Origin of the sequence: Epilithonimonas lactis, from assembly GCF_900110605.1 — a bacterium.
Lineage (GTDB): Bacteria > Bacteroidota > Bacteroidia > Flavobacteriales > Weeksellaceae > Epilithonimonas > Epilithonimonas lactis.
In genome coordinates this window covers 864,177-921,847 of the sequence record NZ_FOFI01000002.1, presented here as the reverse complement: position 1 = coordinate 921,847, position 57,671 = coordinate 864,177, and the positions used below count along the sequence as shown (strand labels likewise).

Here is a 57,671-nt window from a genome sequence, read left to right as displayed (position 1 = left end):
AACAATCCTGCCGCTTTGCTCAAAATGAAATAACCGTGTGCGACTCGACCTTCGAAAATTGTTCCTTCAAAAGAGGTTGCGTCCATATGAGCATAAAAATTGTCACCGGAAACATTGGCAAAATTGGTGATATCCGCTTCTGTGACCGTATGTTTTGCCGTGATGTAAGTTTCGCTGACTTTCAGTTCTTCAAAATGTTTTCTGAATGGATGAATATTGTCCTCGAACTGTTTTCCGCCATATTGATATTGTTGCGTGATATTGGTCAAAGTCGTTGGCGAACCTTGGATTGCCGTGCGTTGCATATAATGAAGAACGCCACGTTTTCCACCCATTTCCTCACCTCCGCCAGCTCTTCCCGGACCGCCGTGAACCAGCATTGGCAAAGGCGAACCGTGACCTGTACTTTCTTTTGCACAATCGGAATTGAGAATCAAAATCCGGCCGTGCATCGATGCGGCTCCGATGACAAATTCTCTTGCAAAATCGTCATCAGCCGTCACAACAGAACAGCAAAGTGAACCTTTTCCCATTCTCGACAACTCAATCGCTTCATCGATATCATGATAAGGAATAATCGTGCTGACGGGTCCGAAAGCTTCAATGTTATGACAATCTGTATATTTGAAAGGGTCGGAATTAAGGAATAAAATCGGGGAAATGAAGGCGCCTTTATTTTTGTCCGCACCTTTCACATCGAAATCATCCAAATTTCCGAAAACGATTTCCTGAGTCTTGGATAATTCTTGAACCTTTTCAGAAACTTCCTTCACTTGGTCTCTGTTTGCCAAAGCACCCATTCTCACACCTTCGACATTCGGGTCGCCGATGACAACGGTTGAAAGTCTTTGTCCAAGCGCAATTTGAACATCCTCAACCAAATTAACAGGAACTAAAATTCTTCTCACCGCCGTACATTTTTGTCCGGCTTTGGTTGTCATTTCACGAACGGCTTCTTTGATGAACAAATCAAATTCCGCTGTTCCTTGTTTTGCATCTTCACCCAAAACCATTGCATTCAGAGAATCAGCTTCCAAATTGAAAGGCACAGATTCTTCAAGAATTCTCGGATGAGATTTCAGCATTTTCCCTGTGGAAGCCGAACCTGTAAATGTTACAACATCTTCGCTGGTCACACTTTCCAGAATTCCGTTCGCCGAACCACAAATCAGTTGCAGACTTCCTTCGGGTAGAATTTTTGAGGCAATAATTTCTTTAACGACAACTTCCGTCAAAAAACTTGTTGCTGTCGCAGGTTTCACGATTGCCGGAACGCCAGCCAAAAGATTGACCGCGATTTTTTCCAACATTCCCCAAACCGGAAAATTAAATGCATTGATATGAATCGCAACCCCACGTTTCGGCGTGCAAATATGATGGCCGATGAAAGTCCCTTCCTTGGAAAGTTTCACCGATTCGCCATCTATATAATAAGGTACGTCTGGAAATTGTCTTCGAAGTGATGCATTCGCAAAAAGATTTCCGATGCCACCTTCGATGTCAACCCAACTGTCAGCTTTTGTTGCGCCGGTTGCCCAACTCACTTTGTAGAACGTTTCTTTCTTTTCCAAAAGATGAAAAGCGAGTTTCTTCAACATCAATCCTCTTTCCTGAAAAGTGAGTTTTCGAAGAGCCGGACCGCCAACTTTTCTGGCGTAATCCATCATTTCTGCAAAATCCAAACCTTTGGAAGTTGCCGTTGCCACCAAATCGCCGTTGATGGAATTATATAAAGCCTGCCCTTCTCCCTCTCCTTTTGTCCATCTGCCGAGCGCGTAATTTTCTAGTTGCATAATTTTTAGATTTTAGACTTTTAGATAATAGACGGATAGATGATAGATTTTAAAATGTCTATATTCTATTCGTCTATCATCTATTCGTCTGATTTAAACTTTCTCAATAATCACCGCAAAACCTTGTCCCAAGCCGACACACATTGTTGCCAGGGCATATTTTTTATTTTGGTTTTGAAGTTCGTACATCGCGGAATTCAGGATTCTTGCACCGCTCATTCCTAGTGGATGTCCAAGTGCAATGGCGCCGCCGTTCGGATTGATTCTGGAATCGTTATCATCCAATCCCCAAGCTCTGATGCAGGCCAAACTTTGTGCAGCGAATGCTTCATTCAATTCAATAATATCAATATCGTTGAATGTCAATCCTGCTTTTTGTAATGCTAATTCAGTTGCTTTTACCGGACCGATTCCCATCAATCTAGGTTCAACACCGACAACTGCGCTTGAAACTATTCTTGCTTTTGGTGTTAATCCAAATTCTTTAATCGCATTTTCCGAAGCCAATAAATTAACTGCTGCACCGTCATTCAATCCGGAAGCGTTTCCTGCCGTGACTGTTCCGTCTTTTTTGAAAGCTGTTCTTAATTTTGATAAGCCTTCCAAAGTTGTATCGTTCTTCGGGAATTCATCTTTATCGAAAATCAAATCATCACCTTTTCTTTGAGGAATATTGACAGAAACAATTTCTTGAGACAATCTTCCGTTTTCTTGAGCAACTTTCGCTTTCTGTTGAGAATTAAAGGCAAACAAATCCTGGTCTTCACGGGAAATTTGGTCACGTTCAGCCAGATTTTCTGCTGTTTCACCCATTGCATCTACGCCATACATTTCTTTCATTTTCGGATTGATGAAACGCCAGCCGAAAGTGGTGTCGTAGATTTTCGCATCGCCACCGAAAGGATTTTCAGATTTTGAAATCACCAATGGTCCACGCGTCATATTTTCAACACCGCCGGAAATCATCAAATCGGCATCGCCAACTTGAATGGCTCTCGCTGCATTAATCGCTGCTGACAATCCGGAAGCGCAAAGCCTATTAACCGTTTCTCCGGGAACGTGATAATCCAAACCGGAAAGCAACGCCGACATTCTTGCGATATTTCGGTTGTCCTCGCCGGCTTGATTGGCGCAACCTAAAATTACATCATAGATTTTACTTTGGTCGATGTTAGGATTTCTTTCCAATAATTTTTTGATGACAAAAGCCGCCATATCATCGGGACGAACGAAAGATAAGCTTCCTTTCAGTTTTCCAATCGGCGTTCGGATGCCATCTATTATATATACTTCGTTCATAGTTGTTAGTTGTTAGTTGTCAGTTTTTGGTTTTTCAGCGAATAACAAATCTATCAACCGAAAACCATCAACCATCAACTAGTTATAAAAAGTTTTATTTTGTTTTACTAAGTTTCTGATAATCGGACTGCATCTGTAGCGGTCTTCGTGGTAGAAATTATAAAGTTCGTCGAGTTCATTCTGAAGATTTTCCAATCCAAATTCATCTGCCCATTTCAATAAACCTTTTGGATAATTCACGCCTTTTGTCATTGCCAAATCGATGTCTTCTGCTGAAGCTATGTTTAAGAAATAAGCGTCTGAAGCTTCGTTCATTAGCATTACCAAGATTCTTTTGAATATTAATTCTATTAATTCTGGATTTTCGTTTGGTTTTGGTTGTTCGGTATCTTGTGAGTAATCATAAAAACCTTTTCCAGATTTCCTCCCAAAATACCCTGCTTCAAATAATCTTTTTTGTGTGAATGACGGTTTGAATTTCGGGTCGTAGAAAAATTCTTTGAACACACTTTCCGTCACTCGGTAATTCACGTCGTGACCAATAAAATCCATCAATTGAAATGGTCCCATTTTGAAACCTCCCAAACTGGTCATTGCAAAATCAATGGTTGCGCAGTCGGCAATGCCTTCTTCCAAAATCCGAATCGCTTCTCCATAAAATGGTCTTGCCACACGGTTAACAATAAATCCGGGTGTATCTTTTGCAATCACTGGAAGTTTTTTCCAGCTTTCGACTAAGCTCTTCGTTTTTGAAATTAAATCTTTATCCGTCTGAACGGCAGGAATAATTTCTACCAAAGCCATCAAAGGCGCCGGATTGAAAAAGTGAATCCCAATCACTCGTTCCGGTTTCTGACAAGCCGAAGCGATGGATGCAATGGATAACGATGACGTATTCGTCGCCAAAATGCAATCTTCGGAAACTAGACTTTCTAATTTTTGGAACAAATCTTTCTTGATTTCCAAATCTTCAACAATTGCTTCGATGATTAATTCTGAATCTTTTAATTCGGATAACTTATCGCTCAATCGGATATTATCAAAATAATTCTCAGCTTCTTCGAAGGTCATTATGCCTTTCTCAGCCAATTTTTGAAACTGCGCTTCAAGGTTTTGACCGGCTTTTTCTAAGGCAATTGGATTACTGTCGTACAACAAAACCTCGTTTCCGGCTGTTGCCAAAACCTGTGCTATTCCGCTTCCCATTGCGCCACTACCGACTATTCCTATTTTCATTTTTTTCTGCCTTTAACCTATTCTAATTTTTATTTTAAATATTTTCCAAAATACTTTTCAACAGCTTCTTTATGATAACCATCTTCTCCGCGCCAAAACTCAACATAAGTCCAATCGTTTTTGTGCGTTGTAGGCCTGTCGTAATTTGCAGGTTTCAATACTTCGATACAAGCCAGAATTTCGAGAATAATACTCCTTTCGTCTTTGCTTGATTTTAGGTTGGGTACATCTTTTAATTTATCCCTTAAAACACTTGGATAATCATCTTCTTTACAACAGTTGATGGCTTCTAAAATTCCTTTAAAAATTTCTGCATCGTCTTTTGTGGGTTCTGTTATATGTTCTTTGGCAAATTGTTCCAAATCAAAAAAAGTGTAAACCAAATCACCAAGTCGAATTCCGCCCCATTTTATCCTTTCAAAATTTAATACATTTAAGTCTGTATTTTCATAAAGCTTATGACCTACAAATCCATATTTCAAATCTCTACATATTCCACAAGTATAGGAAGTATGAGTAATTTTTCCATTTGTGTAAGAATGTCCTGAAACAACTGGCACATATTGATGTGGCGCAAATCTTTGTGCTACAAAATATGATGCAATTCCCGAACGTAAATCCAATCTTCTACTCGACAAACTGCTTAAAAATGCTTTGGCAACATTTTCAATTTTAATATTATTAGCAATTTCAAATATTCTTTTTATACAATCATCGTGTGAAATTGTTAGCTTGTCAAACATTAGTCCTTTTGTTTTTGCATATTCAAAATTAGAAGTTTCTGTAAAAAATTCATCCTTCCAACCTTTGCTAGACCAATATGTTTTGAATAAAATGTCCTTTGCTTTTTTGTCCATTTACGTCTTTATTTTTTTAACCCTTGATAAAGTTAATGGCATTTAAAATAATCAAACGGTTCTTTGCAATCATCGCATTGGTATAATGCTTTGCAAGCTGTGGAACCAAACTGGCTGACTAAATGTGTATGTTTCGAACTGCAAAGCGGACACTCAACCTCATCTGTCTTTGAAAATAGTTCGTCACCATTTTTTGAATAGATAGGTGGTGCAATGCCATAAGCTTTCAATTTTTGTTTTCCTTCTTCTGTCATCCAATCGGTTGTCCAGGCTGGACTCAATTGGTTTGTTATTTTGATGTTGTTGAAACCTTTTTCAATTAGTTTCAGTTTAATCGACATATTAATCATCGATGTGGCGGGACAACCGGAGTAAGTGGGTGTCACTACAACTTCTATTTCGTCACCGCTGAATTTCACATCACGGATAATTCCCAAATCCAAAAGATTGAGAACGGGAACTTCCGGGTCGGGAACTTCCTTCAGGATTTGCCAGATGTCGTTTTGTGTTATTGTCATTTTATTTTTAATGCAAAGGCGCAATTATTTTTATCAATTTAATGTTCTAAGTCGCCAAGATTAGCGCAATGTTTTGCGACTTAAACCAGTTTTATATTCACAGCTATTGCGCCTTTGCGTTACAATTTACCATTCCATATTAGGATAAGTGCGTTGCATTATTTGCATTTCAGCTAAGATGTAACCCATTTTTTCCGTGTGTTTGCCATCTTTTCCGCCTGTCAGTTTTCTTGATTTTTCGAAATCGATGGACAAAGTGGCTTCGTTGAGGATTTCCAGAACTTTGGTTTCCCATTTGGTTCGGAAAGTTCTGATGTCTGGAATTATTTGTTGTTCAATTAATTCTAATTCCCAGTTAGTAGGAATGAACATTTCGTCTGTGAAATCTACCAAATCATTGACTGACTTTTGGATTTTGCTGTGGCTTTCTTCTGTGCCGTCACCCAATCGAATCATCCATTCACTACTCCACTTTAAATGATACGTCACTTCCTTCAAAGACTTTTCTGCGATGGAAGCGAGTTTCAAATCGGAGTGGTGTTTCAGTTCTGTCAACAATAGATGATGATAGGCATCGAAGAAAAACTGTCTTGCAATCGTGTCTCCGAAATGACCGTTTTCTTTTTCTACCAACAATAGATTCTTGAAATCACGCTCGTTTCTGAGGAATGCCAAATCGTCTTCGGTATTCCCTTCATTTTGAACCTCGGCTGCATATTGATAATAGTTGGAAGATTCTCCCAACAAATCCAAAGCGATGTTTGACAAGGCAATATCCTGTTCCAAGACTGGACCTTTTCCGCACCATTCACAAAGACGCTGACCTAGAATGAGGCTTGTGTCTGCGAGATGCAGGAGATAATTGAGCCAGTTGTTTTTATTATTTTCCATTTGTTTGAGTACAAAGGTTTTTAACTTTTATTAATTTCTTTTTGTCGTTCCGTAGGAATCTAGACCGTTGAGATTCCTACGGAATGACAATATTGTGTTTTTAGGATAACTGTTGTTCTATACTGATTCTGCAGCCCGACTTGAGTGGAGCTCTTTTTCTGTTCGGTGCCTTCGACTACGCTTAGGCACCGAACAGAAAAAAGCAGGAACGGAAGGCGGATTAAGCTGCCATAAAAATCATTTTCAATTATATTTTCATCTTCAAATTTGTGCTCTGGAAAGTCCTTCTAGGAGGGAATTTGCAAAGGCACACTTGAAGTTTGTTAATGGCACACGTGCCGTGAGTCGTTCGCACGCCCGCCGTTGCCTTGTGACACGCTAGGTATTTTCCGAAAGTACGCCTTTACATATTCTTCACCTCCTCCGGAACGTGGTAAAACGTCGGGTGGCGGTAAACTTTGTCTTCCGAAGGTTCGTAAAACGCTTCGGAATCGTCGGGGTTTGTGGCGTGGATATGCTTGGATTCTACGACCCAAATGCTGACGCCTTCCATCCTTCTGGTGTAAACATCGCGCGCGTTTTGGATTGCCATATCAGCATCCGCAGCGTGGAGACTGCCGACGTGCTTGTGGTCGAGGCCTTGTCTGCTTCTGATGAAAACCTCCCAAAGTGGCCATTCTGTATTTTGCATAATATTTCAGATTAGAGACGGATAGATTAGAGATAATAGACTTTAATCTTCCGGCTTATATTAAACTGTTTTTCTGTTGTCTTCTTCTCTTAATTTTCTTTTCTCGTGGTAAGCGGTTGCGGCTTCTCTTACCCAAGCGCCGTCGTCGAAGGCTTTTTTGCGGGTCTCGACACGTTCTTTGTTGCAAGCGCCATTGCCTTTTACCACTTTCCAGAACTCATCCCAATCGATTTCCCCGAATTCGTAATGTCCGGTTTCTTCATTGAATTTCAAGTCTGGGTCGGGAATCGTCAAGCCCAGATATTCGGCCTGAGGAATGGAAACATCTACGAAACGCTGTCTCAGCTCGTCATTGGTGAAGCGTTTGATTCGCCATTTCATTGAGAGTTCTGTGTTTCCGGATTCGGCATCTTTGGGTCCGAACATCATCAAGGTTGGCCACCACCAACGGTTAAACGCATCCTGAGCCATTGCTTTCTGCTCTGGCGAACCTTGTGCGAGTTTCATCATCAGCTCGTAACCTTGCCTTTGGTGGAAACTTTCTTCCTTGCAAATCCGAACCATCGCTCTGGCGTAAGGTCCGTAAGAAGCGCGACAAAGTGGTACTTGGTTCAAAATCGCAGCGCCATCTACTAGCCAACCGATTGCGCCCATATCTGCCCACGTCAACGTTGGATAATTGAAAATACTGGAATATTTGGCTTTCCCGGAATGCAAATCATTGATGGTTTCGTCCCTCGTAACGCCCAAAGTTTCGGCAGCGCAATAGAGATACAAACCGTGACCAGCCTCGTCCTGAACTTTTGCCAAAAGGATTTTCTTTCGGTTCAAAGTTGGGGCGCGCGTAATCCAGTTGGCTTCCGGCAACATTCCAACAATCTCGGAATGGGCGTGCTGAGAAATCTGACGAATCAGGGTTTTCCTGTACGCGTCTGGCATCCAGTCTTTTGGTTCGATGCGGATTTCGCTGTCTATTTTATTCTGAAAATGTTCTTCTAAATTGATTTGTGTTGTTTCCATAATGTTTTGTTTTAACAGATTAATCTTACAACTTTAATTGCTAGATTTTTTCATTGTTCCATCATCATTTATAAATCTGAACTGATAATCTTGACTAATAATTTCCCCTCCCGAACTTAAAAAACTTCCAAATAGCCCACGCCAATCTTCAGTATCGTTTTCTTTATCTGTGTCCCAACGGATTTGTCCATAGTTATCATCATCTGATTTTTTTTCTATAACTACACTAACTTCGGCATTTAGTGAAACTTTTGTACCGTTTATAAAATCTTGGTTTCTCTTCCATTTATCAGTAATGCGAAAAATATTAGTCCTTAATTCACTTCCTTCTTCTCCACAAAACCATTCCCATTCTTCTGCCGATTTAAACCATTCCCAAATCCTCGTAAAATCTGCAACATTATCTCCTTCAATTTCATACAATTCTTCAATAAAATCATTTTTGAAATTTAAAAAAGCTTCATCGTTGTTTTTAATATTATTAATGATTGCTTCAGATTTATGTAAGTCATCAAATAATTCATACAATTCCCACTTTTTCCAATAATCTACTTTGGAAATTTTGTTTGAATTTTGTTTTTGAAAAAATCTTTTGAACATTTGGTTTAGTCTATAATTAAATCAATCGATTTAGTAATATTTTGAATGTAATTTTACTTTATATCAAAATTAACAACCACTTCCTCCGACCTCGGATGCGCTTGGCAAGACAGGATAAATCCTGCGGCAATCTCGTCTGGTTCGAGGGAATAATTGATGTCCATTACGACTTCACCTTTTTCCAGTTTGCATTTGCAGGTGGCGCAAACACCGCCTTTGCAGGCGTAAGGCAAGTCGGCTCCGTTTTGCAAAGCAGCGTCCAAAATGGTTGGGCCGTGGTAAGCCAAATCTAATTTCAGAGCGGTTGCATCCAACTTGACGGTGACTTTGCTAAACACATCATCTGATTTGTTGATTGCCGACTCGTGTTCTTTTTTCTTTTCGGCAGAAGCTGCGCTGAAGAACAATTCGAAGTGAATCTTCTTGGCATCCACGCCGGCACTGACCAAAGTGTCTCTCACGCCGAGAATCATCTCCTCTGGTCCACAAAGGAAAACCTCATCGATTTTCTCTGCCGGAATGATATTGTTGAGAAATGATTTTGCTTTCTCGGAATTGATTCTGCCACTCAACAAATCGGCGTCGGCAACCTCGCGGCTGAGAATGTGATAAATGCTAAGGCGTTCCATAAAACGGTTTTTCAACGCTTCGATTTCTTCTTTGAAAATGATGGTCGCTTTGTTTTTGTTTCCGTAAATCAGAATGAACTGGCTTTGAGGCTCGTTTTTCAAAACTGATTTGATGATGGAAATAATGGGCGTAATGCCACTTCCTGCTGCAAAAGCTACGTAGGTTTTTTTGTTCTCGGGATTGAGTTCTGTGTAGAATTTTCCCATTGGAGGCATTACTTCCAGAATGTCACCTTCTTTCAGATTTTCATTCATAAAAGAAGAGAACAGGCCCTCGGGAACTTTTTTCACAGCGACTTTCAATTCGTTTTCGTGCGGACTTGCACAGATTGAATAGGAACGACGGAGTTCCTCGTTGCCATTGATTTGTCGGAAAGTCAGGTATTGGCCTTGGGTGAATTTGAACTGTTCTGCCAATTCTGAAGGCACATCAAAGCTTATGGAAACACAATCCTGCGTTTCTTTCTTGACTTTTCTGACGGTTAAAGGGTGAAATGTTGTTGACATTTTTATTTGTAAAATGTATGATGTAAAAAGTACAATGACTTTAAATTCTAATTATTTAAACCTTTCATTAATAATGTTTTCAAATCATCTTCCAGTTCCTGTGGTGTGATTTCGCGACTTGGTTTGTACCAAAGTTCTATCCACCTTAAGGAAGATAACATCGTGAAAAGTGCGACGGAAACATTCATTTTTTTGAATTCGCCGTTTTGCATTCCTTGTTCTATGATGTTGGCAAAGCTTTTTTCGTAGGATTTTCTGGTTTGTTTGTATTGTTCTTTCTTGTCATTAGACAAATATTTCCAATCGTTATTCGCTACAGAAACTGAGGCAGAATCTTCGATAATCAACTGAACGTGAAGTCCAATGATAGCGTTCAGTTTTTCTTGAAAAGTCTGGTTTGTACTTTCAATTTCCTGAAGTTGGGAAATATATTGGTTGGCAATTTTAAAGCAAATCAATTCCAGAATTTCGTCTTTGGATTTGATGTGGTTGTACATACTTGCCGCTTCCATTCCCACTTTTTCGGCGAGGTCGCGCATACTGGTTCCGCCGAAACCTTTTTCTTTGAAAAGCATTGCGGCCTCGCACAAAATCAATTCTTTTTTATTGATTTTTATTTTCGGAGTCAGAACATTTTCTTCCATCATATTCATTTACAATCTTAATTAAACCACATAGACACATAGTTTTCATCAGTCTTATTTTCAAGTTCAAATATTTAAAAATAAAATTATCTCTATGTTTTCTTATTATCAATATAAAATTTCATTTAAATTCTATTGTGCCTATGTGGTTAATTTAATACTTCAACAATTGCTCTATTTCTTTAATTAATTTCTGGGTGTTCGGCAACATTTCCTTTTCCAATTCGGAATTGATGGGAATTGCAGGCAAATCTTTGGCACCAACCACTTTAACCGGTGCGTCCAGATGTCTGAAACAATTGTCACTGATTCTTGCTGCGAGACTTTGAGCAAAACTATTATTCACAGGTTCTTCCGTCAAAACGATGCAACGGTTATGTTTTTTCACACTTTCGAAGACACGGTTTTCATCTAAAGGTGCGAGCGTTCTTAAATCAATGATTTCGATTTGATTTTCAAATTCTTTTGCTGCGTTCGAAGCCCAATAAACGCCCATTCCGTAAGTGATGATGGTCAACGTTGGCTTGTCGCGACGATTTTCGCAAAGCAAAACTTCTCTCGCTTTACCAAATGGAATGATGTAATCTTCGTCCGGCTCTATGGTTTTTGCATTTTCTGTGCCTTCGGTTTTGGACCAGTACAATCCTTTGTGTTCCAGCATTACAACAGGATTCGGGTCATAGAAAGCAGCTTTCATCAAACCCTTCAAATCTGCACCTGTTGAAGGATAAGCGATTTTGATACCTATGATATTCGTCAAAACACTTTCCACAGAACTTGAATGATAGGGTCCGCCACTTCCGTAAGCGCCAATAGGAACTCTAAGAATCATTGACACTGGCCATTTTCCATTAGACAAATAATAACTTCTGGAAACTTCGGTGAATAATTGATTCAAGCCTGGCCAAATGTAATCGGCGAATTGAACTTCGACAATTGGTTTCAGTCCAACCGCGCTCATTCCGACCGTTGAACCAACGATAAACGCCTCCTGAATTGGGGTGTTGAAAACGCGTTTCTCTCCAAATTGTGCTGCCAAAGTAATCGCTTCACGGAAAACACCGCCTAACCTTAAGCCAACATCTTGTCCATATAATAAGGCTTCCGGATGTTTTGTCATCAATTCTCTTATGGCGAAAAGCGCGCAATCTACCATTACGGTTGGGATTTTTCCGCTTGGGGAACGTTCTCCTTTTTCTTCGGTGATTGGCGTTGGTGCGAAATCGTGTTTGTAGGCGTCTTCCGGTTTTGGGTTTTCTGCTAAAACAGCGTTTTCGAAGTCGGTTCTTACGAGTTCGGCAACTTCTTTTTCTATGTTTTCAACTTCGGAATCTTCTACGCTGAATTCTGAAAGTTGATTTCTTAATTTGATTAATGGGTCATTTTTCGCGCATTCTTCCAAATCATCTCGGTACCACTCTTTTCGAACGCCGGAAGTGTGATGATTAAGTAAAGGAACTTTGGCGTGAATCAGCATTGGACGGCGTTCTTCACGAATGATTTTGATGCATTCTTTGACGGTTTCGTAGGATTTGATAAAATCTGTTCCGTCGATGGTTCTGGTTTCGATGCCGTTGAAACCTTGCATATATCGTGTGATATCCTGCGCTCGGATTTCGTCTGCGCTGGCGGAAATATCCCATTCGTTGTCCTGAACCAGATAAAGAATTGGCAATTGTTTTAACGCTGACATTTGAAATGCTTCGGAAACTTCGCCTTCTGTGCAACTTGCGTCGCCGAGCGAGCAGACTGCAATTGGTTTTTCGTCAAGATTTTCGGCGATTCCGGTTTCTTCTTTGTACTGCATTCCCATTGCAATTCCGGTGGTTGGGATGGCTTGCATTCCTGTTCCGGAACTTTGGTGGATGATTTTCGGGAAATCGTCGCGTCTAAGACTTGGATGCGCGTAATAGGTTCTTCCGCCTGAAAACGGGTCGTCTCGTTTTGCTAAAAGTTGAAGCATCAATTCGTAGGGCGTGATTCCGATTCCGAGCAAAATAGAATCGTCTCTATAATAAGGACTCACGAAATCCTGTGGCAACAACTGCATTCCCAAAGCCAGCTGAATCGCCTCGTGTCCGCGGGAAGTGGCGTGAACGTACTTCGAAGTTATTTTTTTTTCCTGTTCAAACAAATCGGTCATTGTTTTTGCCGTAAACATCAGACGATAAGCTGACTTGAGTAAATCAGTCAGAGAAATTTCTTTGTTTAAAAAATGTCTTTTGGTCATTTCCATATTTAAACATTTGACATTCAGTTAATTAATTTTAATATTGAATTATGAATGTGATTTAAACAAACTTACGAATTTTTATTTAACTAACAAATGTTAGTTAGTTTTTAAGTGATACGAAAGAATGTTTTTTTAGACTTAAAAGAAGACAATAAATTTTATTCCAACACGATATGTTCATTTTATATAATTCACTATATTTGAATCAATTAAAACTAAAACCTATGAAAAAAACTCTCCTTTTTATCTTTGCAATCCTTATTTATAATTTAGGATTTGCGCAAAACAATCCTATCCAAAATTTATCGTGGTATCATACGCATATTTTTCCCTACAACAATATATTCTCTTTATCCTGGGCTCCGCCTGAAACTCCTCATAATGAGTTGATTGGTTATAATATCTATCGTGAAAATGAATTATACAGATTTCAAACTACTACTTCTATAGGATGTGATTCTCGTTTTGGAATCAATGATGGATGTGATTTTCTAACTCAGGCATTTATGTAAAAGCTGTTTATGAGGGCAATATAGAATCAGAAGCTGTTTCATATACAATAAATGGCCCTGCTTTAAGTACTAATGAATTTACATCAAAATCATTCACAGTTTCCCCAAATCCTGTAAAAGACATTCTCCACATTTCAGAAGAAGTTTCAGATATTAGTATTTCTGACTTTTCCGGCAAAATAGTTAAACAAATATCAACCTCGAAAAAAGCAATCAATCTTGTAGAACTTGCTAAAGGAACTTACATTATTTCTGCAACTACAAAAACTGGAGAAACAGTCAATAAGAAATTTATAAAAGAGTAATATTCGTTTTTAAAAACGTCAATCCTTTCATTGTTTATGACAATGAAAGGATTTTTTGTTTAATATCATTAAAATATCTTCCTCATCACAAAATAAAAATTTAAATTTTGTAGTTTTGAAGATTAAACAAGATAAATGAAAATTAAAATATTCCTTGGCATTGCATTTTGGTCACTTTTGTTATTAGCAGGATGCAATCGCGATGATATTTCGTTTGAATCGCCAACGCAGCTGTTGAGATTCTCCACCGACACTGTTTTTTGCGACACGGTTTACAACCAGATGCGTTCGGAAACTTACGCCGTGAAAGTCTTTAACAATGAAGATAAGGATGTTTTGATTCCTAGAATTGCGCTGGAAGGCGGAAGTGGTTCGCTTTACAGAATCAATGTGGATGGTAAAGTGGGGACAAGTTTCGAAAATGTGGCGCTGAGAAGAAAAGACAGCCTTTATGTTTTTGTAGAAATTGCGCCGATTGCCAACGCGCCGGAAGCCATTGCTGAAGACAAGGTTGTTTTCAATACGCCAGCTGGTGAGCAAAAGGTGACATTATTCTCAGTTGTTCAGGATGCGGAATATTTTATCAAATCTGATTCAAATCCAAATATTATTTCTGAAAACACAACTTGGACCAAAGACAAAGTAAAAGTGATTTTCGGAGATTTGACCGTTGCTGAAGGAAAAACCTTGACGATGGAAAAAGGCACGAAAGTCTATTTCCGAAAAAACAGCGGAATGAACTTTGCGAAAAATTCGATTCTTGATGTAAAAGGAGCTCTTGGCGATGAAGTGATTTTCCGAGGTGACAGAAGTGACACGAAATACGACACACTTCCTGCCAACTGGAACGGAATCAAAATGGATGAAGCAACAGTTCTTAATATGAATTACGCCAGACTTTTCGGCGGGAATGTTGGTCTTCAACTTAAAAATAATACAGCTACAATTAATAATACCATCATCCATACCTTTCAGAATGCTGGAATCTACGGGATTGCATCAAATATTACCGCCAACAATTTGGTGATGAACAATTGTGGTGAAGCCGATTTTGCCATAGCTGGTGGTGGAACTTATACGCTTAACTACTCTACGCTTGCCAACTATTGGAATCTGAATCCATCGATGAATGCTACGGGAATCTACGCAAGTAATGTCTATCAAAATGGAGATGAACTGTTTTCTGGAAATACAATCCTGAGAGTCAACAATTCCATCGTTTACGGAGACTCACCCGAAATGATTTCATTGACCGAGATTGCAAATGGCGGAACAATCAACGCAAGATTTGATAATTCATTATTGAAATTGAGTGCTTCTTCCAGCTTCAATCCGATTGGAGACAACATCATTAAAAACGAAGACCCAAAATTCCAAAACTACTATACTCAGAAAATGAATCTGAGAGTGAAGGCTGATTCTCCTGCGAAAGGAAAAGGAATTAATACCACCGGAATCACCGCTTCCGATATTGTTGGAAATCCAAGAGGCGCTCAACCAACAATCGGCGCATATCAATAATGGAAATCACGACACTCCAAAATCAGGTTGACGAATGGATAAAAACCATTGGCGTTCGCTACTTCAATGAATTGACGAATATGGCAATGCTGACGGAAGAAGTGGGCGAAGTGGCCAGAATCATCGCCAGAAGATACGGCGAACAATCTGAAAAGGAATCCGACAAATCCAAAGACCTTGGCGAAGAATTGGCGGACGTTCTGTTCGTTACGCTTTGTCTCGCCAATCAAACCGGAACAGATTTACAATCGGCCTTCGACAAAAAAATGAAGGTAAAAACCGAAAGAGACAAGGATAGACATCAAAATAACGAGAAATTAAAATAGATGAAGTTGGATGATGGAAGATGGATGTTTTAAAACGCATCGATTAAACTTCCATCATCCCGCTTCCAACTTCCAAACAAACTATGATATTACAAAAATCTGAATTAATCGATAATCAAAAAATCCAAATTACCGGTTCGAAAAGCATTTCGAACCGTCTTTTGATTTTAGGGAAACTCTTCGGGAACATTGATATGCTCAATCTTTCCAATTCTCAGGACACAACTTTGCTGAAAAAAGCTTTGGAATCGGATTCCGAAATTGTGGACATCCACCACGCTGGAACTGCGATGCGTTTTCTCACGTCTTATTATTCGATTTTTGAAGGTAGAAAAACAATCCTGACCGGTTCCGACCGAATGAAAAACCGACCAATCAAACCTTTAGTGGATGCACTTCAGTCACTCGGCGCAGACATTACCTATCTTGAAAAAGAAGGTTTTCCGCCGTTGCAAATCATCGGGAAGAAATTAGAAAAGAATCTGGTTAAGATTTCCGCGAATGTTTCCAGCCAATTTTTGACTTCGTTAATATTAATCGGAGGAAAATTGGAAAACGGTTTGACCTTGGAATTGGAAGGTGAAATCACGTCTCGACCTTATCTTGAAATGACTTTGAAAATCCTGAACGAAATCGGAATCAAATCTCATTTTGCTGAAAATAAAATCGAAATCGTTGCGCATAAAGAGCATACGCGAATCGAACATTACGAAGTGGAAAGTGACTGGTCATCGGCCTCCTACTTCTACTCTTTGTCGGCGATTGGCAGAAAAACCATCACCTTGAAAAGCTATCACACACTTTCTCTGCAAGGCGACAGCGTCATCAAGGAACTTTACTGGAGATATTTCGGAATCAACACGGTTTCGGATTATGCGGAAAATTCGATTTCACTTTTACCAGAGCCAGCTTTTGAATATCCGGAATTGATTACATTGGATATGAATGACTGTCCGGACATTGCGCAAACGCTGTGTGTGACGGCAACCGCTTTGAAAATTCCATTTGAAATCACAGGACTTCACACGTTAAAAGTAAAAGAAACTGACAGATTAGTCGCACTTCAAAATGAATTGTTGAAAATCGGAGCGAAAACGCACATTACGGTTGAAAAAATAGAATCTTCGGAATTCATAGAATCTGAGGAAAACATTTCAATCGCGACTTACAACGACCACAGAATGGCGATGGCCTTTGCGCCGTTTGCATTAATCAAAGAATTGAATATCGAGAATGAAGACGTTGTCGAGAAATCTTATCCTGAGTTTTGGGAGGATTTTGAGAAGGTAACTACGAGTTAATTTTACATTAATGAAAAAACATATTCTTTTTTTTTTGTTTCTGATTCCTGCCACAATTTGGTCACAATATCTTTTGCCCAATGAGGAAATCATCTACTCATTTGAAACTAAGAATGGAAAGAAAATGTCTTTGGTTAAAGATAAATCCAACAAGTATATTCAATATCGTTTTGGAACCAAAAGTAGAATTGAGATGGAATTCCCAGCCAAGAGAACAAAGGAAAGTTGGAAGCAATTTCATTATAATTCTTACTATCGTGGTGGCGGAATTCAAAATGCGGGAATGGAGATTGACAACCTTCAGTTCACAAATGATGGCTACGAATATTTGCTATTTCGAACCTATCACGCAGAAGGCGAAGTTTACTCTGCCGGAATTATCATTACTGACAAAAAAGGAAAAGAGACGCGCATTGTAGGAAATTATAAAACCGTCAAAGGTTGCATCTGTAATTTGGAAGATACTGGAATGATTCTGAAAGAGGATATTGGATTAAGTTTTTAAAATGTAAATTGATGAAAAAACTTCTTTCTTTTTTAGTCATATTTATTTTTACATTTTCATATTCCCAGGAACTGAAAGATTTCACAATCCCAAAAGGTTACGAGAAAATCTTGGAAACAAAAGGCGACCTGGACAAAGATGGAAAAGATGAAACCGTCATCGTTTTCAACACAGATAAAACAACTGACTCAGAATCTCCTGGACTCGTAAGAAAATTTTATATTCTAAAAAACGTCAATGGCAAATTAAAAATTTGGAAAGAGAATTCGACCTTAATTTTTGATAGCAAAACGGGATTTTACCCAAATGATAATAAGTTGGAATTGATTGTTAAGAACAATTGTTTAATAATTAATCAAATGTATTTTACAAATTCTCGCCACACAGACACTTCTAAACACACTTTTAGGTTTCAAAACGGAGATTTTTATTTGATTGGTGTATCAATTAATTACGATGACACCTGCGAATATAATTTCAAAAATGAAATCAATTTTTCAACTGGGAAAGTCATTGTAAGCGAAGAATATTCGGATTGTGATGATGGCTCGAACAGAAAAATTCCAGAAAATTATTATAAAGAATTCACTTATAAACTTCCCAAATTAATAAAAATGAACGAGTACAAAATGGGAAAGAATGAAATCAAAATTCCTAATTCAAATAAATCTTTTAATTTCTAAATGTCAAAAACCATCATCATCACAGGCACTTCATCCGGAATTGGATTTGCGCTGGCAGAATATTTCGGGAAGAAAGGGAACAAAGTTTACGGACTGAGCAGAAAATCTGTGAGTTCGGATTTTTTCGTTTCGATTCCGACAGACATTACCGACAAAGACCAAATCGACAACGCCATTTCTGAAATCCTAAAAACAGAAACCAGAATCGATGTGCTCATCAACAACGCCGGAATGGGAATGGTTGGCTCGGTTGAAGATTCTACGAAAGAAGATATCACGAAGTTATTCAATCTTAATTTGATTGGTTCTGTCCAGATGATGACCGCCGTTTTGCCGAAAATGCGTGAACAGAAATCAGGAAAAATCATCAATGTCTCCAGCATCGGTTCCGAAATGGGATTGCCTTTCCGAGGATTTTATTCCGCTTCCAAATCCGCTTTGGACAAAGTGACAGAAGCAATGCGCTACGAAGTTTATCCTTGGAATATCCACGTTTGTTCACTTCATTTGGGCGACATCAAAACGAATATTGCAGAAAATCGTGTCAAAACAAAAGTTTCCGAACCTTATAAAAATGTGTTCGACAAAGTTTACGCTTTGATGAATTCCCACGTCGGCGATGGCACAGAACCTTTGGATGTGGCGGTTTACCTTGATGGACTTTTAGGAAAATCGAAATGGAAAGCGCATTATTATTTTGGGAAATTCGGTCAGAAAATTGGCGTTCCGCTCAAATGGATTCTTCCGCAAGGCACATACGAGAATCTGATGAAGAAATACAATAAAATGGATTGATTTTCTGTTTAACCACAAAGGCACTAAGTTTTTTCACAAAGTTCACAATGAACTAAAAATAGTGTCCTTTGTGAAAATCCTTGTGAACCTTGTGGTTAAAACTAAATATTTCTTTTTCTTCATATTTACTCTCTTCTGTGTTTTATTGAACGCGCAGAAAAAAGAATATTGGCTCATCGACAAAGAAACCAACGCCAAAAAAATAGTTTCCGATTCAGCAAAAGCAGTGAAGTTTCTGGATTCTTTGACAGAGAACTCCTACTTTTTCACAGAACTGAAAGACGTCAAAAAAATAGATAACCGCACCGAAATCTATTACGACAAAGGCCCGAATTTCAACAAAGCCAATGTCAAATTCTCGGATTCATTGGTTTCAGATTTGAAACTTCAAAAGAACGAGCTCTACACGAAAAACCTCGACTCTCTCAAGAAGAACATCAATCAAAAATATCGGAACAAAGGTTTCGCCTTCAACCGTGTTAAAACCAAATTCCAGAAAATGGAAAACGGAATTCCAACGGTCAAAATCTCGGTCGTAACATCATCTCAAAGGAAAATCGACGCCATCGTGTACAAAGGCTACACACGTTTACCGAAACAATTCGTTAAAGCTTTGAACAAAGAATATGTCGGCAAAAATTACGAAGACAAAAACTTGGTTTCGATGAATCAGGCTTTACAAAATCACCAATTCGTGACTTTGGAAAAACCGCCCCAAACTTTATTCACAAAGGATTCCACGCAGGTTTTTCTCTTTACACAAAAGAAAAAAACCAACACGTTCGACGGAATGATTGGCTTCGGAAATGACAAAACCGAAAAATTCACCGTCAACGGAACCTTGAACGTCCAGCTCAAAAATATGTTCAACAGCTTCGAAAGCATCGGCGTTTACTGGCAAAGAAATCCCGACAAAGGCCAGACTTTCGATATGCAAACCGACATTCCGTACACGTTTGGAAGCAACGTCGGCCTGAACGTCAACGTCAATATTTTCCGACAAGACTCCACTTTTGCGAATGTGAAATTCCTGCCCGCGGTTTACTATCACCTTTCGCCACGTCAAAAACTCGGTCTCAAAGGGACTTTCGAGTCGTCTGCCATTTTGGATTCGCTTTATACTGGCGGTCGCGATTACAGCAAAAAAGGGATTGGACTTTGGTACCAATATCAGGAAGGAAGCGACATTCCACTGTTCATCAACAAAAGCAATATCCGTGTGGAAGCCGATTTCCTCAAGACAACCTACGACGACACGCAGGAAAAATTTGACCAAATCCGATATTTCCTTTTCGCCGAACACAACTTCAATCTCTCAGGAAACCACTACCTGAACATCAAGGCCGAGTCCGCATTGCTCAGCGCCAAGAACGAACTTTCCACAAACGAACTTTTTAGGTTTGGCGGTTGGAACTCGATGCGCGGTTTCAACGAGCAGAGTCTCATCAGCGATTTCTACGCATTTGCCGGCGCCGAATATCGCTATCTCGTCAATGACCAAGCCTTTTTCGACCTCTTTGCGCAGTACGGCCAGATGTCCAACAAAGCCTTGGGAATCTCACCGAAATTGTATAGTTTAGGCCTCGGTTTCAACTTTTTTCTTCCCGTCGGCTTGATGAGTTTTCAGATTTCAAACGGAAACCAATTTGGCAACCCATTCAAATTCAATGAGATAAAAATCCATTGGGGAATCCTGAGCAGGTTTTGATAAATGATATTTGATAACCGATAATTGATAAAAAATCATTCATCACTTATCATTAATCATCCATAAATATTTGGAGCCGGGAACCTGCTTTCCGTTGCAATTCCTCGCGCCCTGCTTTGTCCATCGCTTGCTGTGGGATTTCCACTACAATCAGGGCTATGGGTTTTGTCATCCAATCATCATTTTTCTGAATATTAACTATTTATCAAATAAATTAGGATACTTTCAAATTCGAAATAAATAGCTTAATTTTGCACAGAAAGTAAAGATGTCTATTCATAACAAAATTGTAGAGGCAGCCATCACTTTCGATGACGTTCTATTAGTCCCTTCTTATTCAGAAGTTTTACCTAACCAGGTTTCCCTAAAATCCAGACTCACAGACAAAATTTCGCTCAATGTTCCCATAGTTTCCGCAGCAATGGATACGGTTACAGAAGCAGATTTGGCCATTGCACTCGCAAGAGTTGGCGGTCTTGGATTCATCCATAAAAATATGACGATTGCGGAACAGGCCGCACAAGTCAACAGCGTGAAACGTTCCGAAAACGGAATGATTTCTGACCCAGTCACGCTTTCCAAAGACCATACACTTGCCGAAGCGAAAGCATTGATGGCCGAATACAAAATCTCTGGACTTCCTGTGGTTGATAAAAATAATTATCTCATCGGAATTATCACCAACAGAGATGTGAAATATCAAGAAAACCTTGAAGTGAAAGTGGAGGAAATAATGACAAAAAACAACCTCATCACTTCCGACAAAACCACGAATCTGGAAACTGCGAAAGAAATTTTGCTAAAAAACAGAATCGAGAAACTTCCTATCGTAGACAAGAAAAACAAACTGGTTGGACTGATTACGATTAAGGATATCGACAATCAATTAGAATATCCAAATGCGAACAAAGACGAAAACGGGCGTCTTATCGTTGGAGCCGGCGTTGGGGTTGGCGAAGATACTATTGAAAGAATTACAGCATTAGTAAAAGCTGGCGTTGACATCGTCGCAATTGATTCGGCTCACGGACATTCAAAAGGTGTTTTGGATAAGATTTCAGAAATCAGAAAAACATTTCCAGACCTAGATATCGTTGGTGGAAACATCGTCACGGCTGAAGCTGCAAAAGATTTAATAAAAGCGGGTGCAAACGTCCTTAAAGTTGGTGTTGGTCCAGGTTCTATCTGTACAACCAGAGTTGTTGCAGGTGTTGGCGTTCCACAACTTTCTGCAATCTATAACGTTTACGAATTTGCAAAAAAGAAAAACGTAGCAGTAATCGCTGATGGTGGAATCAAACTTTCCGGAGACATTGTAAAAGCTATCGCAAGTGGCGCTGGAGCAGTTATGCTAGGTTCTCTTCTTGCAGGAACGGATGAAGCTCCAGGAGAAGAAATCATTTTCCAGGGCAGAAAGTTCAAATCTTACCAAGGAATGGGAAGTTTGTCTGCTATGAAACGTGGTGGGAAGGAAAGATATTTCCAAAGCGAGGCAAAGAAATTTGTTCCAGAAGGCATCGAAGGTCGAGTGCCTCACAAAGGAAAACTGGAAGATGTAATTTTCCAATTGACTGGCGGTTTACGTGCCGGAATGGGCTATTGTGGTGCGAAAGATATCGAAGCGTTGCAGAAAGATTCGAAATTGGTAATGATTACCGGAAGTGGTTTGAAAGAATCGCATCCGCACGATGTCATCATCACGCAGGAAGCTCCGAATTATTCTTTTTAAATAGTTCTAAAATCAAATAAAAAAGACTCCAAATTGAATTCTCATTTTGGAGTCTTTTTTTGTTTGACCTCTAATTCATAAGGGTAATTTTCAGAAAAATAAAAAAAATTAGATAAATGCATTAAAAATCAAAACTTTGGTGCTGTGTTTGCTAAGAATTTAATAGTTTTGCAAAAGCAAATATCGCAATGAAAAAGTCCACAATCTTCTCTTTATTATTTCTATCATTTATAGTACTTGGTACGCTTTCTTTTACTTCAAGCAAGAAAGTGATAGCCGTTGTTTTCAATAAGGAAATGACGAAAAAAGATTTGCTGAGCTTGCAGAAAAACCTAAAAGAAAAGAATATCATTTTGGTTTTCAATCAGATGAAATTTACAAAAAACAGATTGAGTTATATTGATTTCAGCATTGATTTTGGGGATGGATTTTCCGGAACTTCGAAATCCGAAATCACGAAGTCCAAAGAAATAGGATTTGTACGAGATTACAACGAAGATGCTGAACAGCCTTTTGTAGTCGGCGATTTAAAATAAATAAAGCTTCCAAATTTGGAAGCTTTTCTTTTATAAGTCATTGTTGTCATTTTTCTTTCTTTTCCGGATGTCCAAGTCATCTTTGAAATCATCAATGCGGTAATCTGTATGATAATTACCTTTCGTAATTTTTTCCTTCGAATATAATCGGAAATCATTCTCAGTTTTTTCCAAGAGATAATCATACGGGCCAACGTGGGAAATCAATTTGATTAAAACCGGTGAGATTTCCAAACAGATGAACAATCCCATAATGAAACTCGCTGCCAGCGCAATGATTGCTGAATTTTTCCCCAACTCATCTAACGCTTGCAAACGCGCCGCAAATCCATTGAACTTGTCCTCCACAGTTTCTGTAGATTTTCTTTCGGTTTCCAGATTGGTGTAGACTTTCGAAACTTCTTTATCCAAATATTCCAATCGCGATTGCTGTTGTTTTCGGTAATTTTCGAGGTCTAATCGTTTCTGTTCTTTCAATTCCGCTTTTCGTTTGGCATTGGTTCCAAAGCCGACTTTCCCACTCGTCAGGCCAGATTCTTTTCCGAGAATTTCTTTTTCTAATTCTACAGACGCAGAATCATAAGCCATTTGGTAATTCTTAATTTGATTTTGGATTTGTTTCTTCTCTGTATCAAAAGGGCCGGATTGTTGCAAAATCCTTCCAGTCATTTCAGCTTGAAGTTGTTTTTTATTTCTCTGAATAATCGTGTTCAGTTGTTTGTTGACTTCCTTTTCAAAAATCTTCAATTCCAGCGGTTTTGAAATAATGATTCCGAGAAACGTCGCCAAAATCAACCTTGGAATTGTCATCAAAACCTGATTCCACCACGTTCCGGTTTTCTTGATGGAAGAAACGATGTATCTATCCAAATTGAAAATCATCAATCCCCAAAGAAGTCCAAATCCAACGGCTGTCCAAACATTATCAAAAACCGTAAACATCGCATAACCCGCGGAAAGTGTTGCAAAAAGTGCCGTGAACAAAACGATTCCGCCAATTCCGGCAAACTTGTTCCATTCGCTTGGCGATTTCTTCAAAAGGTGAATGTTGGCGCCAGAACACAGCATCAAGAAGTGCTGGAACCAATTCATTTTATTAGTGTTAGATGTATTTTTCATATTAATGATTATCACAATATGTAACTCAAAACGTTAAATTGTTACAAATAGTATTAGGTAAAACCAAATAGCTAATTATGTACCAAATTTTATTTCTAATATTTATGATTTAAAAATCTTAAAACAACAAAATTCACAAAAGAAAAATCGAGAAAGAAGATTGTCAAAAGACAAAAAAAGCCATTTTTTAAAGGACATTTTCCTTTTTTGAACTTTTGACAAGTTTAAAACTTTTGTGCCTTTTGTGGTTCGAACCAAATATAAATGTAGGATTTAAACAAAAAAGTCTGCTTTTCTAAAAGGCAGACTTTATTAATTATAATATTTGAAGCGAAATTAATCTCCCGTGTTCACAGTCACTTTCACGCCTGCGCCACCAGATTTTTCATCCGCATCGAGATTGACTTTGTCCGGTTTTGATTTGAAATCGTGAACGTTATTTTTCATATTTCGGTCAATCAGTTTTGCGTACGGGTCGATTCCAGCTTGCAACGGTTCTTCATTCACCAAGAACGTAAAAGTTTTCTCAGGTTTATCCATCTTCACTTTTTTGAAAATCAATTCTTTACCTTCAGGAAACTTCTTTGATTTTTGTCCGAAAACGCCGACATCAACATAATCGTTAACCGGAATTTTCTTCGATTTCCCTTTGCCATCAACGCGGTATTTTGCGCTTCCAACAGTGAGTTTTACTTGATATTGCTTTCCGACTTTTTTGTAAGATAAATCTTTCACATAATTTTCGTTCAGCGTAATCGTTTCAAACAAATCTTTGATGAGGTACTGCAAACTGTCGGGCGTTTCCTTCTTCAGAAGATTTACAAACTCCACCGAATTGGTGTAAGGCGGTTCCTGAAACTTGGTCTGTTCCAGATATTTCTTCAAAACCGAATTCAGTTTTGCCTCTCCCAGATAATCTTTCAGCGCGTACATCACGACGCTTCCTTTGTTGTAGTGGATGTAACTTTGATTTTCGATTAACATCAAAGGCATTTCGTTTTTCGCTTCTCTGGTTCGGCCTTTCAAATATTTATCAAGCTCGTAACTCAAGAATTTTTTCATCGCAGGCGCGCCGTATTCGTGCTCCATCACCATCAAAGCGGAATATTGCGAGAATGTTTCCGACATCATCGCACTGCCCTGAACATTGCCACCAACAACCTGATGTCCCCACCATTGATGCGCAACTTCGTGAGCCGTCACATAGAACGGAAGGTCGATTTTTTCTGGTTTGTCGGGTTCAATCTTCGTCAGGAAACCGATTTCTTCGGAGTATGGAATCGTGTTCGGGAACGATTGCGCAAAGGAAGCGTAACGCGGAAACTCGATGATTCGGACTTGCTTGTGCTGATAAGGTCCAAAGTTTTTGGTGTAATAATTCAAACTGTTTTGAATGGAAGAAATCATTCGATTCAAATTATATTCGTGTCCTTTTTGGTAATAAACCTCGATGTTCACGTTGTTCCATTTTGCTTTTTTCACTTGATAATCGGCAGAAAGAAATGCGTAGAAATTGAGAATCGGCGAATCCATTTTGTAGGTGAAATATCTTCTACCATTCGCTTTCCATTCTTTTTGCAAATAACCTGGCGCAATGGCGATTTGGTCATTATCAGTCGAAATCTGAGTCTGGAAACGAATCCAGTCGGAATCATTTGAAATGAAATTGTTCATTCTCGCCTTCGTGTCGTTCACTTTTGCCAATCTTGGTTTTGGTTTCAGACCGTATTTTATTCGGGCAGAATTTTCCGAAAGTTCAACATCTGCGCTGTAACCTAAGCCAGGCAGATTATTGGAATTGAAAAATGAACCATTCCCAACCACATCCGTTTCCGTCTCAGAGTTGGCAAAACCTTTCGGCTCAAAATCATATTGAAAATTGAGTGCAACAGAATCTCCAGGCTGAAGTGGCTGATTGAGTTTTACAAGTTTCAAACCTGCTTTTTCATCATTGAAAATCTCTTTTCCGGAACGAGCCAATTGCATTTTTTTGAAGGCATAATGTCCGTCCAGATTATTCGGATATTTGAGAATGATGCTGTCAATCGGCTTTTGATGTTTGTTTTTGATGTAATAAACGCCATCTACACTCCAACCCGATTTTGCAGGGAAAATATCAATTTTCAAATTTGAAGAAACGATTCTCGGCTGGTCTATCTTTTCCAGATATTTATATTTTTTCTCGTAATCGACACGCATTTTTTCCATTTCAACTTCCGTGTAGGATTTGTTGAGAAGATGCGTATTGTAATAGATGTAACCACCAAGTCCGACAGTCGAGAACAAGAATAGAAACAGTAAAGCTTTATGTTTTAATTTGAATGACGTTTTCGACAACAGATATTTTTTGGACAATCCTTTTTCCTTACCTCTCGGGAAAACCAAAAGTGCGATGAACAATAAGAATAACATCATCAAAATCCAATATGATTTCACAATGAAATAACTGTAAAGCACTTGTCCGAAACCGTTCAAAGCTGAATAAGGAAGCGTTGGTCCGTTGGAATTGAAACTATACAAAATCCCATTCATCTCCAAATAATTATATAAAATCGGAAGGAAAACGACAGGGAAAATCGCCAAGAAAAATCCAAAATATTTGTTATTGACAATCAATTGAACAAACAAACTGAAACCTATCAAAACCAGATAATAAGGCAGATTGTAAAGGTTGAATTTCAAATACGTCAATGGTTCGATGTCATAAAATCCTTTGTAAAACTGAATCCCGATGCAAATCAAATTAGAGAAAATCTGCATTAGGATGACCATCCAGACCATTCCCAAAAATTTGGAAAACATCAGGTTGAAATTGGAAACTGTGCTTACGCCAATCAGTTCATCGATTTTATTTTCACGCTCTCTCCAAACGATGTTTCCTGAGAAAAAGACAATTAATAAAAGTAGGAAAAATGACAAACCTTCTTCCGCCAATTCCGCCATCAGAAAGGTGACAGGAATGGATTCTGCGTCGTACATCGATTTCATATAATTGGAAAGCACAATCAGCAAAACGCCAAAAATGAAAGCAATTATTCCAAAAAATGGCGTGTAAACAATTCTTTTGACCTCAAAAAAAGAAAGGTAAAAAAGCTCTTTCAGTTTCGCCATCCAACCAAAATCCTTTTGAACATTCAGAATTTCTTGCAATGATTTTTCGGAATTGGTGTAAGTTTCTACCAAAGCAGTTTTCTTCTTTTTAAATAAAGAAAAAGGTTGTAAAAATTGATTGAAATCAAATTTAAAATAAGTAACTCCAACACACAAAAGCGAAATTCCCAGCCAAACCAAACGGTTCCAAAGCAAAACGCCCGAAAGCGGAACTATGTTTTCATTTTGCTCGTAAGGCGTCCAATATTCGGTGATTTGTTTCAAAGCAAAATTTCCGAATGGGTCGAGAAGCGAGGCCAAATCTTTGTTTTCGATGTCGGAAAGAATGCTGTCGCTCAAAATCGATAACAAAAGTAAAATCACACAGAAAAGGTAGGAAGCCAAAGTGCTTCTGGTCAACGTCGTCAACGCGAAAAATATCGAACCGATAATCAAAGTATTTGCAACTGTGAAAATCAAAAATGGCCAAAGAAAATTGATGATATTGATTGGACCAAGTTGTGGAGTTCCAAGTCCGTAAAGCGTCCCGAAAAAATAGCCAATTAAAATTCCTGAAAAAACGTAGATTGCTATGAGGAAATTAGCTAAAAATCTTCCGAAAAAATAGCCTGATTTGGTAATTGGCGTCGTGTACAACAAACCGTGAAAATTATAGGCATAATCTTTCTGAATCGCGGTTGCCATAATGCTAATCATCATAATCCCGTTGATAAGCACCATAATATTGCCACTCATCCCAACAATCAATCTGGCGATTGCCAAAGAGGAATTTTTGGTCAAAATCGAATCTGAGGTTGAAGTGTCAAATGCGCCCGTCGTTCCCAATCCAACGAGTACGCCAAGCGTGAGGAAAACCAAAAAGTAAATCTGCGTACTCCATTTTTTGAAACCGTTCCTGAGTTCAAAAGAGAATAATTCTTTAAACATTGGTTGTCATTTTTTTGGTGATACTTGAGAAATACACGTCTTCCAAATTGGATTCGACAGGAATAAAATTAGCGTCTGGCTGAGTTTCCGCAAAAACGCGAATCTCCACTTTTCCTTCCGAAATATGTGTAGAAATCACTTGGTATTGTTCTTTCGCCACCTCAACTTCGGATTTCTCGATGAGTTTTTTCCAGATTTTACCTTGGAAGTCTTCTATCACACCTTTCGGAGTGCCGTCTAGAATAATGTGTCCGGAAGTCAAAACCACCACGCGGTTGCACAGATTTTTGACATCATCCACAATGTGTGTGGAAAGAATGACAATCGTGTTTTCCCCGATTTCACTCAAGAGATTGTGGAAACGATTTCTTTCCATCGGGTCTAGGCCAGCGGTTGGTTCATCCACAATAATTAATTTTGGATTTCCCAAAAGCGCCTGAGCAATCCCGAAACGCTGTCTCATTCCGCCAGAATATTCGCTGACGTTTCTTTTTCTAGCCTCGAAAAGATTGGTCTGATGAAGCAAGCCTTCGACGATTTCCTTGCGTTCAGATTTATTTGAAATGCCTTTCAGAATGGCGATATGATTGAGAAGTTCTACGGCATTCACTTTCGGATAAAAACCAAAATCCTGAGGAAGATAACCCAAAACTTTTCGAAGTTCTTCTTTTTGGGTCAAGGCATTGAGGTCGCCTAGAAAAATCTCGCCACTGTCCGGCGCCTGCAAACCAGCGATGGTTCTCATTAGTGAAGATTTCCCTGCGCCATTGGGTCCGAGCAATCCGAACATTCCTTTTCCAATCGTAAGATTGACATTATCCAAAGCCTTCAAACCATTGGCGTAGGTTTTACTAATGTTATTTATCTTCAATTCCATAGTTAATTTTTTAAAGTATTATAATTTTATTAGACGATTGCCGACATTATTTGTTACAAAACATCAAGAAAATTAAAGAATATCAATAAATCATTATGGAATTATCATACATATTTGATTAATTATAACAACAATCAAGGATTCAAAATTAAATTGGAGGAAAATGGTTACAGGTATTATATTTGATGGCTCAATTCAAAATTCAGTTATGAAAAATTTAGTTTTGCTAAGTCTGGTTTCAACATTTGCATTGTCTTGTAAACCAGCTTACACAGCGGACAATCTTCCAAAACCATTGCCAGAAAGGCCAAAAGACAATACTGCAATTGGCGCGATGTCAAAAGAGGAATCCAATGAAATGGATTATTTGAGAGAGGAAATCATCACCTTATCCAACAGCGAAAAGTGTACAAACCCTGCTGAGTGGAAAACTGTTGGACTTGGCGTGAAAGCTTGTGGCGGACCAGTCAGTTACATCGCTTACTCTAACAAAATCGACGAAAAGGCTTTTCTAGATAAAGTGGAATCTTACAATCAGAAATCTGCTGGCTACAACAAAAAATACAACCTGGTATCAGATTGTATGTTAATTGTGCAACCGGAGAATATCGTTTGTGAAAATGATAGACCCGTTTTCAAATAAAGTTTATATTTCCTGAGGAGCAACTTGCTTTTTTTGTTCCTCAGCATCCCGATACAATTTTGCTTTGCTCCAAGTCGCGTGCTTCGATGGAACAATGCTGTGTCCTTTTCTCAAAGCATAGACTTTGGTAAATTCTGCCCCGAAGAATATCAATTGACAAGAATAATTAATCCACATCATTAACAAAATAACAGTTCCAGCAGCACCGAAAACGGAAGTTGGTTTTGAGACATCAAAGTAAAAACTCATTCCCATTTTCCCAATATTGAACAATATTGCCGTTACAATCGCTCCTATCCAAACAGATTTCCATTTGATCTCGACATCTGGCAATACTTTGAACATGATGGCAAACAAAACCGTTACCACTGCCAATCCTAAAATAAAATTGCTGATTTGAATGATGAAGTAAGTATCGACACCAAAATATTTTGTAATAAATCCATTGGCCAGACCAATGACAGATGACAAGACCATACTTATCAAAAGCAGAAACGCGATCATCAAAATCATTCCTAAGGAGTTTGCTCTATCAAGAATGAATTTCTGCCAAGCCTTTTTCGGTGCCGCTTCCACATCCCATAGATTGTTTAGCGTGCTTTGCATTTGGAAAAACAAGCTCGTCGCACCAAAAACCAAAGTCGCCACACCCAAAGCCTTCATCCAGAAATTCTCCTTGTCCACCATCGCGCTGGCAATAATATCTTGAATGCTTTTTGCGCCGTCATAGCCCATTATCCCTTGCAATTGTCGGCGGACCTCGCCATTCACCGCTTCTTCACCAAAGAAATGACTCGTTGTCCAGATGATGATGATTAGCAAACCTGGCAACGCAAATATCGCATTGTAGGCCATACTCGCGCTGTCTTTGGATGCAGAGGATGATGTCCATTCGCTAAAAGTGGCCTTTAGAACTTCCCAAAAAGATTTAAGCTTTGTCATAGTTTACATTTCTTTGGAAAATCCAATAGTTGTACCAATCTACTCCTGTTTGTACCAGCTGGAGTATTTAACATAATTATTTGCAATCCTGTCAATCTCGCCTTCAATCAGACTTTGCGAAATATCTTTTACTTTTTTCGCCGGAACGCCAGCCCATATTTCGCCTTCTTTAATAATCGTATTCGCCGTTACCACGGCACCCGCCGCAACGATCGAATTGCTTTCCACGATACAATCGTCCATCACAATCGCCCCCATTCCGATTAGCACATTGTCTTTGATCGTACAACCGTGAACAATCGCATTGTGACCAATTGAAACATTATTGCCTATCGTCGTCGGACTTTTTTTATATGTGCAATGGATCATCGCGTTGTCCTGGACATTCACTTTATTTCCCATTTTGATGTAATGCACATCGCCTCTCAAAACAGCATTGTACCAAATGCTACAGTCATCTCCCATCGTCACATCGCCAATGATCACAGCCGTTTCTGCCACAAATGCATTCTCTCCAAACTGAGGTTTTTTCCCTAAAAGTTCTCTTATAATTGCCATATTTTTAGATAATTGATAATTTATAAATGATAATTGATTTTGAAAATAATTCCTTCCTGAATATTACTTTGGGCGCCTTTATCCGTCCTCCACTCCCAAACCTAACGAAGTGGTTCGACGAAGTCAATCTTTTTTGCAGTCAGGTTTCCATTAAGTAGAAATTAAGTCAAAGCAAAAAAGGATTTCCGTTCAGGCCGGGGCGCAGATTCGTCTTCTATTCACGTTTTGTCATCCGAAACAGCCAAAATCAAACCAATAGAAAAAATCGAATATCCGCAAACCTACTCATAATCAAAACTTAACACAACATTGGGATTCATCGGCTTTTTTGTTCCACCAAATTACGATATTTTTGTAGTTCAATATACTTAAAATGAGACAAATCATTATAGAACCAACAGAGAATCCAAAAGTGATGAAGTTCGTGACGGACTACAATCTGATTCCGGGTTCAGTTGAATTAGACAGAGAATCTGATATTTCAGAAATTCCGTTGGCACAAGAACTTTTCAATTATCCTTTCGTCAATAGAATTTTCATTACAGCCAATTTTATTGCGGTAGCAAAAGAAGATACAGTTGAATGGGACCACGTTTCCGAAAGTCTGAAAAATATCATCGAGGACGAATTGTTGGCGAACCCACGAATTTATCTTCAAAAGAAAAAAGAAATGTATCAGATCTATTCTGAGATGACGCCAAATCCTGCAGTAATGAAATTCATCTCCAGCAAAATGTTGATGGATGGTTTCATCGAGGTAAAATCCAGAGAAGAAGCGGAAGAAGTGCCATTAGCCAAAGAATTGTACGAAGCTTTTGATTTTGTGAAAGAAATCTATGTGAGTGATAATTTCGTTGCTGTGACCAGAGACGGTCAGTTTGAATGGCACGAGATAATGAATCAAGTTCGTTCTTTCATCGCTGAATTTTTGCAAGCTGGAAAAGCCATTTCCAACGCAGAACCTCACAAGCACGAAAATCCAATGTTGAAGATCATCAACAGAGAATATACCAATGACGAGCAAAAGATCAGCGACATTTTGAATGAATATGTGGCACCAGCCGTAGAAAACGACGGTGGAAAAATCTCGTTGATCGAATATGATCAGGAAAACAAAACGGCAAGAATGTTGCTTCAAGGCGCGTGCAGTGGCTGTCCATCGTCAACAGCAACTTTGAAAAACGGAATCCAGAACATTCTGAAACAATTCGTTCCGGAATTGGTGGAGAATGTGGAAGCTGTGAATGGATAATATTTAGTTGATGGGCTTCGAGAGCCTCAGCCTGACAGTACAAAAGAAGAATCAATATAACATACAGTTTGTCATTCCGTAGGAAACCTAACGAAGTGGTTCGACGAAGTCAATCTAAACAGTTTTTGTAGAGATTCCTACGGAATGACAATATTGCGATTATTTTCAAACATTAGATATTTTGAATCAAACAATTAACCAAAAAGGTATTTTATTAGTAAACCTTGGCTCGCCAAAGTCAACATCTGTGGAAGATGTAAAGGAATATCTGGACGAGTTCCTGATGGACGAAAAGGTCATCGATTACCGTTGGATCTTCCGCGCCCTTTTGGTTCAGGGCATCATCCTGAAAACCAGACCGAAGAAATCTGCGGAAGCGTATAAAACCGTTTGGACCGACGAAGGTTCGCCTTTGATCGTGATCTCCAAACATCTTCAGAAAAGACTTCAGGAGATTGTGGATGTTCCGGTTGGTTTGGGAATGCGCTATGCAGAACCTTCCATCAAAACTGGAATCCAGGAGTTGGTAGACCAAGGCGTGACCGAAATTACTCTATTCCCACTCTATCCGCAATATGCGATGAGTACTACGGAAACGGTGATTGACAAAGCTGAGGAAGTAAGATTAAAATTCTTCCCAGATATCAAGATCAATTACGTGGAGCCATTCTACGACCGCGAGATCTACATCAATGCTTTAGCTGAAAGTATCAGAGAAAAACTTCCTGCGGATTTTGATCTGTTGCAGTTTTCGTATCACGGTGTGCCGGAACGTCATATTTACAAAACCGACCCTACGAATACTTGCAATATGAATACTTGTTGCCAAAAGGAAGACAATCCTTCGCACAAATTCTGCTACAGACACCAATGTTACAAAGTGACCGAACTGGTGTGCAAAAAACTTGGTTTGCCAAAAGAAAAAGTAATGGTCACCTTCCAGTCCAGACTGGGCAAAGACAAATGGATGGAACCTTACACAGACGCTACTTTGGAAGGTCTTGGCAAAAAAGGCATTAAGAAACTAGCCATCGTTTGTCCTGCTTTTGTCTCCGATTGTCTGGAAACTTTGGAAGAGATCTCTGTGGAAGGTAAGGAGATTTTCCTGCACGGTGGTGGTGAAAGATTCGATTACATTCCCTGTCTGAACGAGGAACAAAGCTGGGTGAATGTTGTGAAAACGCTTTCTGAAGAGAAGCTGAATGATTTTTACTTTCATTAATCTTAATATTCAAATCTAATGGTTTTTCGATACGCACGACATACGCAGAATCTTGAGAAACTGATCTACTTCTACACTTCCGTTTTGGAGTTTGAAGTGATTGGGAAGTTTGAAGATCACAATGGTTATGATGGTGTTTTCCTAGGCAAAGCTGGTGAGAATTGGCATCTGGAGTTCACACAGGACGGAAATTTGCCGGAGTCAAAGTTTGATGATGATGACATCTTGGTTTTCTATCCGGAAACCCTAGAAGAGTTCCAGAAGATCTTGGCTAATCTCGAACATTTTAAAGTCCCGACTTTGACACCGAAGAATCCGTATTGGAAAGAGAATGGCATCTGCTTCGAGGATTGTGACCATTATAAGATTATTATTTCTGACCTTAGAATTACTAAATAAATTACAAGACTTCAATTTTCATTGGAGTTTTTTTTGTCATTTTATGATTGGTTTTTGATGGGCTGTTTTCGTGAGATCGCCGTGAGGTTTTCGTGAGCTAAGTGTATTTTTCTCGTTGGAATACATTGAAGCGTATTGACATTTTGACATATATTTTGAGGTGCTATCGGTATACGGTCGGTATATGCATCCTATACGTAAAATGTGTTTTTGTTATTCGGGGAGATTGAGGCGGTTCTGTCATACTGACATAACCACTTTGATGGAGTACTGCTTGAATGATCTTTGTAATTGGACTTACACTTTTAGCAGTTTTTGCATGATTAAAATCTTAATTTAAATTACTTTTACGAAATTAAATGAGAAATGCTAAAAATCTCATTCACACAATGAAAACGAAAGATAGCAATTTTGGAATATTCTTGATGACGGCAGTTTTACTTTTTTGCGTTCCATATTTTGTACTTCCAAATCTATTTACAGATATTAAAAATCTTGAATACGAAACGAAAATAGTAGAGTCAACTAGAATTCTTAAAGAAAAAAACAACAGCCGCTCCTTGCCTGGAAAGTACATTACATCACTCATTATTAAAATGACAGATGGCTCAGAAATACAAAGCAGTGAAGAATATGACAAGTATTGGCCTCAAATTCAAAAGAAAGATAATATTGGTAAGCAAATCAAATATTATCACAGCGTAAATGGAAGCAAGGAACATAACCCGCTCCAAATTGAAATCAATAATAAAATCATTTATAAAAAGAATGAAAACCTTAAATATGCAATTTTACTAATTGCTCTTATGTTGATTTTCACATCTATTCTGTGATTAAATTAGTTAAAATGATTAAGTCCAAAACTAACATTCAAAATTCTTAATCTGCCTTTTCCTAAAACTCTTCGATTCTGCCGAGATTGACTCTTCTAATGTTAAATCTAGATTCTTTCAGAATGACAAAATCTAGAACATTCTATAAATGTTATTTTACCCTGAAAACCCATAGCCCTGATTGCAGTGGAAATCCCACAGCAGGCGATGGCAATTTGACTCCGCTCGGGATGTAAGCGAGGGCGCGAGGAATTGCAACGGAAAGCAGGTTCTCGGCTCCTAAAACTATTAAATCTTTTTGCGTCGATTCTAATTCGTTATTTTCCAGAGGTAAAATAATTATCTTTACGAAAAATAAGTGCGAACAGGAATGCGTAACAGGGTTTTAAATGGATAAATTGGATCTTTTAGGGGTGGTGACGGTGATCTCGCTGTTCGTTTCGTTTTTTCTGGCGTTTTTTCTGCTGACGGTGAAGACGACGCACAAAAGCAGTAATCGGATCTTTGCTTTTTTTCTGATCATCAGCGCAATCGACATCAGCGAGCCTTTGGTGAGTCTATTTTCCGATGGTCCTTCGAATCTTGGGATGTTACGGAGCACGGTATCTTTTCTTCAGATCCCCGTTTTTTATCTTTATGTGTTGTCGGTTTGTTATTCGGATTTTAAATGGAAGCCTAAGTATTTTTTACATCTGATCCCGTTTTTGGTTGTGAATGCTTTGTTGACGCCGCGTTTCTATAGTGTCGATCTGGCTTCAAAGTTTGATTTTATCGTCAATCGCCAAAATATGGTAGAGTTACAGTTTACGCATTGGCTGTTCCATCTTCAGATCATGGTTTATTTTGCGGCGATTTTTCTGCTGTTGAGGAGGGCGAAGAAGCTGTATTTGGAAAATAATTCGGGTGGAGATCTCAGTTCTTACCAGTGGCTGTTTCAGTTCACGGGCGTTTTGACGGTTTTTTATCTGGTTGTCATTCTTAAAAACATTTTCAAATTTTCCGATTATACGTATGTTTCCGACCGGATCAAAATCGGGATCCTGGTGTCGCAGCTTTTCATCATCTGCTGGTATTTGTACAAAGCGCTGAATCATCCCGGCCTTTTCAGGAATATCGACTCGAGATTGAAACTCGTTGCTGACATGGTTTTGGAGGATCAAAAGACAGAGCCGGAAACTCTGAACGATGACCTTCTGAAACTTAAAAAATATATGAGCGATGAAAAGCCATTTCTGGATCCAGCTTTGACGATCCAGGATATTTCCGAAGCGATGAATGTTCCGTTTCGAGAATTATCGGTTTTGATCAATCATCAGTTGGGACAGCATTTTTATGATTTTGTGAATACTTACCGAATCGAAACTGCAATGGAAATCCTTAGAGATCCTTCAAAATCCAAGGTGACGATTCTTGAAATACTCTATGAAGTGGGATTTAATTCGAAATCTTCCTTCAACACCGCTTTCAAAAAGCATACGGGAAATACGCCCACCGAATATCGCAAGTCATTACAAATGAACACTTTGTAATTACTCGTACTACATCATTCGATTATTCCTACCAATTCTTTTCAAAAAATAAGGCCGAATACTTTTACTCGGTCGCATAGGATTTTGTGCTTCCACATCTTTGTATCGAAATATTAATCAACCTTTAAATTATGATACAATGAAAACTATTTTTTATGCCAGCTTTTTTTTATTATTAATGACAAGCGCCACAATCTTTGGACAGAAAAAAGATTACCGCTTTCTTACCGACAGTCTGAAAATCGAAGAACAATTAGAAAAGTATAAACTTCCGGGATTCAGCGTGGTTGTTTTTGAAAATTATAAGATTGTCTATTCGAAACAATTTGGAGTCAAGTCTATGAATTCGCCAGAAAAGATTGATGAAAACACGGCTTTTTCGACAGCCTCAATTGCAAAACCCATCACCGCACTTCTTTGCTATATCTTGGAAGAAAAAGGTTTGCTGAATCTTGATGACCCGATTGACCAGTCTCTAAAAAGATGGCATTTGCCAAAAAGCAAATTCACCGAGAACAAAAGCCCGACTTGGAAACAATTCTTGAATCACACTGCAGGAACTACTCAGGAAGGTTTTGAAGACCATTATGAAGGTGAAAAAATCCCAACATTAGTGGAAAGCCTGCAAGGTAAAATTCCGAGATATGATAAAGAGATCGAATTTTTCTTTGAACCGGGAACAAGGTGGCAATACAGCGGTGGCGGCTACACCATCATTCAAATGGCTTTGGAAGACCGATTCAAAACCTCGATTGCTGAATTGGCAAAACAGTATATTTTTGCTCCGCTTGGATTAAAAAACACGACGATGATACAGCCGAATGAAAAGGGATTTCTTACAAACGTTGCTTTGGTACACGACAATGAAGGAAAAATCATTAAAACCGGTTTGCCAATCACGCCACAAGTTGGTCCTTCTGGACTGTGGTCTACTCCGACTGAACTGGCAATCATCGCTATAGAAATTCAGAATGCGTTGCGCAACAAAAATAATAAAGTGATCTCTCAAGATGTTGCGAAAAAAATGACAGAAGTTACCATTTTGAAACAAGCTGTAGGCGGATGGAGCAATGGTTGGCAAAAATCTTTTGCTTACAACAATTATGATTGGTTTGCCTGCAACGGTTCAAACACCGGAGTTGGCGGTAATGTAATGGGAACGATGAAAGATGGGAATGGGTACGCTTATCTTGCCAATGGTGAAAAACCGAATCGTTTTCCGGTAATGGGAAACACGCAGAGAACAATTCTAAGACTGATGAATTGGAAAGGAAATTTCCAAAGTGAGGAATCACAAGAAATTCCTTTAAATCTAAAAGAAAAACTGATTGGAACTTACAACGATTTCCTTTACGGACAAGAAGTAGAAACAAAAATTGTGGAAAGAGACAACCGCCTTTACGTGGAATCTATGCTTTTGGACCATTTTAGAAGCAAAAAGGACAATGAGTTGGTCTATTTGAAAAACGGATCCTTTAAAGTGATCGATTATCCAAATCTTTTGAAATTTGAATTTAGTGATGGAAAACTAAGTTCTGTCACATCAGTCAGAGATGATTTAACTGACATTATAAAAGTCATTAATCAAGGAAAATAATCCTTAGCCATCTTTGAATAAAAAAACCGCCTCAGATCATTGAGACGGTTTTCTTTTTATAGAAGTATTCTTATTTCTTATTGAAATCTCCTGCGTAAATCGAAGTTACTTTATCAAGAGAAATATATTTCTTCAGAACAGCGTTCACATCTTCTAATTTCAGGTTTTGGATCTTGGCATTTAGCTCGTCATACCTTTCCAATGGAACACCGAAAAGGAGTTTGCTATTTTCCAGGTTGATCAATGTATTCTCCATTCCAAGGCTTGTGGTGCGGATGTTGGCGTAACTTTTCTTATTGGAGTCCAATTCTTCTTGTGTGAAACCAGTTTTCAGAGCTTTGCTCACCTCATCTTTCACGGCAGATTCTACGGCATCACGTTTTGTTGGATTCAGGTAAGCATAGTAGTTCCAAGAAGAAACATCGTTGGTGACCGGAACGCTGAGGTACGAACCAACGCCGTAAGAAATACCGTCTTTTTCGCGAAGTCTCATTGGCAATCTCGCAGAAAGGAAACCGCCGCTTCCCAAGATCTCATTAGCCAAGACCAAAGCTGGATATTCTGGGCTGTCCTGCTTCATGGTAAAGCTTGAAGTTCCAAGTGCGACTGCGTTTTCTTTGTCTGGTGTGATGATATTTTTATCTACTTTCTTAGTTTCGAACAACGTAGGTTTTACTTCTTCAAACTTAGATTTTGCGGTGAACTTCCCGAAGGTTTTCTCTAATTCTGAACCTACAGCTTTTGCATCCAGACTTCCGATAATTGTTCCTGCTCCGTTGGATGCACCAAGAACATTGTTATAGAAATCTACAACTTGGGCGCGTGTCACTTTTTTGTTGTCCGCAATCTCTTCTTCCAATGTTGAAGTGTAGAAAATACTGGTTTTTGGATAAGGCGAAGAAAGTCTTGAAAGCTCGTTGTAGGCGATTGCTTCTGGATCTTTTAACTGTCCGTCCAGGTAAGTATTGTTTTCAGCAATGGTTTTTGTCAATTCATTTTCCGGGAAAGTAGAATTAGCTAAAATGTCCTGCATAATAGCCATTACTTTCGGGAAATCATTTTTGTAGGTAGAGAACTGAACCATAAGGTTTTGCCCAGAAGTATAGAAATTGAGCGAAGACTTCATCTGATCCAATTGATCTTGGATCTGCTCCTTTGTTCTGGTCTTAGTTCCGGATTTTAATAGCGAGGCGGTCATACTTGCCACAGCCGATTTGCCTTGAAGGTCTTTCTCATTCCCAATTCTGAAACGGAAGGAACCTTGGATCTTGTCGCCTTTCAGTTCTTTGTTGATCAAGCCGTATTTCATCCCGTTGGAAAGTGTGCCTTCGGTCAGATTTTTCTTGATGTTGGCGATGCTGGTCTCAAAAGGTGCTGGTTCTTTCTCCAAAGCTTTACCTTTGTAATCTTTGGTCAAAGTAGCGATTTGCTCAGACCTGAATTCTGTTGGCAAAACACGTTCTTCATTGGAAGAAGGGCGGAAAACGCCAAGTGTTCTGTTGTTATTTTTGAAATATTTTGCAGCAACTCTTTTGATATCCTCTAGTTTCAGATTCTCCACATTGTCTCGGTAAACGAAAGCCAGTTTGTAGCTTCCGGTTCCCACGATCTCTGTGAATCCAATGGCGTAATTGATCGTATTATTTTTTTCTGTCGCAATGTCTTTCAAGAGTTTTGATTTAGCTCTATTCAAGTCTTCTTCTGTGTAATTGATGGTTGAAATCTTATCCAACTGCGCTTTGACCAATTTTGCAGCTTCATCCAGATTTTTCTCTTTCGAAATATCAAAGTTATAATAAATAATACCCGGATCTCTCGCTGGAATATAATAGGCCCAAACAGACGAAGCATTGCCAGAATCTACAAGACCTTTGTACAAATAGCCTGATGGATCTGCGGTAAGAATCTCATTCAAAGCACTAAGTGCCGCATAATCCTTGTCTGCAAAAGCTGCCGCGTGATAACCTGCTGCGATGATTTGCTGGTCATTATTTCTTTTGATCTCAAAATATTTCTCACCATTTTGAGCTGGTTCAACTGTATAAGTTCCGCCTAATTCCCTCGCTGGTTTTGGAATTGCAGAGAAATAATCACCTACATATTTCAAGGCATTGTTCTCATCAAATTTACCTGCAATGACCAACGTGGCATTATCTGGTTGGTAATATTTTTCATAGAATTTGCGAAGCGTTGGTGCCTTTACCCTTTCGATATCTTCTTTACTTCCGATGGTGGAATTTCCGTAGTTGTGCCAAGTGTATGCATTAGAAAAAACATTCTGGATCATCACTCTCGTCGGATTGTTTTCCCCGATCTCAAACTCGTTTCTTACCACAGAAAATTCTTTGTCCAGATCGGTTTGAAGAATTGTGGCATTGATCATTCTGTCGGCTTCCATCTGGAGCGACCATTTCAGGTTTTCGTCGTTGGAAGGGAAAATCTCGTAGTAATTGGTTCTGTCGTAATACGTTGTTCCGTTGGCTACACCACCTTTGTCGGACAATTGTTTCTTGATGTCGCCCAGGTTTTTGGTGCTTTTGAAAAGCATATGCTCCAGCAAGTGCGCCATTCCTTTTTCGCCGTAGCCTTCGTCTTTGGAACCTACGTTGTAGATGATGTTGACCACCATATTACTTTGTGATTGGTCTGGGATCAAAAGGACATTCATCCCATTGGAAAGTTTGTATTCCTTGACGCCTTCGATGTTTCCAACATATTTAGGAGTTTCGGCTTTTTGAGCGAACACAGGCATACTAAGGCCTGCGTAGAACACGACTGCCGCAGTCAGTAAAAAATTCTTCATGTTTTGATAGTTATATTTTTTTAGTTTTTAAATTTAATAACTTTTCATTAAAAATATATTTAGCTGTCAATCTTTATGAAAATCTTAACGTAATTTTGCAATTATGCAAGTTGAGAAGATAATTATGGGAATCGATCCGGGAACATCCATTATGGGTTTCGGGATCATCTCCGTGAAAGGCGGGAAGATGGAGTTGATCGTGATGCACGAATTGGTTTTGAAAAAATATGAAAACCACGAGACCAAACTAAAAGTTATTTTCGATAAGACCTTAGCGTTGATCGATGAATATCATCCCGACGAAACAGCTCTGGAAGCGCCATTCTTTGGGAAAAATGTTCAAAGTATGTTGAAACTCGGGAGAGCGCAAGGTGTTGCCATCGCAGCAAGTCTCCACAGAAATATTCCCATCACCGAATATTCTCCGAAAAAAGTAAAAATGGCCATCACCGGAAATGGGAATGCTAGCAAAGAACAAGTTGCTGGAATGCTCCAAAATCTTTTGAAACTGAAAGAATTTCCAACGAAATATCTTGATGCGTCTGATGGTTTGGCCGTTGCTGTTTGTCATCATTTCAATTCTGGAACTATATCAACCGACAAATCTTATTCTGGTTGGGACAGCTTTTTGAAACAAAATCCTGATCGGGTCAAATAGTTATAGATTTTTCTGTCAGGCTGAGGTTCTCGAAGCCTTTCTATTTGATCATTTGCCTTTTTCTTGCTGCTTATCCCTTGATTCTTGTCACCTGAATCTTTATCTTTGAATCGATGAATAATTCTCTTTTTGAAATCGTAGAACACACCAACCGTAGCATTTTTCTCACAGGAAAAGCAGGAACTGGGAAGACTACATTTCTAAACGACTTTGTAAAAAAAACCAAGAAAAAACACATTGTAGTTGCGCCGACAGGGATCGCGGCCATCAATGCTGGTGGCGTTACGATCCATTCGATGTTTGGATTGCCGCTCAGAACTTTTCTCCCGACGACAGAAAGAATCGACCAAAATCTAGGAAACAATATTCCGGATCTGATGGTCCATTTCAAATACCGAAAAGACAAACTAAAACTTCTCCGCGAAATCGAAATTATCATTATCGATGAAGCCTCGATGTTGCGTGCGGATGTTTTGGATATGATGGATTTTTCATTGAGACACGTTCGCAGAAATCAACAGAAGTTTGGTGGTGTTCAGATGTTGTTTATTGGCGACCTTTACCAGTTGCCTCCAGTTGTGAGAGACGAACATATTCTTGGAATGTATTATCCATCGCCATTTTTCTTTCACGCCAAAGCATTGGAAGGCAGTAATTTCATCACGCTGGAACTGACCAAAGTTTACCGACAAACCGATGAACATTTTCTGGAAATTCTCAATGCCATCCGAGACGGAATTACCGGAGACATCGACTTCGAAACGTTGAACGAGAGATATCAACCAGACTTTGACCCAAAAGATGAAGCGTATGTCTATCTCTGTTCGCACAACAAAATGGCGGACGACATCAATCAGAAAAAAATAAAAGAACTCGGCGGAAGAGCACATTCCTACACAGCCGATGTGAAAGGTGATTTCAAGGAAACGCAATATCCGAACGATGAGGTTTTGGAATTGAAGATCGGAGCACAGATCATGTTCATCCGAAATGACACTTCGCCAGACAAAAAATATTTCAACGGAAAACTCGCTCAAATCTCTTATCTTGATGAAGACGAGATCTCTGTGATCCTAGACGGAAGCGAAGAAGAGATCACTTTGAAAGCAGAAACCTGGGAACAGAAAAAATATTCTCTTGATGATGAGAAGAACATCAAAGAAGAAGTTTTGGGAAGTTTCAAACAGTTTCCGATTCGCCTCGCTTGGGCGGTAACGATTCATAAAAGTCAAGGTTTGACCTTTGACCGATTGATCATTGATGCTGGAAAAAGTTTTGCTTCCGGACAGGTTTATGTAGCACTTTCGCGTTGCCGAACTTTGGAAGGCATTGTCCTTAAATCTAAGATCACGCCCGAAGTGATCTTCAGTGACAAACGGGTTTCGAAGTTTCAGGACGAGACGCACGCCAATTCGAAAATCGAGGAAATCCTTAATTCTGAAAAGTACGATTACAGCATTCAAAAAGTCATTAGAAGAATCGATTGTGTTTGGTTTGTTTCCGCCCTGGAAAGCTGGATGGTGATGACCCGAAGTAGCAAATCCGTTGATAAGGACCAATCGCAAAAACTTTACATCACTTTAAAATCCGAAATAGAAAATCTGAAACTTATCTTTCAGAAATTTGAAAGGATCTTGCTTCAGAAAACCCAGAAATTCCTGAAAGGTGAAGAGGAATGGCAAGAGGTTGAGGTCAAAGCAAAAGGTGCGGTCAATTTCTTTTTCTCGCATGTGAACGAGAAGGTTTTTTCGCCTCTAAAAGATTTTTATTCAGAGACAAAAGGTATTAAAGGTTTGAAAGCCTTCAACGAGGATTTCCGCGTTTGGCTGGATGATTTGGAGGAATATTTGAAAGATCTGAAAGACGTTCATCTTTTGGAAACACCTTTGTTCGACAAAGAAAAAGATGCTGTGATCTCGATGTCCATCAATAAAGTTCCGACGCACGTTTTGACCTATCAATTGTTCCAGGATGGAAAAACCATTTCTGAAATCGCCAGAGAACGAGGTTTGGTAAATTCCACGATTTTTGGGCATTTATCTAAATATGCTGAGCAGAATTTGCTAGATAAAAGCGACTTGCTGAGAATCTATCCAAAGGAAAAAGTAAATGCTTTCGAAAAGGTTTTCAAGCAAAGTCCAAAAGAGAACATCAATGATTGGAAAGCGGCTTTGCCAGCGGATTTTGATTATGGTGAAATCCGGTTGATTTGGAATTATTATTTGAATTTGAATAAATAACTTATGCTTACAGAATCTGAATTTTCTAAAGAATTCGCAAATCGTTTGATTCAAAAAGTTGACGGCCTGAGAATAATTTTAATTAATGGTCTAGAAATCCAAACAGAATTTGAAGGTTCAACCGAATATAGACACTTTTTAAACAATTGTTATTCAGAATATTGCAGAAACCCTGATGAAATTGAAGAAATTTTCTTAAAATATTTGAATGCCACTGATAGTATCTATAATATTAATAATGATATAAATATTAATGACATCTTACCAGTGATTAAAGATCGAAGATTTCTTCAAAATTTACGTGAGTTAGACAATAACTTCAAAGAAAATAATGTCTTTGAAAAATACAATGATGAACTTTACATTTTCTATGTTGAAGACACAGAAACCAATATCAATTATCTAAGTAGAGAAAATGTTGAAAGTCTAAATATAGATCCAAGTAAGCTTAGAGAAATTGCGATAGAAAATTTATTAAATTCTATAGAAATTGAGAAGCACGGAGAAGACGGTTATTACATGTTGGTAGTTGATGGCAATTACGAATCAAGTTTGATTTTACTTGATATTTGGCATGAAGAAAACTTTGAAGTAAGTGGCGAAATAATTATTGGAATTCCGGCTCGTGATTTATTGCTGATAACAGGAAAAAATGATATTGAAAATCTTGAAAGACTTAAGAACACCATAAAAGAAATCAGTGAGGAAGGAGACCATTTAGTTTCTGAAAAATTATTCGAATATCGGAATGGAAAATTCGAAGCAATTTAAAATAAAAATCGATATAAATAAAAAGCCACAAATAAACTTTGTGGCTTTCATATTTTTAAAGAATAAGATTTAATTGATCAATTCAAATCTTGCATAGTCTGCGATCTTCTTTGGCAATTTGATGCCGTCTTCGGTTTGATTATTTTCTAACAATGCGGCCATAATTCTTGGCAAAGCCATTGCAGAACCGTTTAGCGTGTGAACCAATTGCGATTTCCCGTCTGCTTTGTAACGGCATTTCAAACGGTTGGCCTGGAAAGTTTCGAAGTTCGAAACAGAGCTTACTTCCAACCACTTTTCCTGCGCTGCACTCCAAACTTCGAAGTCGTAGGTCATTGCTGCGGCAAAACCTGTGTCGCCACCGCAAAGTCTAAGGATTCTGTAAGGCAATTCCAAATCTTCCAAAATGGATTTGATATGCTCTACCATTTCTTCCAAAACAGCGTACGAATTTTCAGGTTTCTCTATTCTCACAATCTCCACTTTCTCGAATTGGTGAAGTCTGTTCAAGCCTCTCACGTGCGCGCCATAACTTCCCGCTTCTCTTCTGTAGCATTGAGAAAACGCTGTATTCTTGATTGGCAGATCTTTCTCATCCAACAAAACATCGCGGTAAAGATTCGTCACCGGAACTTCCGCCGTTGGAATTAAATATAGATCATCTGCATTGATGTAGTACATTTGTCCTTCTTTATCGGGCAATTGTCCTGTTCCGTAGCCAGAAGCTTCGTTCACCACGTGTGGCGGATTCACTTCGAGATAACCTGCATCAACGTTCTTATCCAAGAAATATTGAACCAACGCTCTCTGCAATCTTGCACCTTTCCCAAAATAAACAGGGAAACCAGCACCAGCGATTTTAACACCCAATTCGAAGTCGATCAAATTGTATTTTTTCGCCAATTCCCAGTGTGGGATTGCACCTTCACCAAGACCTTCAACCGTTGTAGATTCGTAAATGATTTCATTATCATCAGCCGAAACACCCGCTACGACTTTCTCGTAAGGTACATTTGGGATTTGATACAGAATGGTGATCAAGGCTTTCTCGGCTTCAGCAAGTTGAGATTGTAATTCTTTGCTCGATTCTTTGTATTGCGAAGTTTTGGATTTTGCCGCTTCAGCTTCCTCTTTATTTCCTTCTTTCATCAAAATTCCGATTTCTTTCGAAATTTTGTTCATCTCGGAAAGTTGTGAGTCTAGCTCAAACTGTAGTTTTTTTCTTTCGTCGTCCGCATTGATAGCTGCATCGATCAAATCTAATTCCTTGAAGCTTCTTTTCTTCAAGCCTTCCAAAACGCGCTCTTTGTTCTCGCGCAAAAAATTAACCTGTAACATAGTTTGGTTGTTGGTTGATAGTTATTGATTGTCAGAAATTAATGTTCTGACTGTCATTGCAAATTTAAGGATTTTATTTCACGATCGTCACAATGTTTGGCTGGCCTGGAATTTTTGTGAATTTCAGTTCACCATTATACCAAAGTTTTGAGATCTGAAAAGCTGATGGTGTGGACTTGTATTCAATCTTGATCAAGTCTTTATCGCTACTGGTTGCCGACTTTGTTAATTTAAGGGCAAATAGGGAATAGTAGATCTGCTCATTATCATTGCTAAGAGAATCAATCTTCAATCTGATTGCTCCAGCCGGATAATCGAGATAAGTAATTGTATCCGAATCCTTTAACAAACTGTATCCAGTAATGACTAGCGAATCTTTTGGTCCCAAAAGGTCGAGCAAACTAGCAGACGTGTAAGATCCTTTAATTTTAGGATTCAACAAATCAGGATTCGTAGAATTTTTAATATAAAGTTTCAGAACCTGATCAATAGATTGCGTTTCTTCCTGATCTCTTTGGCAAGAGAACAATAGAATAATAGCCGATAAAAGTATGGATATCTTGAGTTTCATCTTTGCAAAGATAAAAATTCTTTCAAGACAATTTTCGGTAGTAGGATAAGAATCCGCCCATTAGCAACAATCCGGTTATTAATAAGGTTACTGACTGCGAAATCGCCATTCCTTCAACACCAAATTTCGGAACGAAGAAAAAGGACAAGCCCAATAAAATGGCCAATGCAAATGCAGAAATAATGGTATTGTACTCCATTTTTCCGACAGCCGACAGGAGATTTCCGTAGAGATTTCTCATCAACATATTAAGAAGAAAAGCGCCTGTTAGAATCAAAAATGGTGTTTCAATTCCTTGATACTTTTCTCCAAAAAATAATGTCACGATGAAATCATCAAGCAAAAACATGGCGAAGAAAATCCCTAGACAAAGCGGAATGAAAATCTTATAATAATTTGAAATATAATATCTTAAGAACGACTTATCCCGATGTTTCTTAGCTAGTTCCGGAAAATCGCTTTGCATAAAAGTCATTGCGATGAAAGTCAAATTGGCTGGAATCAGAATGGCGGTTTTGTAATTGGCAACCGCAGATTCATTCATCAAAAATCCCATCAAGATAATATCCAAAGAAAAAAGAGCATCACCCAAAACGGCGGTGCCTGCGGTGAAAAGTCCATACTTCCAGATCTCGTTTTTAGAAAATTTCAGTTCAACTTTTTCTGAAAAGTTGATATTCTGAAACCAGAACAACGAAAAGAATGGCATCAACATCATCGCAATCAAATAGCCGACAATTCCGAAGAAATAAGTGAGGACGAGAATCAAAATCAAACCAGAAATGTTGACAACGTTATTCAATCGTGCAAACTCACGATTTCTACCGCTGATCCGCAATTGCGACTGAATGTGATTGTAAAAAAAAACACCAATTAACCTTACTGCAAAGGCGATAAAAAGGAAAATGATTTTTTCAAACTTATCTAAATAGAAAATTGAACAAAGTAAAAACACAAAACTCAACGCCATTTGATAATAAAAACCTTGCTTCAAAAGATAAGCTGAAAGTGCTTTTTTCTCTTTAGAATTTTTCGCAATCGAGCCATATCTCAACAAGATCTGCTGACTTCCAAATCCGCTAAACGCCAGAAAAATAGCCGATAAAGACGCTACAATACTTATTAATCCAAAATCATTTTCAGACAATAATCTGATGATAATGAGTGACCCGATGAATCCACAGATCTTAGCAACAAGCAAAGACCCAAAGACAAAATGACCTTTGTTTTTTAAAAAATTTCTAAGAAAATCCGAAAGGCTTCCCACTATTTGAAAAATAATTTAAAAATAGCTAAAATATTGACACCCTGACTTTTCTGATAGAAATCTTTTTGTCCGAATAGAAATTCGACATCTTTTTTTAATTCTGGATAGTTGTCCAACCGCCAAATATTTTCTTTGAAATAAGTTTGATAATAATCCTGAATATCCTGCGAATTGTAATAATAAAACTCGTACGGATACATACTTGTTTTCTCGGTTTGCTTCGTAATCTTGGCGTTCCAAAGCTTCGAAAATCGCTTTTTCACTTTTGGTCCGAACGTACTTTTCCATTGTGCATTCGGTTTCATTCCGGTCTTTTCCCAGATGTAATCGCTGGCATTTGGTGTAAATTGATTCAGCCATTGCAAGTAGAGTTTTTGATTGATTTTCCATTTTTCCGGAAGACTGATGGCAAATTCCAACATCGTTTTGGACATAAAAGGCGAAGTCTGATACGCGTATTGCTCAATCACCTGCGCGCCCAAAACCGTCCTGTTGTAAGCGACATTTCTGAGGTAAAATAATTCTTCGGATTCGTATTGGTTCAAAACCTTTTCAAAATCCGATTTTACTTTGGGAAGAAATTTTGGATTGACCACAATCTTAAATTCGCCCGGCTTTTTGCGATATGGAACCGTATTGAAACCGCCTAAAATCCCATCACCAATCGAACCGCTGTGCACGATTTTGAAATCTTTGTTCTTCAAATTTTCAAAAGCATATTGGATATGAATTCCGCCTGTGAAAAGTCCGCAACCTTCGGATAATTCCGTGAGTTTGTCGATGTATTTCAAGTAAATTCCGCCATCCAAAGATTGAAACGTGTAGGGAATGTTGTAATCCTTCGCAATCTGTCTGGAGATTGTCTCGTCTAAATAGCCGGACTGCGAAAAACAAAACGTTTCGTCTGGTTTTTCACCCAATTTATCAGCGTAAAGCATCGCAATTCTACTGTCCAAACCGCCACTTAGCAAAGTAAAATGTTTGGAATTGAGTTCATTATCTTTCTGATATTCCAAAGCAATATTTTCAGAGAAAATCGAATCCAAATCGTGAACCGCTTTCTCTTTAGAATCCTTGTAGTAAGCGATATTTTCTAAGTCAAAATACTTTTTCTTAAGAATATTTTGAGTTTTCAAATCGATTTCGATGTAATGTCCATCGAGGATTTTGAAAATATTTTCAATTGGCGTTTCGTTTTCGAGCATATTCCCAAACGTCAATAATTTGTAGAGATTATCGATATTTGGAGTGATAGAAATAGTGTTTTTTTTCAAAGTTTCACTTAATCTAACCAAATGAGAATCGATGAAAACATGTTCATTTTGCTTAGTGTAAAAAACACGTTGTGTGGAAGTTGGATTGGTAAAAATGAATTTTTTTTGATTTAATTTATCCCAAATGAAACCCCGGAACTCGCCATCCAATTCTTTGATGGAATTAATATTTTTATTCTGATAAAGACTTAAGAAAAAATCTTTAAAATCAGAATACGAAGATTTTTGAAGAAGTTGTTTTTTATTAAGAATAATTCCTTCAATCGCGATTTCAACTTCATCATTTTTGATAACAAAAGAATCGTAATCATTCTCAAAGAAAAGATTGATATTGATTTGATTTTCAGAAATATGAATATTGAAACCTTTCATTTTAGTTCAATATTTTTTCATAAACCGCTGTGAATTGCTCTGCGATTGCCGTTTTGGAAAATGTCTTTTCTGCGTAATCTGCGATTTCTTTTTTGTTGGTTATTTCCCTTTCGTTCAGCAGTTTTTTCATTGCATTTTCCAAAAGGAGTTCATCGGGCTCATCCACCAAAATCCCAAAATCGTTTGGGAAAAACTCGGAGATTCCGCCGACATTTGTAGAAATTACTTTGATTCCGGATGCGAAAGATTCTGCAATCACACAAGGTTGATTCTCATCATTACTAAATAAAACGAAGCAATCCGAAGTCTTCAGTTTTTCGGAAACTTCTAGCAAAGTCAATGTGTCAAAAACTTCGATTTGGTTTTCGAAACCTTCTTTTTTTACGATTTCTCGCAAGGTTTTGGTTTCGCCGTCGCCACCGATTTTTAACTTCAATTTGTAGCCTTCTTTTAGTAATTTGATGGAAACGTTTAATATTTTATCAGCGTTTTTCCTCGGAATCAAATTGGAAATATGAACGAAGGTAAAATCGTTATGAGCTGAATTGATTGGTTCAAATAACTGTGTATCAACCACATTTGGAATCACGTGCATTGGCGTTGTAATTCCCAATTCTCCAAGACTGATTTTCAAATCATTGCTGACCGGCAACATCATAGAAGATTGATTTCCAATGAATTTTGCAATTTTCTTCACAGGACCAGATGTGGAATTTTGATTAATTTTCCGAAGCGCCGTCCAATGTTCCGTGACCACAAACGGAATTTTGAATTTCTTCTTGAGGTAAACGGCGAAAAGCATATTGTTGTGAAGCACGTTCGCGTGAACCAAATCTGGCTTTTGCATTTTCGCAAATCCCATTTTGTAAGCTTTCATTCTTCTGATGAAATTCTGAATTGGATTTTTAGAATTTTTGTAATAAATAACCAAAGTTCTAATTCCATTAATTACTTTATCATCAAAAATGTAAGTTTCTTTTTGATTAAAATCTCCGATGGTGTGCAGGATTTCCACATCGTGTTTCATTGCAACCGCTTCCGCGTGTCGTTGCACGAAGTTGCCGTTCGTAGGTTCTAATTTGTTTGGAAACCAAGAAGAAAGGAAAAGTATTTTCAAAGTTTGATTTTGAAATGATTGAAATTGAATCTTGAATTAATGAAAAACTAAGAAATAGTCGAAGCCCAACTTCTGCTGAAAGGCTGTAAAAAATGGCTCAAGAAATCCAAATAAGTATTCTTAGAAAAATCAAAAACCTCGATGTCTTTTGACAATTCGCCACTTCTGACCTTGTTTTTAAAATCAATGAGTTTCAAAGTTTTGACTTCACCATTTTCTACGAAGCTGGCTTTCATTCTGTCAAATAAACCAAGCTCAAACTCTGAATCCAATTCTCTCATCACTTTGCCCAACGCATCAATGCTACAGCCGGAAGCCACTTCTTTTTCCTCATCTACACAAATGATGATGAATTGATTTTTCTCAATCTTGAAAGAAGAAGAAAGTTCCTTTCCATGAGCTGCCCAATCGCCTAAGAAATCGTACAATCTCTCTGCAATGGTTTTGCTTTCTTTGGCTGTAAAAGGTCTTGAAGCTGGATATATGATTACGCGATAATCGCTCGTTTCAACAATATTTGATTCCTCGATTTTCATAAGAAGAGATTTATTGATTTTAATTTGTCTTACGAATCACCAACTGATCTTGTAAGAATATTTTGAAGATATAAAATTACGGATTTTTATCCAATTCTGTAAAAAGGAAAAACCCAGAATTAATCTGGGTTTTTGTATTTATAAATGTCGCTAAAATTACAAATCTTCCGCTTCCGCCAAAAGTTCTACGATATCTTTAACTTCTACTTCTGTATTTTTATTGAAATGTTTTACGCCGTCTGTCATCATCGTATTGCAAAATGGACAACCTGTCGCAATGATCTTCGGTTCGAATGAAAGCGCTTCTTCTGTTCTTTCAACATTGATGTCTTTGTTTCCCTTTTCAGGTTCTTTGAACATTTGCGCACCTCCAGCTCCACAACACAATCCATTGGTCTTGCAACGTTTCATCTCAACTAATTCAGCATCCAATTTTTCAAGGAGCATTCTTGGTGCTTCGTATTCGCCGTTTCCTCTTCCGAGATAACAAGGATCGTGGAAGGTGATTTTTTTGCCTTTGAAACTTCCGCCCTCGATTTTCAGTCTGCCATCATTCATTAGATCTTTTAAGAACTGTGTGTGATGCAAAACTTCGTAATTCCCACCAAGACTTGGATATTCATTCTTCAAAGTATTGAAACAATGTGGGCAAGTCGTCACAATCTTTTTGACTTCGTAAGCATTTAAAACTTCGATGTTGGTCAAAGCCATCATTTGGAACACGAACTCGTTTCCGGCACGTTTTGCAGGATCACCTGTGCAAGATTCCTCCTGACCTAGAACAGCGAATTCAACACCGATCTTATTCAGAATTTTGCAAAATGCTTTGGTTATTTTTTTAGCACGATCGTCGAAACTTCCAGCGCAACCGACCCAGAAGAGAACTTCCGGAGATTTGCCTTCTGCAGCGTAATCTGCCATTGTTTTTATAGTGAAATCCATTTTTATAATTTACCAATTAATCAATGTAACAGTTTAGCAATCAAAATAAGCATTGTTACATTGGTAGATCATTACATTATTACATTAATTATCTTTCGCCCAATTCAAACGATCGGCCTGATTGTATTGCCAAGGGGCGGCATTATTTTCCACGTTTGTCATCATTAGGTTTAATTCTTGTGGCGCGGCAGATTGTTCCATCACCAGGAATCTTCTCATTTCGAAAATAATGGATAATGGATCGATAAGTACCGGACAAGCTTCTACGCAAGCATTACAAGTGGTACAAGCCCAAAGTTCTTCTTTGGTAATATAATCATTGACCAGTTTTTTTCCGTCTTCAACGAATTTTCCACCGTTTTTGTTGATGTTCTTTCCGACTTCCTCCAGGCGATCTCTGGTTTTCATCATGATCAACCTTGGTGATAATTTCTTCCCTGTGATATTGGCCGGACAAACGGAAGTACAACGACCACATTCTGTACAAGAATAGGCACTCATCAATTGATGTTGATCGAGGTCGAAAATATCCTCAGCTCCAAATTTTGACGGAACTTCTGTTGCGCCTTCTGCCGGAGCAGCGTATGGATCTGCATTTGGATCCATCATTAATCTGATTTCCTTGGTAACAGAATCGAGATTATTGAATTTTCCCTTTTTCTCAAGATTGGCAAACCAAGTATTCGGGAAAGCCAAAATGATATGAAGGTGTTTTGAATAATAGAGATAATTCATGAAGAACAAAATCCCGACAAAGTGAAACCACCAAGCGGATTTCTCAATGATATGAAGAGTTTCTACACTAAAATTCTGAAAGAATGGAAATATGTATTTCGAAATAGGAAAATTGCCTCCGAAGCGATTGGTATCAGCATAATAATCTGCACCATTCATCGTGAAGAAAGCAACCATCAAAGCAAACTCGATGATCAAAATCCAATTCGCATCATTCTTTGGCCAACCAAAAAGCTCTTTCATCGTCAGTCTTTTCACGCCGTAGAAATTTCTTCTAATGAAAAATACCACGACTGCAATCACTACCAACAATGCTAAAACTTCCAAAGTGGATGTGAAAAAACCATAGAATGAATCACCTAAAATACCTTGTAAAAACCGATGCGTTCCGAAAATACCATCAATGATGATCTCTAATACTTCGATATTGATAATCACAAATCCAACATAGACAAAAATGTGTAAAATCCCTGCAATCGGGCGTTTCACCATCTTACTTTGTCCAAGCGCGACTCTGGACATGATCGCCCATCGTTCTGCTCTTCTATCGGTTCTGTTGATTTCTCTTCCTAATTTGATATTGCGATAGATCTCTTTCAGACTTTTAAAGAACAGTCCGAAACCAGCAATTAAAAGAATCAGGAAAATAGCATTATCAATATATTGCATAGCTTATTTTTTGTCTGCGTTTTTACCAAAAACAGAGAAGTTGACATATCTCTTAGGATTAACTTTGAAGTCTTCCACCAACTCATTCAGGTTCTTGGAGGTCTTCGTAAGATTGTTGTAAAGCTCTTCATCTTTCGCCAATTTACCAAGCGAACCTTCGCCGTTTTGTATGCCGGAAATAACGTTATTCAGTTTGCCAGCCGTTTGGTTGAACTGATCGATCGTTCCATTCAATTTATCAATGTCCACACGTTCTGCAACAGAGCCATATTTGTCCAAAGTTTTGTTGGCCGTCAACATTGCTGCATTCGCATTGGCAACTACCTCATGCAAACCTTTTTCGTTGTTTGCGAGAATAGAGTTCGTTCTATCTGACGCACCTTTAAAAGATTCGATGGTTCTATTAAGATTTGAAAGCAACAATTTGATCTCTCTTCTGTTCTGCTCATCAACGATCTTGTTTGTACTTGCAAGCGTTGAATCCAACTTCAATAGAACGTTTGACAATTGATCTTTCACTGGTTTTACCTGAGAAGATAAAGAGTTAAGCATTGACAATTGATAATTTCCTTTCAAAGTATCACCATCTTTGGCAGTATTTCCACCATAGAAAAGATTAATCTTCAACTCTTTTCCGGACATCAATCCTGGTTCAAAGATCTCCACGGTTGAATTCCTTGAAAACTCGAATGTATCATCGATTGTAAGTTTTACCACGAAATGTAATTTGCCGTCTTTGGTGGTCAAAGGTTTGATCTCATCGACCTGACCGACCTTCAATCCATTGATAGAAACTGGATTGGAAACAGAAAGCCCTTCAACGTTATCATATTTTGCGTAGAAGACATTGTCTGTCGTGAAAAGGTTTTTCCCTTTCATAAATTGATACAATACAACGAAACCTATAATGGCAAAAATGGCGATGAGCCCTGTTTTTAATTCTTTACTTAACTTCACGTTTGTAGATTTTACTAATTAGCAAATATAATGAATATTGATTTTATAATGGATATAAATAAAAAACAACAAAAGCGACAATTATGCCGCTTTTGCTTGTTGTAATATATTTTGAAATTATTGTTGAGGATTCCTGTCCCAAACGTCAATTCTGTAATCTTCGATCTTCGCATTATCCTGAAGACTCTTCAAGAGTGCACCAGTGAATTGCTGAGAATTCTGCTGCGTGATAGATTCTGTGATCTGCTTGATATCTCCTGGCAACTTGTTGGTTGTCACAGATTTTTTAACCACCAAATAAACACCAGTCATCCCTTCGATCGGCTGAGATAATTTGTTTGCCGCAACTCCGAACGCTGCTCCAGCAACTTTTGGCTCCATCGCTCCATTTACAGAAGGATTGAAGACATTGATCGTAGCACTAGCTTTGGTTGTTCCCAATGCTTTTGCAGCTTGGTCTAGAGAAGCATATTTTCCAGCGTTGATCTTCTCAAGGATCTTCTTAGCAAGAACTTTATTTTTTACAATCGGTTCGATTTGATCTCTTACCGTTTCTGGATCTGCAAGACCTTCATCCTGTTTTCCAACCACGTAAGCTACGATTCTGTCGCCAGTTCCTTCTACAGTGAAGATATCTGTGTCTCCGATTTCTCTCTTCTTATCAAAAGCCCAAGCAATCACCTCAGCATCTTTGTCCGATCCAATACCTGGAAGCGTTCCTTGGAATCTTCCTACAGCTTTAGGATTATCAAATCTGTATTTGTTTTTCTCTGCTAAGTTTTTGAATTGGTTAAAGCTTTTGCCTTGCGTTTGCTGAATGAATCTTGTTGCTTGAGTCAGAACTTGATTTTCAGTTTTGTCAGACGCTTTGATATTTTTAGCCAAGTGAGCAATCTTATAGGTCATTGCCCCACTTTTCTTGTCTTCAACATTGATAATGTGGTATCCGAAAGCGGTTTCTTGCAATCCTGTAGAACCTTTAGCATTGTTTGCCAAGAAACTTAGATATCCTGGAGCAAACTGGCTTTCTGGAGTTGTCCAACCCACGCTTCCGTTTCTTTCTACTGCATTTGGCTCATCAGACAATTTAAGTCCTTCGGCAAATTTCGCTGGGTCAGCTTTGATCACTGCCATCAAACTATCTGCTGTTTTCTTAGCTGCTTCTTTCGTTCTAGTAGCTGTCGATCTCTCTGCACCTTTGTAAGAAATCAAGATATGTTTTGATAATGTAGAGTCTGACGCTTTTTTATCCAATAATTTTGAAACAACGTAAAGCGTTTGCTCTTTGTAAGGTCCAAAAGTTTGTCCAATCGCAGCCGTTGCAATTTTATCTTTCAACTCAGTTGGCAATTGAGTTGGGCTCACGTATTGAGGAATGAAAGGCACATCAGAATTAAGCTCTACAAACATAGAATCATTCGTCGTATTCTGGAAGTTTTCTGCACCGTTGGAAGCATCTGTTCCTTTAAGGAAAAGTTTGTTGATCTCATTAAGAGTTGCAGCATCATCCTGAGCACTTGGTGCTGCTGGGAAATAAGCATAAGCAATATTTCTGCTAGCCGTAGCTTTGAATCTTGTTGGATGTAGTTTGATGTAATCTGCAAGATCCTGAGTCGTTACTTTTACGTTGTTCTTCTTAGAGAATTCTAGGTAATCAACTTTCACGAAATCAATATTTGCCATCTCATCACGGAACTTCACCATCAACTCAGCTTCTTTTTTGCTGGTTGTGATTCCCGAAGTCACATTTCCGAAAAGCATTCTAGCCATCATTCTGTATTCGATAGCCTTTTTGTTTTTCAACCAAAATGAGTAAGCCTCTGGCTGTGCAGCTTGAGATTTTTCTATATCCGTTTTAAGTTGTTGAACTTTGAAATTTCCTTTTTCATCAAAATATTGTTGATTCTGAGCGAAAATAGGATCATACTGAATTTGACTCCAAAAAGTATCATCTGAAAGCGTCAATCCTGTTTTTTCAAATTGTTGTTTGATCAGTTTTGACTGCACAAGGATCTGCCAAGCCTGCTCTTCCAAACCTTTTGTCGGCTGGCCTTGCTGCTGAGCCTGTTGCTGCATGATGAACAACTGGTCATTGTACTCGTCTCTTGTGATATCTTCGCCATTGACCTGTCCAAAAACATTTGGATTCTTTGAAAATAATTTGTCAAAGGTATCTGCGTTGAAAAGAAATGCAAACAATCCCAAAGCTATTACGCCTAACAGAAGCCATGATCTTTTTCTAATTTCGCCTAAAATTGCCATTTTATAGTATGTATTTATAATAGTGTGCGAAAATACATATTTTTAACAGAATAGGAAAATTATTTACAGACAATTGCAAATGTGTAAGATAAAATAAAAAAAACCTCTAAAAATTAGAGGTTTCTGAGTTATTTGTCATTCTTTTTATCGAGCATTTTATCGCGCATTTTTCCTTCTGTTTGGAAAAGCGTCAGTACTTGTTGCGGCGTGAGAATCTTCAGAAATTTATCCGCATAAGTTTTTCTGTTATTGAGGAGTTGTTGCCCAACGTCAAAGCTTTGATTCAGCCTTTTTGTGGCCTCTTCATCAGAAAGATTATCAAGATTTTTATCTACGTGGAACTTCTCCTTGATCTGTTTCTGATTATTCTGATATTCTGCGTACAGTGTTTTGAACTCATCTTGTTTTTCCTTAGAGATATCAAGATCGTCGATCACAATATTTTCTTTCATATTCTGAAGGAAAACACCTCTATCTTTTACCGACATGCTGCTTACGGCTTCCTTTTTCTCCTGCATGTTCATGGATTTCCATTCAGATGTCCTAGGAATCGTCTGTCTCTGTGTAGAGCCTGAAGGCGACAATGAACTAGATGGCGCACTTCTATACGATGGACTGGTTGTAGTGGCTCTTCCAGAAGTGTTTCCAGAATTCCGACGTTGACCTTTGATGGTGTGCGCTGAGGAAAATCCGGCAATCAAAACAATTAATAAGAATTTATTCATTTTTCTGATTTTTAATTAATTATAAAGATCAAGATACACGTCCTGTTCGCTATTTCTATCAATGTCTTTCAACTGGTCCGGCGTGAAGGCCGCTAAAACTTTTTCTACATCAAGCTCAGATTTTTTGTTTGTCCCGACAGCGTAATCTTGTCTGTCCGTAATGATTCTATCTGAGGATGTTACCGTTTTCGTGTTAGATGAAGCTATAGCAGATGTTGTCTTCAACTGTTTTGATTTTGAAGTTTCATGTTGCACTTCCGTTGGAACATCATTTTTTGCAATCAAATCAGCTGAAGTCTCGTTTGCTGGTTGTTCTATTTTATAAACACTATCCACAATTGGTGCCTGTTGGGCCATCGTCACTTCTGGATCATGATTGAATCCGAAAAAAGCAGTTAGACCAGCGATCAAAACGACTGCTGCGGCGGCCATCCATTTGAAATCAAGAGCGAAAACTTTTGTTTCTTTTTTCACGACCACGGGATTTTTCCCCATAGTTTGTGAAATGACATTCGCCTGCATCTGTTTGAAAAAATCCTCGGAAGGTTCCGGATACGGCGTTTTTCTGTTTAGTTTTTCTATATCG

The 57,671-nt window shown here is 38.4% G+C and carries 51 protein-coding genes (2 of these 51 cut by a window edge); 21 read left to right on the top strand and 30 right to left on the bottom strand.

The window, feature by feature from the left end; all coding sequences use genetic code 11:
* The 12 genes from paaZ to BMW39_RS09475 form a co-directional block, all read right to left on the bottom strand.
* Nucleotides 1–1,793, bottom strand: the 5' portion of a protein-coding gene (gene paaZ, locus BMW39_RS09530; protein ID WP_034974095.1) for a phenylacetic acid degradation bifunctional protein PaaZ. Its footprint begins 253 nt before the window's first position; only the first 1,793 of its 2,046 coding nucleotides appear in the window; it begins with the start codon at nt 1,791–1,793; the stop codon falls past the left edge of the window.
* 93 nt (nt 1,794–1,886) lie between these two features.
* Complete coding sequence (gene pcaF / locus BMW39_RS09525) at nt 1,887–3,092, bottom strand: 3-oxoadipyl-CoA thiolase (RefSeq protein ID WP_034974094.1); 1,206 nt, start codon at nt 3,090–3,092, stop codon at nt 1,887–1,889.
* Nucleotides 3,093–3,170: 78 nt separating this feature from the next.
* Nucleotides 3,171–4,328 (bottom strand): 3-hydroxyacyl-CoA dehydrogenase NAD-binding domain-containing protein, encoded by a 1,158-nt coding sequence (locus BMW39_RS09520; protein WP_034974093.1) that lies wholly within the window; start codon nt 4,326–4,328, stop codon nt 3,171–3,173.
* Between the two features lie 29 nt (nt 4,329–4,357).
* Nucleotides 4,358–5,185, bottom strand: coding sequence for a hypothetical protein (locus tag BMW39_RS09515; RefSeq protein ID WP_034974092.1), 828 nt, complete (start codon nt 5,183–5,185; stop codon nt 4,358–4,360).
* A 32-nt stretch (nt 5,186–5,217) separates the two neighbouring features.
* Nucleotides 5,218–5,703, bottom strand: coding sequence for a 1,2-phenylacetyl-CoA epoxidase subunit PaaD (gene paaD, locus BMW39_RS09510; RefSeq protein WP_034974091.1), 486 nt, complete (start codon nt 5,701–5,703; stop codon nt 5,218–5,220).
* Between the two features lie 126 nt (nt 5,704–5,829).
* Nucleotides 5,830–6,594 carry a 1,2-phenylacetyl-CoA epoxidase subunit PaaC gene (gene paaC, locus BMW39_RS09505; RefSeq protein ID WP_034974090.1) on the bottom strand — a complete coding sequence of 255 codons (765 nt, stop codon included), beginning with the start codon at nt 6,592–6,594 and terminating at the stop codon, nt 5,830–5,832.
* Nucleotides 6,595–6,997: 403 nt separating this feature from the next.
* Nucleotides 6,998–7,285 (bottom strand): 1,2-phenylacetyl-CoA epoxidase subunit PaaB, encoded by a 288-nt coding sequence (gene paaB / locus BMW39_RS09500; RefSeq protein ID WP_028123345.1) that lies wholly within the window; start codon nt 7,283–7,285, stop codon nt 6,998–7,000.
* 60 nt (nt 7,286–7,345) lie between these two features.
* Nucleotides 7,346–8,305, bottom strand: a complete 960-nt coding sequence (gene paaA / locus BMW39_RS09495) for a 1,2-phenylacetyl-CoA epoxidase subunit PaaA (RefSeq protein WP_034974089.1) — start codon at nt 8,303–8,305, stop codon at nt 7,346–7,348.
* Between the two features lie 33 nt (nt 8,306–8,338).
* The gene (locus tag BMW39_RS09490; protein WP_034974087.1) at nt 8,339–8,905 is read right to left on the bottom strand and encodes a hypothetical protein; all 567 of its coding nucleotides are present in this window, start codon (nt 8,903–8,905) and stop codon (nt 8,339–8,341) included.
* A gap of 53 nt (nt 8,906–8,958) precedes the next feature.
* Nucleotides 8,959–10,041 (bottom strand): 1,2-phenylacetyl-CoA epoxidase subunit PaaE, encoded by a 1,083-nt coding sequence (gene paaE / locus BMW39_RS09485; RefSeq protein WP_034974085.1) that lies wholly within the window; start codon nt 10,039–10,041, stop codon nt 8,959–8,961.
* A gap of 47 nt (nt 10,042–10,088) precedes the next feature.
* A complete protein-coding gene (locus BMW39_RS09480) occupies nt 10,089–10,688 on the bottom strand; it encodes a TetR/AcrR family transcriptional regulator (protein WP_165569337.1) in 600 nt (199 codons plus the stop codon).
* Nucleotides 10,689–10,839: 151 nt separating this feature from the next.
* Nucleotides 10,840–12,921, bottom strand: a complete 2,082-nt coding sequence (locus tag BMW39_RS09475) for an alpha-ketoacid dehydrogenase subunit alpha/beta (protein WP_245750473.1) — start codon at nt 12,919–12,921, stop codon at nt 10,840–10,842.
* Nucleotides 12,922–13,142: 221 nt separating this feature from the next.
* Between BMW39_RS09475 and BMW39_RS09470 the strand changes: the two genes are divergently transcribed.
* The 11 genes from BMW39_RS09470 to BMW39_RS09420 all read left to right on the top strand — a co-directional run bounded on the left by BMW39_RS09470 (nt 13,143) and on the right by BMW39_RS09420 (nt 22,839).
* Entirely contained in the window at nt 13,143–13,430 is a 288-nt protein-coding gene (locus tag BMW39_RS09470; RefSeq protein ID WP_034974083.1) for a hypothetical protein, read from the top strand.
* Nucleotides 13,421–13,735, top strand: coding sequence for a T9SS type A sorting domain-containing protein (locus BMW39_RS19730; RefSeq protein WP_083391915.1), 315 nt, complete (start codon nt 13,421–13,423; stop codon nt 13,733–13,735). The genes BMW39_RS09470 and BMW39_RS19730 overlap by 10 nt, the downstream gene beginning before the upstream one ends.
* A 135-nt stretch (nt 13,736–13,870) precedes the next feature.
* Entirely contained in the window at nt 13,871–15,256 is a 1,386-nt protein-coding gene (locus BMW39_RS09460) for a hypothetical protein (RefSeq protein ID WP_034974081.1), read from the top strand.
* Nucleotides 15,256–15,582 (top strand): nucleotide pyrophosphohydrolase, encoded by a 327-nt coding sequence (locus BMW39_RS09455; RefSeq protein ID WP_034974080.1) that lies wholly within the window; start codon nt 15,256–15,258, stop codon nt 15,580–15,582. Before BMW39_RS09460 ends, BMW39_RS09455 begins: the two co-directional genes overlap by 1 nt.
* Before the next feature lie 83 nt (nt 15,583–15,665).
* Nucleotides 15,666–16,883: a 3-phosphoshikimate 1-carboxyvinyltransferase gene (locus tag BMW39_RS09450; protein WP_034974079.1), complete on the top strand. Its 1,218-nt coding sequence runs from the start codon at nt 15,666–15,668 to the stop codon at nt 16,881–16,883.
* A gap of 10 nt (nt 16,884–16,893) precedes the next feature.
* Nucleotides 16,894–17,388 carry a hypothetical protein gene (locus BMW39_RS09445; RefSeq protein ID WP_034974078.1) on the top strand — a complete coding sequence of 165 codons (495 nt, stop codon included), beginning with the start codon at nt 16,894–16,896 and terminating at the stop codon, nt 17,386–17,388.
* Nucleotides 17,389–17,399: 11 nt separating this feature from the next.
* Nucleotides 17,400–18,071 (top strand): hypothetical protein, encoded by a 672-nt coding sequence (locus BMW39_RS09440; RefSeq protein WP_034974077.1) that lies wholly within the window; start codon nt 17,400–17,402, stop codon nt 18,069–18,071.
* Nucleotides 18,072–18,866, top strand: a complete 795-nt coding sequence (locus BMW39_RS09435) for an SDR family oxidoreductase (protein ID WP_034974076.1) — start codon at nt 18,072–18,074, stop codon at nt 18,864–18,866. It begins immediately after the preceding gene.
* Nucleotides 18,867–18,936: 70 nt separating this feature from the next.
* Nucleotides 18,937–20,574, top strand: a complete 1,638-nt coding sequence (locus BMW39_RS09430; RefSeq protein ID WP_245750472.1) for a BamA/TamA family outer membrane protein — start codon at nt 18,937–18,939, stop codon at nt 20,572–20,574.
* Nucleotides 20,575–20,842: 268 nt separating this feature from the next.
* Complete coding sequence (gene guaB / locus BMW39_RS09425) at nt 20,843–22,303, top strand: IMP dehydrogenase (RefSeq protein ID WP_034974075.1); 1,461 nt, start codon at nt 20,843–20,845, stop codon at nt 22,301–22,303.
* Between the two features lie 188 nt (nt 22,304–22,491).
* Complete coding sequence (locus BMW39_RS09420) at nt 22,492–22,839, top strand: hypothetical protein (RefSeq protein ID WP_034974073.1); 348 nt, start codon at nt 22,492–22,494, stop codon at nt 22,837–22,839.
* Nucleotides 22,840–22,869: 30 nt separating this feature from the next.
* Here BMW39_RS09420 and BMW39_RS09415 read toward each other — a convergent pair whose 3' ends face one another.
* The 3 genes from BMW39_RS09415 to BMW39_RS09405 form a co-directional block, all read right to left on the bottom strand.
* Nucleotides 22,870–23,931 carry a DUF4407 domain-containing protein gene (locus BMW39_RS09415; RefSeq protein ID WP_245750471.1) on the bottom strand — a complete coding sequence of 354 codons (1,062 nt, stop codon included), beginning with the start codon at nt 23,929–23,931 and terminating at the stop codon, nt 22,870–22,872.
* Between the two features lie 363 nt (nt 23,932–24,294).
* Nucleotides 24,295–27,996: an ABC transporter permease/M1 family aminopeptidase gene (locus BMW39_RS09410; RefSeq protein ID WP_051879855.1), complete on the bottom strand. Its 3,702-nt coding sequence runs from the start codon at nt 27,994–27,996 to the stop codon at nt 24,295–24,297.
* Nucleotides 27,989–28,873 (bottom strand): ABC transporter ATP-binding protein, encoded by an 885-nt coding sequence (locus tag BMW39_RS09405; protein WP_034974071.1) that lies wholly within the window; start codon nt 28,871–28,873, stop codon nt 27,989–27,991. Before BMW39_RS09405 ends, BMW39_RS09410 begins: the two co-directional genes overlap by 8 nt.
* A 208-nt stretch (nt 28,874–29,081) precedes the next feature.
* Here BMW39_RS09405 and BMW39_RS09400 point away from each other — a divergent pair, with 208 nt between their 5' ends.
* Complete coding sequence (locus BMW39_RS09400) at nt 29,082–29,516, top strand: hypothetical protein (RefSeq protein ID WP_034974069.1); 435 nt, start codon at nt 29,082–29,084, stop codon at nt 29,514–29,516.
* A gap of 3 nt (nt 29,517–29,519) precedes the next feature.
* Here the strand turns inward: BMW39_RS09400 and BMW39_RS09395 are convergent, their stop codons facing one another.
* A complete protein-coding gene (locus tag BMW39_RS09395) occupies nt 29,520–30,458 on the bottom strand; it encodes a YihY/virulence factor BrkB family protein (RefSeq protein WP_034974067.1) in 939 nt (312 codons plus the stop codon).
* Nucleotides 30,459–30,497: 39 nt separating this feature from the next.
* Nucleotides 30,498–31,016 carry a gamma carbonic anhydrase family protein gene (locus tag BMW39_RS09390; RefSeq protein WP_034974065.1) on the bottom strand — a complete coding sequence of 173 codons (519 nt, stop codon included), beginning with the start codon at nt 31,014–31,016 and terminating at the stop codon, nt 30,498–30,500.
* A gap of 373 nt (nt 31,017–31,389) precedes the next feature.
* Between BMW39_RS09390 and BMW39_RS09385 the strand changes: the two genes are divergently transcribed.
* The 6 genes from BMW39_RS09385 (at nt 31,390) to BMW39_RS09360 (ending at nt 37,848) form a co-directional block, all read left to right on the top strand.
* Nucleotides 31,390–32,268: a NifU family protein gene (locus BMW39_RS09385; RefSeq protein WP_034974063.1), complete on the top strand. Its 879-nt coding sequence runs from the start codon at nt 31,390–31,392 to the stop codon at nt 32,266–32,268.
* Nucleotides 32,269–32,461: 193 nt separating this feature from the next.
* Nucleotides 32,462–33,490, top strand: a complete 1,029-nt coding sequence (hemH, locus tag BMW39_RS09380; protein ID WP_034974340.1) for a ferrochelatase — start codon at nt 32,462–32,464, stop codon at nt 33,488–33,490.
* Between the two features lie 18 nt (nt 33,491–33,508).
* The gene (locus BMW39_RS09375; protein ID WP_034974061.1) at nt 33,509–33,889 is read left to right on the top strand and encodes a VOC family protein; all 381 of its coding nucleotides are present in this window, start codon (nt 33,509–33,511) and stop codon (nt 33,887–33,889) included.
* A 389-nt stretch (nt 33,890–34,278) separates the two neighbouring features.
* A complete protein-coding gene (locus tag BMW39_RS09370) occupies nt 34,279–34,722 on the top strand; it encodes a hypothetical protein (protein ID WP_131474283.1) in 444 nt (147 codons plus the stop codon).
* A gap of 389 nt (nt 34,723–35,111) precedes the next feature.
* Entirely contained in the window at nt 35,112–36,251 is a 1,140-nt protein-coding gene (locus BMW39_RS09365) for a helix-turn-helix domain-containing protein (RefSeq protein WP_034974057.1), read from the top strand.
* A 139-nt stretch (nt 36,252–36,390) separates the two neighbouring features.
* Nucleotides 36,391–37,848 (top strand): serine hydrolase domain-containing protein, encoded by a 1,458-nt coding sequence (locus BMW39_RS09360; protein ID WP_051879854.1) that lies wholly within the window; start codon nt 36,391–36,393, stop codon nt 37,846–37,848.
* 70 nt (nt 37,849–37,918) lie between these two features.
* Here the strand turns inward: BMW39_RS09360 and BMW39_RS09355 are convergent, their stop codons facing one another.
* Complete coding sequence (locus BMW39_RS09355; RefSeq protein ID WP_051879853.1) at nt 37,919–40,651, bottom strand: M16 family metallopeptidase; 2,733 nt, start codon at nt 40,649–40,651, stop codon at nt 37,919–37,921.
* A gap of 103 nt (nt 40,652–40,754) precedes the next feature.
* Between BMW39_RS09355 and ruvC the strand changes: the two genes are divergently transcribed.
* From ruvC to BMW39_RS09340, 3 genes are all read left to right on the top strand, one after another.
* Nucleotides 40,755–41,309: a crossover junction endodeoxyribonuclease RuvC gene (gene ruvC, locus BMW39_RS09350; RefSeq protein WP_034974054.1), complete on the top strand. Its 555-nt coding sequence runs from the start codon at nt 40,755–40,757 to the stop codon at nt 41,307–41,309.
* A gap of 113 nt (nt 41,310–41,422) precedes the next feature.
* Nucleotides 41,423–43,549 (top strand): helix-turn-helix domain-containing protein, encoded by a 2,127-nt coding sequence (locus tag BMW39_RS09345; protein ID WP_034974053.1) that lies wholly within the window; start codon nt 41,423–41,425, stop codon nt 43,547–43,549.
* 3 nt (nt 43,550–43,552) lie between these two features.
* Nucleotides 43,553–44,320: a DUF1444 family protein gene (locus BMW39_RS09340; RefSeq protein ID WP_034974051.1), complete on the top strand. Its 768-nt coding sequence runs from the start codon at nt 43,553–43,555 to the stop codon at nt 44,318–44,320.
* Between the two features lie 69 nt (nt 44,321–44,389).
* Here the strand turns inward: BMW39_RS09340 and serS are convergent, their stop codons facing one another.
* From serS to BMW39_RS09280, 12 genes are all read right to left on the bottom strand, one after another.
* Complete coding sequence (gene serS / locus BMW39_RS09335; protein ID WP_034974049.1) at nt 44,390–45,658, bottom strand: serine--tRNA ligase; 1,269 nt, start codon at nt 45,656–45,658, stop codon at nt 44,390–44,392.
* Nucleotides 45,659–45,731: 73 nt separating this feature from the next.
* Complete coding sequence (locus BMW39_RS09330; protein ID WP_034974047.1) at nt 45,732–46,229, bottom strand: hypothetical protein; 498 nt, start codon at nt 46,227–46,229, stop codon at nt 45,732–45,734.
* A 22-nt stretch (nt 46,230–46,251) separates the two neighbouring features.
* A complete protein-coding gene (locus tag BMW39_RS09325) occupies nt 46,252–47,496 on the bottom strand; it encodes an oligosaccharide flippase family protein (protein WP_051879852.1) in 1,245 nt (414 codons plus the stop codon).
* A complete protein-coding gene (locus tag BMW39_RS09320) occupies nt 47,496–49,142 on the bottom strand; it encodes an asparagine synthase-related protein (RefSeq protein ID WP_034974045.1) in 1,647 nt (548 codons plus the stop codon). The genes BMW39_RS09325 and BMW39_RS09320 overlap by 1 nt, the downstream gene beginning before the upstream one ends.
* A gap of 1 nt (nt 49,143) precedes the next feature.
* Nucleotides 49,144–50,259, bottom strand: coding sequence for a glycosyltransferase (locus tag BMW39_RS09315; protein WP_034974043.1), 1,116 nt, complete (start codon nt 50,257–50,259; stop codon nt 49,144–49,146).
* A 47-nt stretch (nt 50,260–50,306) separates the two neighbouring features.
* Complete coding sequence (locus BMW39_RS09310; protein ID WP_034974041.1) at nt 50,307–50,795, bottom strand: hypothetical protein; 489 nt, start codon at nt 50,793–50,795, stop codon at nt 50,307–50,309.
* A 156-nt stretch (nt 50,796–50,951) separates the two neighbouring features.
* Complete coding sequence (locus BMW39_RS09305) at nt 50,952–51,737, bottom strand: (Fe-S)-binding protein (RefSeq protein ID WP_034974039.1); 786 nt, start codon at nt 51,735–51,737, stop codon at nt 50,952–50,954.
* 84 nt (nt 51,738–51,821) lie between these two features.
* Nucleotides 51,822–53,141: a (Fe-S)-binding protein gene (locus BMW39_RS09300; RefSeq protein ID WP_034974037.1), complete on the bottom strand. Its 1,320-nt coding sequence runs from the start codon at nt 53,139–53,141 to the stop codon at nt 51,822–51,824.
* 3 nt (nt 53,142–53,144) lie between these two features.
* Nucleotides 53,145–54,098, bottom strand: a complete 954-nt coding sequence (locus BMW39_RS09295) for an MlaD family protein (RefSeq protein ID WP_034974036.1) — start codon at nt 54,096–54,098, stop codon at nt 53,145–53,147.
* A gap of 117 nt (nt 54,099–54,215) precedes the next feature.
* A complete protein-coding gene (locus tag BMW39_RS09290) occupies nt 54,216–56,360 on the bottom strand; it encodes a peptidylprolyl isomerase (RefSeq protein WP_034974034.1) in 2,145 nt (714 codons plus the stop codon).
* Between the two features lie 128 nt (nt 56,361–56,488).
* A complete protein-coding gene (locus BMW39_RS09285) occupies nt 56,489–57,085 on the bottom strand; it encodes a hypothetical protein (RefSeq protein ID WP_051879851.1) in 597 nt (198 codons plus the stop codon).
* A 15-nt stretch (nt 57,086–57,100) separates the two neighbouring features.
* Nucleotides 57,101–57,671 carry the 3' portion of a hypothetical protein gene (locus tag BMW39_RS09280; protein WP_034974032.1) on the bottom strand. It continues 8 nt past the right edge of the window, so the window shows 571 of its 579 coding nt (coding positions 9–579); its start codon lies off the right edge, out of view; it ends in the stop codon at nt 57,101–57,103.

Excerpts from the sequence above, each read along its gene's own strand:
- pcaF (WP_034974094.1), bottom strand. The coding sequence starts at position 3,092 with ATGAACGAAGTATATATAATAGATGGCATCCGAACGCCGATTGGAAAA.
- BMW39_RS09520 (WP_034974093.1), bottom strand. The coding sequence starts at position 4,328 with ATGAAAATAGGAATAGTCGGTAGTGGCGCAATGGGAAGCGGAATAGCA.
- BMW39_RS09515 (WP_034974092.1), bottom strand. The coding sequence starts at position 5,185 with ATGGACAAAAAAGCAAAGGACATTTTATTCAAAACATATTGGTCTAGC.
- paaD (WP_034974091.1), bottom strand. The coding sequence starts at position 5,703 with ATGACAATAACACAAAACGACATCTGGCAAATCCTGAAGGAAGTTCCC.
- paaC (WP_034974090.1), bottom strand. The coding sequence starts at position 6,594 with ATGGAAAATAATAAAAACAACTGGCTCAATTATCTCCTGCATCTCGCA.
- paaB (WP_028123345.1), bottom strand. The coding sequence starts at position 7,285 with ATGCAAAATACAGAATGGCCACTTTGGGAGGTTTTCATCAGAAGCAGA.
- paaA (WP_034974089.1), bottom strand. The coding sequence starts at position 8,305 with ATGGAAACAACACAAATCAATTTAGAAGAACATTTTCAGAATAAAATA.
- BMW39_RS09490 (WP_034974087.1), bottom strand. The coding sequence starts at position 8,905 with ATGTTCAAAAGATTTTTTCAAAAACAAAATTCAAACAAAATTTCCAAA.
- paaE (WP_034974085.1), bottom strand. The coding sequence starts at position 10,041 with ATGTCAACAACATTTCACCCTTTAACCGTCAGAAAAGTCAAGAAAGAA.
- BMW39_RS09480 (WP_165569337.1), bottom strand. The coding sequence starts at position 10,688 with ATGATGGAAGAAAATGTTCTGACTCCGAAAATAAAAATCAATAAAAAA.
- BMW39_RS09475 (WP_245750473.1), bottom strand. The coding sequence starts at position 12,921 with ATGGAAATGACCAAAAGACATTTTTTAAACAAAGAAATTTCTCTGACT.
- BMW39_RS09470 (WP_034974083.1), top strand. The coding sequence starts at position 13,143 with ATGAAAAAAACTCTCCTTTTTATCTTTGCAATCCTTATTTATAATTTA.
- BMW39_RS09460 (WP_034974081.1), top strand. The coding sequence starts at position 13,871 with ATGAAAATTAAAATATTCCTTGGCATTGCATTTTGGTCACTTTTGTTA.
- BMW39_RS09455 (WP_034974080.1), top strand. The coding sequence starts at position 15,256 with ATGGAAATCACGACACTCCAAAATCAGGTTGACGAATGGATAAAAACC.
- BMW39_RS09450 (WP_034974079.1), top strand. The coding sequence starts at position 15,666 with ATGATATTACAAAAATCTGAATTAATCGATAATCAAAAAATCCAAATT.
- BMW39_RS09445 (WP_034974078.1), top strand. The coding sequence starts at position 16,894 with ATGAAAAAACATATTCTTTTTTTTTTGTTTCTGATTCCTGCCACAATT.
- BMW39_RS09440 (WP_034974077.1), top strand. The coding sequence starts at position 17,400 with ATGAAAAAACTTCTTTCTTTTTTAGTCATATTTATTTTTACATTTTCA.
- BMW39_RS09435 (WP_034974076.1), top strand. The coding sequence starts at position 18,072 with ATGTCAAAAACCATCATCATCACAGGCACTTCATCCGGAATTGGATTT.
- guaB (WP_034974075.1), top strand. The coding sequence starts at position 20,843 with ATGTCTATTCATAACAAAATTGTAGAGGCAGCCATCACTTTCGATGAC.
- BMW39_RS09420 (WP_034974073.1), top strand. The coding sequence starts at position 22,492 with ATGAAAAAGTCCACAATCTTCTCTTTATTATTTCTATCATTTATAGTA.
- BMW39_RS09415 (WP_245750471.1), bottom strand. The coding sequence starts at position 23,931 with ATGAATTGGTTCCAGCACTTCTTGATGCTGTGTTCTGGCGCCAACATT.
- BMW39_RS09410 (WP_051879855.1), bottom strand. The coding sequence starts at position 27,996 with ATGTTTAAAGAATTATTCTCTTTTGAACTCAGGAACGGTTTCAAAAAA.
- BMW39_RS09405 (WP_034974071.1), bottom strand. The coding sequence starts at position 28,873 with ATGGAATTGAAGATAAATAACATTAGTAAAACCTACGCCAATGGTTTG.
- BMW39_RS09400 (WP_034974069.1), top strand. The coding sequence starts at position 29,082 with ATGAAAAATTTAGTTTTGCTAAGTCTGGTTTCAACATTTGCATTGTCT.
- BMW39_RS09395 (WP_034974067.1), bottom strand. The coding sequence starts at position 30,458 with ATGACAAAGCTTAAATCTTTTTGGGAAGTTCTAAAGGCCACTTTTAGC.
- BMW39_RS09390 (WP_034974065.1), bottom strand. The coding sequence starts at position 31,016 with ATGGCAATTATAAGAGAACTTTTAGGGAAAAAACCTCAGTTTGGAGAG.
- BMW39_RS09385 (WP_034974063.1), top strand. The coding sequence starts at position 31,390 with ATGAGACAAATCATTATAGAACCAACAGAGAATCCAAAAGTGATGAAG.
- BMW39_RS09375 (WP_034974061.1), top strand. The coding sequence starts at position 33,509 with ATGGTTTTTCGATACGCACGACATACGCAGAATCTTGAGAAACTGATC.
- BMW39_RS09370 (WP_131474283.1), top strand. The coding sequence starts at position 34,279 with ATGAAAACGAAAGATAGCAATTTTGGAATATTCTTGATGACGGCAGTT.
- BMW39_RS09365 (WP_034974057.1), top strand. The coding sequence starts at position 35,112 with ATGGATAAATTGGATCTTTTAGGGGTGGTGACGGTGATCTCGCTGTTC.
- BMW39_RS09360 (WP_051879854.1), top strand. The coding sequence starts at position 36,391 with ATGAAAACTATTTTTTATGCCAGCTTTTTTTTATTATTAATGACAAGC.
- BMW39_RS09355 (WP_051879853.1), bottom strand. The coding sequence starts at position 40,651 with ATGAAGAATTTTTTACTGACTGCGGCAGTCGTGTTCTACGCAGGCCTT.
- ruvC (WP_034974054.1), top strand. The coding sequence starts at position 40,755 with ATGCAAGTTGAGAAGATAATTATGGGAATCGATCCGGGAACATCCATT.
- BMW39_RS09345 (WP_034974053.1), top strand. The coding sequence starts at position 41,423 with ATGAATAATTCTCTTTTTGAAATCGTAGAACACACCAACCGTAGCATT.
- BMW39_RS09340 (WP_034974051.1), top strand. The coding sequence starts at position 43,553 with ATGCTTACAGAATCTGAATTTTCTAAAGAATTCGCAAATCGTTTGATT.
- serS (WP_034974049.1), bottom strand. The coding sequence starts at position 45,658 with ATGTTACAGGTTAATTTTTTGCGCGAGAACAAAGAGCGCGTTTTGGAA.
- BMW39_RS09330 (WP_034974047.1), bottom strand. The coding sequence starts at position 46,229 with ATGAAACTCAAGATATCCATACTTTTATCGGCTATTATTCTATTGTTC.
- BMW39_RS09320 (WP_034974045.1), bottom strand. The coding sequence starts at position 49,142 with ATGAAAGGTTTCAATATTCATATTTCTGAAAATCAAATCAATATCAAT.
- BMW39_RS09310 (WP_034974041.1), bottom strand. The coding sequence starts at position 50,795 with ATGAAAATCGAGGAATCAAATATTGTTGAAACGAGCGATTATCGCGTA.
- BMW39_RS09305 (WP_034974039.1), bottom strand. The coding sequence starts at position 51,737 with ATGGATTTCACTATAAAAACAATGGCAGATTACGCTGCAGAAGGCAAA.
- BMW39_RS09300 (WP_034974037.1), bottom strand. The coding sequence starts at position 53,141 with ATGCAATATATTGATAATGCTATTTTCCTGATTCTTTTAATTGCTGGT.
- BMW39_RS09290 (WP_034974034.1), bottom strand. The coding sequence starts at position 56,360 with ATGGCAATTTTAGGCGAAATTAGAAAAAGATCATGGCTTCTGTTAGGC.
- BMW39_RS09285 (WP_051879851.1), bottom strand. The coding sequence starts at position 57,085 with ATGAATAAATTCTTATTAATTGTTTTGATTGCCGGATTTTCCTCAGCG.